Source organism: Streptomyces sp. 4F14 (assembly GCF_048159485.1).
Taxonomy (GTDB): domain Bacteria; phylum Actinomycetota; class Actinomycetes; order Streptomycetales; family Streptomycetaceae; genus Streptomyces.
The window spans coordinates 1-56,493 of the sequence record NZ_JBLRVY010000050.1; the positions used below are offsets into that span (position 1 = coordinate 1).

Sequence of the window (56,493 nt, forward strand, 5' to 3'; positions counted from 1 at the left end):
CTGCCCGGCCTCAGCCACCGACAACGAAATGGGCCCCCGACTCCGTCGGCGGCCCATCACGAAAGATCGAGGCTAAGCCGGGGATGGTGCTGCGTACGCCTTCTGGGGGCAGTGTCTCTGTCGAGGGCATCCGCTACTTCGACGAGCGGCAGCGGACGCATGATCTGACGATTACTGATATTCATACGTACTATGTGCTGGCAGGTGTCACGCCGGTCCTCGTTCACAACTGCGATGCAGACCCCCAGAGTGCTCCTGGAGGGAAGAACGGCGCTGCCGTTAGCATCAAGCAGGTGAAGATGGCACTCGGCAGGGCTGACATGAGCGTTGCCCAGTACGACATTGTGCACGTGCCGGAGATCAGCACCGCCGGAGATGGCCTGCCTGCTTACGCGAACAGCCCGCACAATGGTAGTGGAATGCCGAACCTGGGCCCGCGAGGGCGTCCGGTGATTCAGATCTCCAACATGGGACTGGCTGATATGGATACCGCCGTGGCCACGATCTTCCACGAGATCTATCATCACCGGATGTACGCCACTTGGCCAGGCTCGATGGGTGGAACAGAGTCCGCTGCGGAGACATTCGGGCAGGCTATGCTCGGCGTTTTCAGGCGAAGGACGGGTTCATGATGCAGATAACGCGCTTCACACCCTCGGAAATAGAAGCTCTTGGGCGAGAGCGAAATTTCCTCCGGGATCAGTCAGAGTGGCCTTGCCCTTCGTGCGGAGAAGTTTCGGTTCGCACCTACCTCAGAAACACGAAACACGCGGATCGCCCTGCTGTGATCAGCTACACATGGTGTGCTGCTTGTCGCAAGATGGCTGGCTCAACCGGTCCTCTGCCGCCCGGTCTGGTCATCTCGGATCCATGGCGGGAATTGGACCCGGCGGCGTGGGAACAGTTCGACACGAGCCTGCCCAGGTTCTTCGCTAGGCTCGACCGGCTATGGGAGGGCGGTGTGCTGCCACAAAACATCGTCTGGAACCGGCGGTAGAGCGACGATCATGCCGTAACGTGAGCACGCAGAAGCCCCGCCAGGTCACCTGGCGGGGCTTCTGCGTGGTGTGGCGGCGATTGATGTGAGGCCCTTCGGTGTGGGCTTCAGGGCATGTCGTCCAGGTCCATCGGTGTCGCGCACTCGAACCACACCGTCTTGCCGAGGGCGCCGACCGGGTCCACTCCCCACTTGTCCGTGAGGGCGTTCACGAGGATCAGGCCGCGGCCCGACTCGGCGTCGAGTGGCAAGTCGGGGGTGGGGGCGGGGAGCTGGGGGCTCGGGTCCGTGACCTCTACGCGGATCGCGTTCGGTTGGCGGAGGATCAGGATCTGGCAGCGGCGGTCGGGGACGTGGCGGTGGACGTTCGTGACCAGCTCCGTCAACGCCAACTCGACCGCGTCCGTGACCTGTTCCGTGCGCCATTCCTTCAGCAGGGTGCGGGCGATGCGGCGGATGTGGCGGGGGGAGTGGTCGCCGACCGTCAGCATCAGGCAGTACGTGGGGAAGAGAGGACCCACCAGGAAGGGGGGAAAGTGTTCGTTCACGGTACGAGCGTGGACCCTCTTCCCTACTCTGGGCTACCACGCGAATACAACCTGTCGGTTTATTCGCGGGAATTCGAAACTTCTTGCCAGAGAGGGGACTTGGGTGACCCACATCAACGTGCTCGACCCGGGTGCGTCGCCGCTCGACTACTACGGCTTCGAGCTGCGCCGCTTCCGCGAGTCGTCCGGCATGACGCAGGGTCAGCTCGGTGACATCGTCAACTACACGGGTTCCCTCATCGGCCAGATCGAGAACGCGCGGAAGGTCCCGACCCTGGAGTTCAGCCAGCGGATCGACGCGGCGCTGAACACGGACGGTTTCTTTTCGAGGCTGGTCATCCTGGTCCTGCGTTCCCAACTGCCGTCGTGGTTTCAGCAGGTGGCGGAGTTGGAGGCGCGGGCGGTCGAGATCCTGACGTTCCAGATCGGCATGGTGCACGGGCTTCTTCAGACGCCGGCGTACGCGCGCGCCACGCTCGGCACGATGGACCAGGTCGACCTCGACAATCGCACCACCGCCCGGCTCGCCCGCCAGTGCGTTCTGGAGAAGCCGGAGCCGCCCGTCTTCTGGGCCATCGCGAGTGAGGCTGTCCTGTACCAGGAGATCGGCGGTCGGGAGGTCATGCGAGAGCAACTGGCCCATTTGTTGTCCTTCGAGGACAACCCCAGGGTCAACATCCAGATCCTGCCGTTCACGACGGGCGCGCACGCGGGATCACAAGGTTCGTTCACCGTCTTCCGCTTCGAGGACGACCCCACCATCGTCTACACGGAGGGGTACGGCAACGGGCACCCCACCGCCAACCCGGACACCGTCAAGGACTGCTCGCTCCGTTACGATCATCTGCAAGCCGCCGCACTCTCCATCAAGGACTCGGCGGAGTTGATCCGGCGGGTGATGGAGGAACGCTATGGCGCGGAGCACGGAGATTCTGTGGCGTAAGTCCAGCTACAGCGGCGACCAGGGCGGCGAGTGTGTTGAGGTCGCCTGGCGCACCTCTTCGTACAGCAGTGACCAGGGCGGCGAGTGCGTACAAGTCGCCTCAACCCCCCTCACCCACATCGCCGTCCGCGACTCCAAGAACCCCGCAGGCCCCCACCTCACCCTCCACCCCACGGCGTTCTCGGAGTTCCTCACCTGGACTCAGAGCCGCTGAAGGATCGTCCCCGTGGCCAGCGCGCCACCCGCGCACATCACGACCATCGCGAACTCCTTGTCGGCCCGCTCCAGTTCATGAAGCGCAGTCGTGATGAGGCGAGCCCCGGTCGCCCCCACCGGATGCCCGAGGGCGATCGCACCCCCGTTGACGTTGACCTTCGCCAGGTCTTGGTCGAACACCCGCGCCCAGCTCAACACCACTGACGCGAACGCCTCGTTGATCTCGACGAGGTCGATGTCCTTCAACGTCATCCCGGCCTTGCCCAGCACGGCGTGCGTCGCGTCGATCGGCCCGTCGAGGTGATAGTGCGGGTCGGCGCCCACCAGGGCCTGCGCGACGATCCGCGCACGCGGCTTCAACTTCAGCGCGCGGGCCATCCGTTTGGACGCCCACATGATCGCGGCGGCCCCGTCGCTGATCTGCGAGGAGTTGCCGGCGGTGTGAACGGCCGTAGGCATGATGGGCTTCAGCCGGGCGAGCCCTTCCGGCGACGTGTCCCGCAGCCCCTCGTCCCGGTCGACGAGCCGCCACATCCCCTGCCCGGCGGCCTGTTCCTCCTCGGTCGTGGGGACCTGCACGGCGAACGTCTCCCGCTTGAACCGCTCCTCCAACCACGCCTCTGCGGCCCGCTGTTGGGACAGCACCCCGAACGCGTCGACGTCCTCCCGCGTCAACTCCCGCCGCCGCGCGATGCGTTCGGCGGCCTCGAACTGGTTGGGCAGGTCGACGTTCCACTCGTCGGGGAACGGCTTCCCCGGCCCGTGCTTGGAGGCGGACCCGAGCGGCACCCGGGACATCGCCTCGACACCACAGCTCACGCCGACGTCGATGACCCCGGCGGAGATCATGTTCGCGGTCATGTGCGCGGCCTGCTGCGAGGACCCGCACTGGCAGTTGACGGTCGTCCCGGCGGTCTCGTACGGCAGGCCCATGGTCAGCCAGGCGGTCCGTACGGGGTTGGCGGACTGCTCGCCGGCCTGGGTCACCGCGCCGCCGACGATCTGCTCGACCGCGTCGGCGGGAATGCCGGTACGGCCGAGGAGTTCACGGTACGTCTCGCCGAGGAGGTAGGCGGGGTGGAGGTTGGCGAGCGCGCCGCCGCGCTTGCCGATGGGGGTGCGGACTGCTTCCACGATCACGGGTTCGGCGGCCATGGGTGCGGATTCCTTCCGGGGCCGAGTAACTAGTACGTGTTCTAGTTCCAGCTGCCAGTCTGCGGATGTGGCGTACGTCACCGCAAGGGTCTTGCAGCCTCAAGCCCGCTGAACTACGGTCACCGCACCTATTTCTGATGAACCGTCAGATGGCGGGAGCTGTCCCATGGCCTGTCCAGCGCTTCCCGAAGGGTTCGACTTCACCGACCCCGACCTGCTGCAACACCGAGTCCCCCTCCCGGAGTTCGCCGATCTGCGCAGCGTCGAACCGGTGCGCTGGATCCCGCAGTCGGACAACGTCGCGGGCTTCCAGGACGAGGGGTACTGGGCTGTCACCCGGCACGCCGACGTCCGGTACGTCTCGACCCACCCCGAACTCTTCTCGTCCTCCGTCAACACCGCGATCATCCGCTTCAACGACCACATCGACCGCGCGTCCATCGAGGCGCAGCGCCTGATCATGCTGAACATGGACCCGCCGGAGCACACCCGGGTCCGCCAGATCGTCCAACGCGGCTTCACCCCGAGGTCGATCCGCGCGCTGGAGGAACGGCTCCGCACCCGCGCGCACGACATCGTCGAGATCGTACGGAGCAGTCCCGAGCCCTTCGACTTCGTCACCCAGGTCGCCTGCGAACTCCCGCTCCAGGCGATCGCCGAACTGATCGGCATCCCGCAGGGCGACCGGGCCCGGATCTTCGACTGGTCCAACAAGATGATCGCCTACGACGACCCCGAGTTCGCCGTGACGGAGGAGGTCGGCCAGCAGTCGGCCGCCGAGATCATCTCGTACGCGATGGACATGGCCGGCGAGCGCAAGAAGTGCCCGGCGCAGGACATCGTCTCGACGCTGGTCGCCGCCGAGGACGAAGGGAACCTGAACTCCGACGAGTTCGGCTTCTTCGTGCTGATGCTGGCCGTCGCCGGGAACGAGACGACACGCAACGCGATCACGCACGGCATGCACGCGTTCCTGACCCACCCCGAGCAGTGGGAGCTGTATCGGAGCGAACGGCCCTCGACGATGGCCGAGGAGGTCGTCCGCTGGGCCACACCTGTCGTGTCGTTCCAGCGAACGGCCACGCAGGACACGGAGTTGGGCGGCAAGCAGATCAAGAAGGGGGAACGGGTGGGGCTGTTCTACGCCTCCGCCAACCACGATCCCGAAGTCTTCGAGAATCCGGGGCGGTTCGACATCATGAGAGACCCGAACCCCCACCTCGGGTTCGGAGGCGGGGGTCCGCATTACTGCCTGGGCAAGTCACTGGCCGTACTGGAGATCGACCTGATCTTCAACGCGATCGCCGACGCGATGCCGGGGATCCGGCTCGTGGAGGATCCCCGGCGGCTGCGTTCCGCGTGGATCAACGGCGTGAAGGAGTTGAAGGTCAGCGCCAGTTGACCCCAAAGCCGGTTGACCGAATAGCCGATCAGTACCAGCCGTTGGACTGCCAGAAGTTCCAGGCCGCGGCCGGGCTGCCGTACCGCGAGTTCATGTAGTCCAGGCCCCACTTGATCTGCGTGGCGGCGTTCGTCTTCCAGTCGGAGCCGGCGGACGCCATCTTCGAGCCGGGGAGGGCCTGGACGAGGCCGTAGGCGCCGGAGGAGGCGTTCGTCGCGTCGACGTCCCAGCCGGACTCGTGCTCGACGATGTGGGCGAACGCGTTGTACTGCGCCGTGTCCGGGATCAGCTGCTTCGCGATCGTCTGCGCCTCGCCGGCGGAGTCCACGGACGCGGTCGCCGCGTGGGCGGGAGCCGCGGTGAGGGCCATGCCGACGGCGGCGGTGGCCACGGCGGCGGTCGTGAGGGCCTTCTTCGGGGACTGGGCGATGCGGCGGACGGCGGCGAAAGACACGGGGACCTTGTTTCTTCGGGGACAGGGCGGTCGCTCGCGCCGGGGGAGTCTCACCCGCCGGCAAAGCGGCGGCGCCGAGGCCCGTGGGGGCTTGTCGGCGCCGTGCGACGTCAACCAGAGAAGCAGGCGAGGGGCGGCGCCCGCAAACACCCCCTTTACTAGTTCTGGTCGCATTTGAGGTGGTCCGGCAGGGTGTGACCTGCGGCCGGGGCTACGAACCGGCTTCGTAGGTGACCCGGGTCACGTGGGGTGGTTCACCGCTCAACGGCTCATTTCGGCACTTTCTAGCTGAAAGTCACCGAACGGAACTCCGTGTCCTCGCCGCCTCCCGTCTTCGGGTCCAGCACTGTCATCTCGCCCGTGCAGCCCGGGTTCTCGAACACCACGGCCGTGGAGCCCGTGTCGTTGTACGCGTAGCGCGCGGGGGAGCTGGAGGACGGGTTCGCGACCTCGGGAAGCGTGATGCACTCCCGGCTCGGCGGGTTCAGCAGGGTGGCGATCTGCGGGGAGCCGTCCAGGCCGGAGTAGGCGTAGAAGAAGGCGCCGTCGGCCGCCGACGCCGACGTCGGGACGGCGAGGACCAGGGTCAGAGCGCCGGCCGCGGCGGCCAGGGTGGTGCGGATGCGCATGCGCGCGGTTCCTTTCGCGGGGCTCTCCGTGACTCATGGGAGGCATGAAACTTCGGAGAGTTACGAGCGTTACGGCCGCAGACCTGCCCACCCGGACCGGGGTCATGCCGGTACTCACTCGTACGAAGGACCGCGCCCCGTGTGTTTACGCCGCCACCGCCACGTAGGTCACCGGGTCGCTCCCCGGCACCGCCTCCACGCGCCCCACCTTCACCAGGCGCCTGACGTGCGCCTCCGCCTCCGACACCGCGATGTTCCGGGAGCCGTACGGGATCTGGGCCCAGGGGCGGTTCCACTCCATGCGCTCGGCGAGCTGCCATGGCGTGAGGGGCGTTGTCAGTAGGGCGTGCAATGCTGAAAGCCGCTGGTCGTGGTGGTCCAGCAGGGCCTGGACGCGGGCCGGGGCGTCGGTGAACGCGTACTGGTGGGCGGGGAGGATCTCGGAGGGGGTGAGGCGGGCGACGCGTTCCAGGGAGTCGAGGTAGTCGCCGAGCGGGTCCGTGATTGTCGCGTCGTCCGGGTCCTCGTACAGGCCGATGTGGGGTGTGATCTCGGGGAGGAGGTGGTCGCCGGAGAAGAGCCGACCCTTGCCGGGGAGGTTGTGCGGGTGGGTCTCCTCCAGGTGCAGGCAGACATGGCCCGGGGTGTGGCCCGGCGTCCAGATCGCGCGCAGACGGCGGCCGGGGAGCGGCAGGAGTTCGCCGGGGACGATCTCCCGGTCCGGGATCGCCGGGGAGAAACCCGGGAGCGGGCGGCGCGGGGCCGTACGCAGCGGCGCCACGTGCTCCTCCGGTGCGCCCGCCGCCGCGAGCTTCGCGGACATGTACGTGTACCAGCGCTCCGGCCGCGTCTCGCGGGTACGGCGGACGATCGCCGCGTCCGCCTCGTGCATCGCGATCCATGCGCCCGACGCGTCCCGCACCTTGCCGGAGAGGCCGTGGTGGTCCGGGTGGTGGTGGGTCACGATGACGCCGGTCAACTCCCCTACGGACGTACCGCAGTCAGCGAGGCCCTCGACGAGGGTGTCCCACGACGCCGGGTCGTCCCAGCCGGTGTCTATCAGCACCGGTCCCGCGTCCGTGTCCACCACGTACACCAGCGTGTGGCCCAACGGGTTGTCCGGGATGGGGACTTGGAGCGAGCGGACGCCGCCGCCGTGGTCGTACGCCGTGCTGCCGGTCCCCGCCGTGCCGGTCCCCGTCATGTGCCCTCCGCGTGCCGCCCGATGCCGCTGCCCCGTGGCCATTGCCCACTATAACTAGAACTGGTATCAGTTCCTGAAACACCGTCAGAAACCGGTGCCGATACCGAGGGTGTGGTGGCGATGGGCGTTGTGGAGTACGGGCAGTTGGTCATCGGCGGGGAGCTCGTCGAGCCCCTCGGGGACGGGGTCATCGAGGTCGTCTCGCCGCACACCGAGGAGGTCGTCGGGCGGGTGCCGCACGCGTCCTTCGGTGACGTCGACCGGGCCGTCGGGGTGGCCCGGCGGGCCTTCGACGAAGGGCCCTGGCCCCGGCTGTCGTTGGAGGAGCGGATCGCCGTCGTCTCCCGGATCAAGGACGGGATCGCCGCGCGGCACGAGGAGTTGGCGCGGGTCATCTCCACCGAGAACGGGTCGCCGTACTCGTGGAGCGTGCTCGGGCAGGCGCTCGCCTCGATGATGGTGTGGGACGCCGCGATCACGGTCGCGCGGGGGTTCGTGTTCGAGGAGCGGCGCGACGGGGTGCTCGGGAAGATCCTCGTGCGGCGGGAGCCGGTGGGGGTCGTCGCCGCGGTGATCCCCTGGAACACGCCGCAGTTCGTGGCCGCGTCCAAGCTCGCGCCGGCGCTGCTGAGCGGGTGCTCGGTCGTGCTCAAGCCGTCGCCCGAGGCGCCGCTCGACTCGTACGTCCTCGCCGAGATCTGCCGTGACGCCGGGCTGCCCGACGGGGTGTTGTCGGTGCTGCCCGCCGACCGGGAGGCGGGGGAGTATCTCGTCGGGCATTCCGGGGTGGACAAAGTGGCGTTCACCGGGTCCGTGGCCGCGGGGAAGCGGGTCATGGAGGTCGCCGCACGTCATCTGACGCGGGTGACCCTGGAGTTGGGGGGGAAGTCCGCGGCGATCGTGCTGCCCGACGCGGACGTCGGCACCGCCGTCGCCGGGATCGGCCCCGCCGCCTGGATGAACAACGGGCAAGCCTGCGTCGCCCAGACGCGGATTCTGCTGCCCCGGGATCGGTACGACGAATTCGCCGAGGCATTCGTCGCCGCGGTCGCCGCGCTGAAAGTCGGCGACCCTCTCGACCCCGCCACCCAGATCGGCCCCCTGGTCGCCCGACGGCAACAGGAACGCAGCTTCGAATACATCCGGATCGGCCAGGAAGAAGGCGCCAAAGTCCTTATCGGGGGCGGGCGCCCGGAAGGAATCGAGCGGGGCTGGTACGTCGCTCCCACGCTTCTCGGCGACGTCGACAACAGTATGCGGGTCGCCCGTGAGGAGATATTCGGTCCGGTCATCTGCCTCCTTCCCTACGGCGACGAGGACGAGGCCGTACGGATCGCCAACGACTCCGAGTACGGGCTGAGCGGCAGCGTGTGGACAGGAGACGTGGATCGCGGAATCGATATCGCGAGGCGGGTCCGAACGGGCACGTACAACGTGAACACCTTCAGCCTCGACATGCTCGGCCCCTTCGGCGGCTACAAGAACAGCGGCCTCGGCCGGGAATTCGGACCCGAGGGCTTCGGTGAATACCTCGAACACAAAATGATCCACCTCCCGGCCGGAGCCTGACCATGGGCGACCGCTGGCGCCTCGACGTCGACCGCACCCTCTGCATCGGCTCCGCCCAGTGCGTCCACCGCACCCAGGGCTTCTTCCAACTCGACCCCGCCCGCCAGTCCCAGCCGGCCGAGCCGGAGACCGACGCGAACGAAGCGGTCCTGGAAGCGGCGGAGAACTGCCCGGTGGAGGCGATCTCGATCGCCCTGGCGGGCAGCGGGGAGGCGGTTTTCCCGCCGGAGGAGTAGGGGGCGGCTCTACGCTGTCGCCCTCAGACGCTGACGGGGGGCTCTTCATGCGGTCGGTGACACGGCGGCTCGGCGGCGCGCTCGCGGCCGGTTCGGCTCTGCTCGCCCTCTCCGGCTGCGGTGTTCCCATCGACGCCATCGCCGGGATCTCCGCCACCGCTGACGGGAAGTTGCTCGGGGTCATCCTGGTCTGCGGACATCGCATCGACGGGGCGTCTCTGTACGTGGACGACGAAAATGCCCCCAAGCTTGGGAAGGTGGGGGAGTGGAGCGCCGACCGGCCCCTCGGCCCAGGGCTTTCCACCTGGCCTCTCGAAACGGCCGCTGCCGGGTGGGGTGGGAGCGGATTGTCCACCCCCCTTGTCGCCGGGGCCAGTTACACGCTCTATGGATGGACCGAGGACAATTCCTGGTCGGCGGCGAGTGTTTCGTTCAGCTTGCGCGATCGGATTCTGCCCGGGCAGGTTCGGTATGAGAGGGAGGATTCCGCAGTCACCGTCTCCTTGGCGGAATTCGAGGCTACTGCCTGTCGGTAGGCGGGATGTCGATCAGTTTGCAGACTGTTTCGATGTCGATTTTCACCTGGGCGATCGATGCTCTGCCGGAAAGCCAGGTGATCAGGGCCGAGTGCCAGGTGTGTTCGATGACGCGGACCGCCGAGAGTTGGGCGGGAGTCGGGTCGGGTTCACCCATGGCGTCCAGGATCATGGACGTGGTCTGGCGGGATACCTGGTCGACTTCGGGGCTTACGCTGCGGTCGGCGAAAGTGAGGGCTCGGACCATGGCGTCGGCGAGGTGCGGTTCGCGTTGGAGGGCACGGAACGCGCGCATCAGGGTTTCCGCGACGCGGGCGCTGGGGGAGTCGGCCGTGGGGGGCTTCTTCTTCAGTGTGCCGTGCATCTGGGCCAGTTGGTCCTGCATCGTGGCCACCAGGAGGTGGACCTTCGACGGGAAGTAGCGGTACAGCGTGCCCAGCGCCACTTGGGAGGACTCCGCCACCTCGCGCATCTGGACCGCGTCGAAGCCGCCCCGGCTCGCGAGGTGGGCCGTGGTGTGGAGGATCCGGCTGCGCCGGGCCTGCTGGCGTTCGGTGAGGGTGGGGGAGGGTGGTTCCGGGGGCATGGGTACCGTCCGTGGGGCCGGGTGATCGTGCGGTGCGCGGCCGTGGCGTGAATCACCTGACTCATTGCTCACAGGACCCCTACCTGCCGGTAGATTCGAAGCCTCCCGGACGACCAGGTCTGAAACTTGTTCTAGATTAGCGCCCGGCGTAGTGTCGCCGTCGCGCGCAGGCAGAAGGGGGCCCGGAGTGACCGTCGAGGCCAGTCGGGCCGACTCGGCGACGGACGGAGAGCGCCCGCTCTCGATCGCGTTGCTGACGTACAAGGGCAACCCGTTCTGCGGCGGCCAGGGCGTCTACGTACGGCACCTCTCCCGCGAACTCGCCCGCCTGGGCCACCGTGTCGAGGTGATCGGCTCCCAGCCGTACCCGGTGGTCGATGACGGCGTCACCCTCACCGAGCTGCCGAGCCTCGACCTGTACCGCCACCCGGACCCCTTCCGCACCCCGAAGCGCGACGAGTACCGCGACTGGATCGACGCGCTGGAGGTCGGCACGATGTGGACGGGCGGCTTCCCGGAGCCGCTGACGTTCTCGCTGCGGGCCCGCCGCCATCTGCGTGAGCGGCGCGGCGAGTTCGACGTCGTGCACGACAACCAGACCCTGGGATACGGCCTGTTGGGCGACGTCGGGGCGCCGCTCGTGACGACGATCCACCACCCCATCACCGTGGACCGCCGGTTGGAGCTGGACGCGGCGCAGGGCTGGCAGAAGCGGTACTCGGTACGCCGCTGGTACGGCTTCACCCGCATGCAGAAGCGGGTCGCCCGCCGCCTGCCGTCCGTCCTCACCGTCTCCGGCACGTCCCGCCAGGAGATCGTCGACCACCTCGGCGTCCGCGACGACCGCATCCACGTCGTGCACATCGGCGCCGACACGGACCTGTTCGCCCCGGACCCCGCCGTCCCGGTCGTCCCGGGCCGCATCGTCACGACGTCCAGCGCGGACGTGCCCCTCAAGGGACTCGTCTACCTCGTCGAGGCCCTCGCGAAGGTCCGTACGGAACACGCCGGGGCGCACCTGGTCGTGGTGGGGAAGCAGCCGGCCGAGGGGCCGGTCGCCCAGGCGATCGAGCGGTACGGCCTGCGGGGCGCCGTCGAGTTCGTCAAGGGGATCTCGGACGAGGAACTGGTCGCCCTGGTCCGCTCGGCGGAGGTCGCCTGCGTGCCGTCCCTGTACGAGGGCTTCTCGCTCCCGGCGGCGGAGGCCATGGCGACGGGCACACCGCTGGTCGCGACGACGGGCGGCGCGATCCCCGAGGTCGCGGGCACCGACGGCGAGACATGCGTGGCGGTACCCCCCGGCGACGCGGGGGCGCTGGCCGCTGGGCTCGGGCGACTGCTGGGCGACCCGGAACTGCGAGCACGGCTGGGGGCCGCGGGCAGGGAACGCGTCCTGTCCCGCTTCACCTGGGCGAGAGCGGCCGAGGGGACGGTCGAGCGGTACCGCGAGGCGATGGCGAGGAACGGGAGTCAGGGGCGTACGGCGGGCGCTGCCGCGGGTGCCGCTTCAAGTCGCGCCGGGGGCGCCGGAGTTGGGGACGCCGCTTCAAGTTGCGCCGGGGGTGCCGGGGTTGGGGGCGCTGCTTCAAGTCGCGCCGGGGGCGCCGGGGTTGGGGGCGCTGCTTCAAGTCGCGCCGAGGGCGCCGGAGTTGGGGACGCCGGGGGCGAGAGTGCCGTCGTCCGCCCCGTCGACGGTGACCCCCCGAGCGGAGGCGCGCAGCAGGCCCCGTACCCGTCCGATCGTTCCTCCTCCGAAGTTTCCGGTGTCTCCACCGGTGTTTCGCCCGCCTCCACCCCCGAAAGCAGGACCACGTGCTGACCGTCGACTTCTCCAGGTTCCCGCTCGCCCCGGGGGACCGTGTGCTGGACCTCGGATGTGGGGCCGGGCGGCACGCGTTCGAGTGTTACCGGCGAGGAGCGCAGGTCGTCGCGCTGGACCAGAACGGGGACGAGATCCGCGAGGTCGCGAAGTGGTTCGCGGCGATGAAGGAGGCCGGGGAGGCGCCGGAGGGCGCGAGCGCGACCGCGATGGAGGGGGACGCGCTCGCGCTGCCGTTCCCCGACGAGTCGTTCGACGTCGTCATCATCTCCGAGGTGATGGAGCACATCCCGGACGACAAGGGCGTACTCGCCGAAATGGTACGGGTGTTGAGGCCCGGCGGCCGGATCGCGATCACCGTCCCCCGGTACGGCCCGGAGAAGGTGTGCTGGGCGCTGTCCGACGCCTACCACGAGGTCGAGGGCGGCCACATCCGCATCTACAAGGCCGACGAACTCCTGGAGCGGATCCGCGAGGCCGGCCTCACCCCGTACGGCACGCACCACGCGCACGCCCTGCACTCCCCGTACTGGTGGCTGAAGTGCGCGTTCGGTGTGGACAACGACCAGGCGCTGCCGGTGAAGGCGTACCACAAGCTGCTGGTGTGGGACATCATGAAGAAACCGCTGGCGACAAGGGTTGCCGAGCAGGCCCTGAACCCGCTGATCGGCAAGAGTTTCGTGGCGTACGCGACCAAGCCCCACCTGCCCGCGGTGGACGCCAAGTGACCACTCCCCGGACAGAACACCTCGTCCTGCCCGGGGTCCTCACCGCCGAACAGGCCGTGGCGACCGTGCGCGGCATCCTCGCCGTGCAGCGCGAGGACGGGGCGATCCCCTGGTTCCGGGGCCACCACCTCGACCCGTGGGACCACACCGAGGCCGCGATGGCCCTGGACGCGGCCGGTGAGCACGAGGCGGCCGAGCGCGCCTACCTGTGGCTGGCCCGCCACCAGAACGAGGACGGCTCCTGGTACGCCGCGTACGCCGACGGCGCGCACGACGACGTCACCGACCGGGCCCGCGAGTCCAACTTCGTCGCCTACATCGCCGTAGGCGTCTGGCACCACTATCTCGCCACCGGCGACGACACGTTCCTCGACCGGATGTGGCCCGCCGTGTACGCGGCCGTCGAGTGGGTGCTGTGCCTCCAGCAGCCGGGCGGCGAGATCGGCTGGCGGCGTGAGGACGACGGCAGGCCGACCGACGACGCGCTGCTGACCGGGAGTTCGTCGATCCACCACGCGCTGCGGTGCGCGCTGGCCATCGCCGAGCAGCGTGAAGAGCCGCAGCCCGACTGGGAGTTGGCGGCCGGCGCGCTGCGGCACGCGATCCGGCGCCACCCCGAGCGGTTCCTCGACAAGGGCCGCTACTCCATGGACTGGTACTACCCGGTGCTGGGCGGCGCGTTGACCGGCGAGGAGGCCAAGTCCCGGGTGGAGGAGGGCTGGGAGCGGTTCGTCGTCCCCGGCCACGGGGTGCGCTGCGTCGTCCCCAACCCCTGGGTCACCGGCGGCGAGTCCGCCGAACTCGCCCTGACACTCTGGGCGATGGGGGAGTCGGACCGGGCACTGGAGATCCTCCAGTCGATCCAGCACCTGCGGGATGCGGAGAGCGGGCTGTACTGGACGGGGTACGTCTTCGGCGACGACGCCGTGTGGCCGCAGGAGTTGACGACCTGGACGGCCGGCTCGCTGCTGCTGGCGGTCGCCGCGCTCGGCGGACACGAGGCGACGTGCGCGGTCTTCGGCGGGGAGCAGCTGCCGGTGGGTCTCGACCCCGACTGCTGCTAGCCGCTCAGTGCCTTCGGCCGAGGTTCGCGATGGCGTGTCCGATGACCAGGTACACGACCGCCGCGAGCCCGTACCCGGCGACGACCCGCGCCCACCGGTCGTCGAAGCTGAAGAGGTCACGGGACCAGCCCGCCAGCCAGTTCGCCACATCGTGCACGAACCGGACGAAATCGTTCGCGCGGTTCGCGTCGAGGAGGTCGAGCGCGATCCACAGCGCCAGCACCAGGGCGAGGACGTCGGCCACCCCCGCGACCAGCGAACCGACGCCTCTGCCGTTGCGATCGGGAGACATGCGGTACGGGTATCCCGCCGCCCGGCGCTGAAACCTGGCCCCTGACCTGGGCGCATGGCTGTGCGTGACGCCTCTCGGGTGGCGGACCGGCGCCCCTCGGGCGAGGCTGGCCGGGACAGTCCAGCTCGGGGAGACCACACATCCGGAGGACCCCGTGGCCGTACCGATACGGCGCCTTCTCGTGGCGCTCAGCGTGTGTTGTGCCCTGCTGGTGGGCGGGACCGCGTGCTCGTCCTCGTCCTCGCCGGGCAAGGGGAGCGGCGCCGCGCAGGACGCCGTGGCCGCCGCTGTCGCCGCCGAACCGAGCCCCACGCCGACCGCCGAGCGGCAGCGGCTCGCGAAGACGCGGTTCGTGGCGAACGCGGGGCTCGCGGCCGGGGCGACCTACCAGTGGATCGTGAAGCCCTGGAAGGCCGGCAAGTTCAAGAAGGGCACCAAGGGGCGTACGTTCGCCCTGGTCAAGGCCGGTCTCGCCGGGACCTTCGCGTACAACCGGCTCAAGGCGGCGAGCCGCAACGCGCAGGGCGACCCGCTGCTCTCCAAGGCGATGGCGCCGCTCACCTCGGGCATCGACGCGCTCAAGGACCTGCCGTCCAAGCTCCGCAAGGGCGACGACTCGGCGGCCGGCTCCTTCGACGACATCATCGGCAAGGTGAAGGACGCCGGGAAGAGCGCCGGCGCGACGGTGACGGACAAGGTGCCGTCGGCCGGGCAACTCGCAGGAGGTTAAGCGGAGTTGAGTTCCGCGAGGATGCGCAGGCTCTCCGGGTCCGGTGACATGGCCAGCAGGTCCGTCACCGGGCCCTTGCGCCACAACTCCAGCCGCTCCGCGATGCGTCGACGCGGGCCGACGAGGGAGATCTCGTCCGCGAAGGCGTCGGGCACGGTCGCGACAGCCTCCTCCCGACGGCCCGACAGGAACAACTCCTGGATCCTGCGGGCCTGTTCCTCGTACCCCATCCTCGCCATCAGGTCGGCGTGGAAGTTGCGGGTCGCCGCGCCCATGCCGCCGATGTAGAAGCCGAGCATCGCCTTCACGGGGGCCAGCCCCTCGGCGACGTCCGCGCAGACCCGGACCTGGGCCATCGGGGCGACCGTGAACCCCTCGGGCACGGTCAGCTCCCCGTACGCGTCCGGCCGGTACGGCGACCAGTACAACGGGAGCCAGCCGTCGGCGATTTCGAGGGTCTGGGCGACGTTCTTCGGCCCTTCCGCCCCCAGCAGTACGGGGAGCCCCGGCCGCAGCGGGTGCGTGATCGGCTTCAGCGGCTTGCCGAGCCCCGTCGCGCCCGGCCCTCGGTACGGGAGCGGGTGGTATGCGCCGGCGAGTTCCACCGGCCCCTCGCGGCGCAGGACTTGGCGCACGACGTCGACGTACTCGCGGGTCGCGGTGAGCGGCGACCTCGGGAACGGGCGGCCGTACCAGCCCTCGACGACCTGCGGGCCGGACAGGCCCAGGCCCAGTAGCGCGCGGCCGCCCGAGAGGTGGTCCAGGGTGAGGGCGTGCATCGCCGTCGTCGTGGGGGAGCGGGCCGCCATCTGGGCAACGGCCGTACCCAGCTTGATCGTTGAGGTGTGGGCGGCGAGCCAGGCGAGCGGGGTGAAGGCGTCCGAGCCCCACGACTCCGCCGTCCACACCGAGGCGTAGCCGAGCCGCTCCGCCTCCTGGACCAGGGAGAGGTGGTCGGGGTTGGGGCCGCGGCCCCAGTAGCCGAGCGCGAGACCTAGCCGCATGGCGTCTCCTGACGGGTCGTCACAGAGCGGGAGCCGTGCGACTGTACGGCAACGGCCCCCCACCCGGAAGGGTGAAGGGCCGTATGCCTGACGGGTGTTCAGCCGCGCTGGATGCCCGAGCTGTCGCGCAGGACGCCACGGCGGCCGTCCTGGGTCTGTGCGATCAGGCCCTGGCCGCCCTGCTCGACCGCCAGGTACCAGGTACCCGGGGCGAGTTCGGCGATCGGGTTGGGCGCACCGTCCTCCGCGAACAGCGGACGGGGCACCGGCACCGCGAACCAGAACGGCGAGAACTCCGGCGCGGGCTGCGCGGCCGGCGCCGGAGCGGGCTGGCCACCACCGAACGGCGGCTGACCGCCGAACGCCGGGGGCTGCTGCTGGGCGCCCGGGTAGCCGTAACCGGCGGGCGGCTGGGGCTGGGCGCCGTACGGCTGCGGGGCCGGGGGCTTGGGGGCCGGGATCAGGCCCCCCTGGAGCGCCGGCACCAGCGGGGTCGCGATCGCGGCACCCGCCATCACCAGCGTCGCCACGAGCAGCAGGATCAGGCCCGTGCCCGCGTCGAAGGTGTCCCGAGAGCCTTCGAAGTTGTTCATGGCGCTCACCGGGTCGAACACGTTGCCCAGCGCGCTCCACGCCGCGAACACCGTGAACGCCACACCGAACTGGCGCAGGTCGAGACCCGCGACTTTCGGCACCTGCGGCAGCGCGCGCGAGACGACGATCAGCGCGGCCCCGATCAGACCGGCCAGCACCACGCCCATCAGGATCGGACCACTCGCCCAGGAGCTCGGGAATTCGAAGCCGTCCGGGGCCTCATCGGCCGAGTAGACGTCGAGGAACGACGCGATGAACAGCAATACCGCTGCTCCGATCACCACGCCGTCGCCTCTAGTGAGGGAGCGGATATTCACTTCAGGTCCTTCGTCGGTCGTCAACGTAGGGACGACATTATCGTCCGGGCGATCGGCCTGTCCGCCCGGAGAGGTCCGGTGAAGCTACCCGCGCAGGAAACTCACGATTCCCTCAGAGATCCCCTGCGCGGCCTTCTGCCGCCACGCGCCGCTCGTGAGCAGCGCCGCGTCCTTCGTGTCCCGCATGTTGCCGCACTCGATGAACACCTTCGGGACCGTCGACAGGTTGAGGCCGCCCAGGTCGGTGCGGGTGACCGAGCCGGTGCCGGAGCCCACGTAGTTGGACGGCCCGGTGTCCGTCGTACGGCGGAAACTGTTCGCCACGAGTTCGCCGAGGCGTTTCGACGGGGCGACGATCCGGCGGGTGTCCGCCGCGCCCTCGTGGACCGCGCCCGGCAGGATCACGTGGAAGCCGCGGTTGCCCTGGGCCGAGCCGTCCGCGTGGATCGACACGACCGCGTCCGCCTTCGCCGCGTTGCCGATCCGCGCGCGCTCGTCGACGCAGGGGCCGAAGGGGCGGTCGGCGTCCTGGGTGAGCTTGACGGTGGCGCCTTCGCTTTCCAGCAGGGTGCGCATGCGGTGGGCGACGTCCAGGGTGAACTGGGCTTCCGTATAAGCCGCGTCGGCAGAGGTGGCGTTCGTGGAGGTGCCGGTGGTGTCGCACTCCTTCTTGTTCGTGCCGATGTCCACCAGGCGGTTGATCTCGGAGGGGTGCTGGTAGTTGGTGGGGTTGTGGCCGGGGTCGAGGACGATCACCTTGCCGGTGAGGGGCTTGACCGCGGCGGGGGGCTGCTTGGCGTCCGGTGTGGCGGATGCGGTCATCGGGGCCGCCGTCGCCGTCGTCGTACCGCCCCCGCCCGTGCCGCTGTACACGAACCACCCCGCCGCCACCACCGGCAGCAGCACCGCCGGTACCAGGACCAGCGGGCGGCGGAACGGGGAGCGCGGGGGCTCTGCGTACGGGCGTTCTTCGTACGGAGGTTCTGTGTACGACACGCCAGACACCCTAGGCCCTGTCCCCGCCCCCGCGCGGCAGCCAGGCCCACATCAGGGCCGCGCCCGCGAGCAGGACGGCCGTGCTCGTGCGGAAGACCAGGGCGTAGCCGTCGGTGAGGGCGGCCGGTGTGTCGTGGCCGTCGGTGCGGGTCGCGGCGATCGTCGCCATGACGGCGAGGCCGAGGGAGCCGCCGATCGTGCGGGAGGTGTTGACGAGGCCGGAGACGATGCCGGAGTCGGCCGCCGTGGTGCCCGAAGTGGCCAGCGAGGCCAGGGGAGTTGTGGCCATGCCCGCGCCGAACATCATCAGGATGCCGGGGAACACGATGTCGGTCAGGAGCGAGCCGTCCGGGCTCATCGTCGACTGCCAGGCGAAGCCGGCCGCCGCGATCAGCGCGCCGAGGACGGCGGTCGCGCGCGGGGACGCCGCCCGCATCAGGCGCGGGGCCAGCTTCGAGCCGGCGATCACCGCGAGCGAGCTGGGCATCGTCGCGAGGCCCGCCTCCAGCGGGGTGTAGCCGAGGACGTTCTGCGCGTACAGCGTCATGAAGAACCACATGCAGAACGTCGCCGAGCCGCTGATGAACATCGCCACGTTCGCCGACGCGACCTGCCGGAGCCTGAGCAGCCCGAGCGGCATCAGCGGCGACCTCGCCCGCGCCTCGACCGCCAGGAACGCCGCGATCAGTACGGCGCCGGCGGCCAGCGGCAGCAGCGCCGCACCCGACGTCCAGCCCTCCGACTCGATGCGCGAGATCCCGAACGCCAGCGTCGCGAGCCCCGCCGTGACCAGCACCGCACCGGGCACATCGAGCCGCTTCTTCGTTTCTGAGCGCGTCTCCGGCAGCCAGCGCAGCGCGCCCGCGAGGACCAGCGCCCCGATCGGTACGTTGATCAGCAGCACCCAGCGCCACGACAGGGTGTCCACCAGGACCCCGCCGACCAGGCCGCCCGCCGAACCGCCGCCCGCGCCGACCGCCGTCCAGGTCGCTATCGCCCGCGCCCGCGCCGGGCCCTCCGGGACGGCCGCCGTCAGCAGCGTCAGCGTCGAGGGCGCGAGGATCGCCGCGCCGAGGCCCTGCACCGCGCGGGCCGCCAGCAGCTCCCAGTCCGACTGGGCGAGGCCGCCGGACAGCGAGGCCAGCGTGAACAGGGCGAGGCCCGCCAGGAACGTGCGCTTCCTGCCGAACAGGTCGCCCGCCCGGCCGCCCAGCAGGAGGAAGCCGGCGAACGTGATCGCGTACGCGTTCACCACCCACTGCAGGCCCGGCGCGCTCAGGCCGAGGTCCGCGCGCATCGAGGGGAGGGCGACGTTCACCACCGAGATGTCCAGCACGACCAGGAACTGCCCGGCGCAGGCGAGCGCGACGATCAGCCAGGCGGGGGGCCCGGACTTGCGCGGGGCCGGTACGGGGGTGGCGGTGGGGGCCTTGGTGGGCTCGGGAGCGGAGGGCATGGTGGTCATGGTCGCAAGTGGTTTCCGGTCCGTACATCGGGTTTCCGGAGCAATCCGGCTCGGGCGCGGGGCCTACGACTTTGTGCGGGGGCCGGTGCCGTGGTTCCGTGAGGTCCACGTGGTGCAGCGGAGGCGGTCCTCCGGTTTCCCAAGAAATGGTCAAGGATCCGGCGGGTGTACAGGGCGACGGAATAGTTGCCTGTGCATACGTCGTTCTGGCTGCACGTACCCCTTCCCTTACCTGGCCCCTACACGGCCCTGGAGGCTCCAGCCCATGTCGCACACGCCGACCGACCGGACCACCCGCGAAGCGAGCGGTGCCGTCGTGCCGGTCCTCGCCTTCGCGGGCATCGTCGTCGCGGTCATGCAGACCCTGCTCGTCCCCGTGATCAAGGACCTGCCGCAACTGCTCAGCACCGCGCCCTCCAACGCGACCTGGGTGCTGACCTCCACCCTCCTCTCCGGCGCCGTCGCCACCCCGATCATGGGACGGCTCGGTGACCTCACCGGCAAGCGGCGGATGCTCATCGCGAGCCTCTCCGTCATGGTCGTCGGCTCGCTCGTCAGCGCCGTCACCAGCGACCTGCTCATGATGATCGTCGGCCGCACCCTCCAGGGCTTCGCCATGGGCGCGATCCCGCTCGGCATCGGGCTCATGCGCGACATGCTGCCCCGCGAGAAGCTCGGCTCCGCCATGGCGCTGATGAGCTCCTCCATCGGCGTCGGCGGCGGGCTCGCGCTGCCGGCCGCCGCGCTCGTCGCCCAGCACGCGAACTGGCACGCCCTCTTCTACGGCTCCGCCGCACTCGGGCTCGTCTCCATCGCCCTGACCCTGCTCGTCGTCCCCGAGTCCCCGATGCGGGCCGAGGGCTCCTTCGACCTGCCCGGCGCGCTCGGGCTGTCCACCGGGCTCGTCCTGCTGCTCCTGCCGATCACCAAGGGCAGCGACTGGGGCTGGGCCTCCGGCACGACCCTCGGACTGTTCGCCGCGGCCGTCGTCGTCCTCGTGCTGTGGGGGCTGTACGAGCTGCGCGTCCCCGCGCCGCTCGTCGACCTGCGCACCACCGCCCGCCGCGAGGTCCTGCTCACCAACCTTGCCTCCATCATGGTCGGCGTCAGCTTCTACGTCGTCTCCCTCGTCCTGCCCCAGCTCCTCCAGCTCCCCACCGCCACCGGCTACGGGCTCGGCCAGTCCATGGTCGTCGCCGGTCTGCTCGTCGCCCCGCTGGGGCTGACCATGATGTTCACCGCGCCCGTGTACGCGCGGATCTCCGCCAAGTACGGGCCCAAGGTCACCCTCATCCTCGGCATGCTGATCATCGCGATCGGGTACGGGGCCGGGCTCGGGCTCATGAACGCCGCCTGGCAGAGCGCCGTCATCGCCGTCGTGCTCGGCGCGGGGATCGGGCTCGCCTACTCCTCGCTGCCGGCCCTGATCGTCGGCGCCGTCCCCGCTTCCGAGACCGGCGCCGCCAACGGGCTCAACACGCTCATGCGGTCCATCGGTACGTCCGTCTCCAGCGCTGTCATCGGGATGGTCCTCGCGAACACCGCGAACCATGTGGGAGGTGTCGCGATCCCCACGATGCACGGGTTCCGGGTGTCCTTCCTGATCGCCACCGCCGCTGTCGCCGTGGGGCTGGTCTTCGCGCTGTTCCTGCCGGGGAGGCCGAAGGCCGGGGGTGTGCAGGGGGTTCAGCTGCGGGCCAGCAGTGAGGAGGACGCGAACCTCGCTGTCGCCGAAGAGGTGCTGCGCGGGTTCCGGGGGCGTGTGCTCTCCGCCTCCGGTGAGCCTGTCGCCCGGGCCAAGGTGACGCTCATCGACCGGCGGGGGCGGCAGGCCGGGTCCGCTGTGTCGGGTGATGACGGGCGGTACGCGATGGCCGTGCCGGGTGCGGGGGCTTACGTCCTGGCCGCGAAGGCTGTCGGGCATGGGCCGCTGGCTTCGCCGGCCAGTCATGTGGGGGAGGACGCGGTGGAACTGGACCTGGCGTTGCCGGTGGGCGAAGGGGTTGCGTCCTCCGTTCAGTAGGGGGTGGGCGGGGAGCTGTGTGACGGGCTGCGGGTCGTATGTGGCTGGTCGCGCAGTTCCCCGCGCCCCTTCAGGGCGTTGGTCGCTGTGGCGATCTGGCGTGGGCCCCCCTTTCCGCGTGGTGGTCGGCGTGCGACAGCATGAGGGCCTGCATCGTCGTACCTCCGGAAGGAAGCCCTCATGGACGCCCTCGCCACTCGGCCCGAGCCGGAGATCCTGGCCGCTTTCCTCGGGGCCAAGGGGTTCATGCCCGAGGACGAGGGGCTGGCTCTGTACGCCGTTGCCGTCGAGGCGGGGGCGCTGGGGCTGCCGCTGCTCGAAGTCGGGACGTACTGCGGGCGGTCCGCCGTGCTGCTCGCCGATGCCGCTCGGCGGGCCGGCGTCGTCGCGCTCACCGTCGACCATCACCGGGGGAGCGAGGAGCAGCAGCCGGGGTGGGGGTACCACGACCCCGAGACCGTCGATCCCGAACTCGGCCTGATGGACACGCTGCCCACCTTCCGGCGCACCCTCCACCGGGCCGGACTCGAAGAGCACGTCGTCGCTCTGGTCGGGCGCTCCCCGCAGATCGCCGGCCTGTGGAACTCCCCTCTCGGCCTCGTCTTCATCGACGGCGGCCACACGGACGAGCACGCCACCGCCGACTACGAGGGCTGGTCCCCGCACCTCGCCCCAGGCGGACTCCTCGTCATCCACGACGTCTTCCCGGACCCCGAGGACGAGTTCACCGGCCAGGCCCCCTACCGGATCTACCTGCGCGCCCTGCGGTCCGGGGTCTTCGAGGAACTCGGCGCGCAGGGGTCCCTGCGGGTGCTGCGGAAGCGGTGAACTGCCCTTGCGGGGAGGGGGAGTTGCCCCCGTTTGTGCCGAGTCGGGCCGGTAGAATGATCTAGTGGGGAAGGAGCCCGGATGGACCGGAACATACGCACCGTCGACGATGTCCTCGACCTGCTGGACACCCTCTTCGCCCCCGAGGCCGACCGGTGGAGCGACCGGGCCGGCGGCGACTGGTGGGACTCCTTCTACGCGGACCGCTCCCGCCCCGTCCCCTTCTTCGTCGACAAGCCCGACGAGAACCTGGCCGCCCTCCTCGACCAGGGCGTCCTGACCGGCGGCCGCGCCCTCGAACTCGGCTGCGGCCCCGGCCGCAACGCCCGCCACCTCGCCGCCCACGGCTACCGGGTCGACGCCGTCGACATCTCCCCGGCCGCGATCACCTGGGCCGAGGAACGGGCCCGCGAGGCCGGCGCGGACGTCCGCTTCCATCTCGGCGACGCCTTCAAGCTCGTCGGGAACGAACTGACGGGCCCCTACGACCTCGTCTACGACTCCGGTTGCTTCCATCACCTGCCTCCTCACCGCCGTATCAGTTACCTGCGTCTGCTGGACCGGGCGCTCGCACCCGGCGGGTACTTCGGGCTCACCTGCTTCGCCGCCGGCGCGATGGGGTCGGAACTCTCCGACGCCGACTTCTACCGGGAAGGCGCCCTCGGAGGGGGCCTCGCCTATACGGAGGACTCCTTGCGGGAGATCTTCGGAGAGCTGACCGGGGTCGCGCTCCGGAGGATGCGGGAAGAGGGGGAGGGGGCCCCGTACTTCGGCAAGGACTTTCTGTGGACGGCGTTGTTCCGCCGGGCCTAGGGATTCTGTCGGGTCCGGGGCCTCCTGTCGGGTCCGGGGCCTCCTGCCGGGCCGGCCTCGTGGTCAGGCGCTCCCCGCCTTCGGCGCCCCCGCTACAGCCACCCCTGCTGTCGTGCCTCCCGCAGCGCCTCCGTGCGGTTGCGGGTGCCCGTCTTTCCGATCGCCGCCGAGAGGTAGTTGCGGACCGTCGACTCCGACAGCCGCAGCCTCTCGGCGATGTCCGCCACGGTCGCGCCGTCCGCCGACGCCTCCAGGACCCCGCGCTCCCGGGTGGTCAGCGGGTTCGGGCCGGACGCGAGGGCTGCCGCCGCCAGCGCCGGGTCCACCACCGTCTCGCCCATCAGGACCCTCCTGATGGCCTGCGCCAGCTCCTCCACCGGACCGTCCTTGACCAGGAACCCCGCCGCCCCCGCGTCCATCGCCCGCCGCAGGTACCCCGGCCGGCCGAACGTCGTCAGGATCAGCACCCGGCAGTCCGGCACCTCGTCCCGCAACTCCGCCGCCGCGTCCAGGCCGCTCTTGCCCGGCAGCTCGATGTCCAGAAGGGCGACGTCGGGACGGCACATCAGCGCCGTGTCCACGATCACGTCCCCGGCGCCGATCTGCGCCACCACCTCGATGTCCGGTTCCATCCCCAGCAGCAGCGCCAGCGCGCCCCGCATCATGCCCTGGTCCTCCGCGAGCAGGACCCGGATCGACTTGGCCGGACGGTGACTGCTCGGCATCTCGCTCGCGGCCGGGTCCATCGGCGAGTACGGCGAGTTCAGGGGGCTGCTGGTCACGGGGCCAGCCTAGGGCCGGGGCCCGAGGAGGGCTCGCTGTGACGGACCTCGGGGGCGGGGCGCACGGTGTACACGCCCGGCGCACAGGGTTCGGGGTGCCAGCCGTCCACGCTTCCGGCACCGTGCACGGGGTCCCTCCGGGGGGTGGCTCCGTAGTCCTCGGCTTCTGCCGGGAGCTCCGCCGTCACCGTGAACCCGCCTCGCGCACCCGGCCCCGCTTCCAGAGTGCCGCCGACTGCGGCGAGACGTTCACGGAGCCCGATGAGGCCGGTGCCGCGGGCGGTGTCGGGGGATGTGGGGGTTGGGGTGGGGGTGGTTGACGGGTGGGGTGTCGCGGGATCTGTGTCGGGGGTGGGTGGGGTGCGGAGTGTGGAGGGGGCTGCGCTGGGGGTGGATGGGGTGCGGGTTGTCGAGGGGCCTGTGCTGGGGGTGGGCGGGGTGATCGGCGTCGCGGGATCTGTGCCGGGGTCGGCCGAGGTGCCGGCTGTCGAAGGAGCTGTACCGGCGGGGGCCGAGGCGCCGGGAGCCGAGAGACCCGCGTCGGCGGTGACCGAGGTGCCGGGCGTCGAGGGAGCCGTGCCGGAGACGCCTGGCCTGTCGGTGGTGGCCGGTGTGCCGGGTGCCGAGACGGTCGTGCCCGAGGTGTCAGGTGCTCCGGCGGCGGGCGAGGCGCTGGTGTCGGCGTCGGGGCCAGGGCCCTCGGGCTTGACGGCCGGCGCCCACATGGCCGGAGCCTTGTCGCCCTGACCGCCCGTGCCCGGAGCGCTGCCGCCCTGACCGCCGGTGTCCTGCTCGCCCGTGCCCAGCGCCTCGGCCCCCCGACCCCCCGTGCCCAGGGCACCGGCGACCCGCTCTGCCCGGTCCCCCTTCGGCAACGGTCCGTCGTCCGTCACCGTCAGCCGGACCCGGTCCGCGGTCCCCGTGAGGGCGATGGCGCAGTGGGTCGCCCCGCTGTGGCGGACGATGTTGGTGACCGACTCGCGGACCACCCAGCCGAGGAGCGCCGCGGTCTGGGGGGAGAGGGGCGGGCCGGATTCGGTGATCGTGGGGGTGATGCCGGCGGTCGTGAGGGTCGAGCGGGAGCGGTCCAGCTCGGTGGTGAAGCTGCTTTCGCGGTAGCCGGTGACGGCCTCGCGGATCTCCGTCAGCGCCTGGCGGCCCACCGACTCGATGTCCGTGATCTGGACGAGGGCCGCGTCCATGTTCCTCGGCGCGAGACGGCGCGCGGCCTCCGACTTCACGACGATCACCGAGAGGGTGTGGCCCAGCAGGTCGTGCAGGTCACGGGAGAAGCGCAGGCGCTCCTTCTCCACCGCGCGCCGGGCCAGCTCCTCGCGGGCCGAGCGCAGTTCCCGGACCGTGTCCGCGAGGGAGAGGACGGCCGCGGTCACCAGCGTCGAGATCCATGTCGCGTACGCCGTGTCCAGGCCGCCCCAGCCGTTGCGCACGACGCCGACCGTGCCGGCGAGGGCCGTCACGGCGAGGCTCGCCCAGCGCAGGTGCGGCAGCCGGATCACCGCGCCCGTCGCGAGGCCGAGCAGCGGGAAGAACAGCAGCCACGCGCCGCCGTACCCCAGGGCCAGCGCGCAGGTGATGAGGGTCAGCAGCGCGAGTGCCAACCTGTTCGACGTCGACTCCCTGGTCTCGCGGAGGAAGGAGCGGAAGACGACGTAGATGTAGAGCGAGTTGAAGGCGAGCAGACCCAGGCCGCCGATCACCGGGTTCGGGGTCTCGGGCTGGAAGAGATTCGAGAAGGCGCCCAGCCCGATCAGCAGCCAGGGCAGCATGCTGTAGCCGCTGAGCGAGAAGTCCTTGGGATCGCTGCCTCTCCCCGTCCCACGTTTCCTGTTCATTCCGTGCGTCCCCCGTCCGGTCCTGCCGCCGATCGCTGTGAGTCACGACGCTACGCGCCTCCCACCAACTCCCGGCAGAACCGTCCGTACCGACTCCAGCAGTACAAATGTCACACCCGGTGAGCACTCCGCCGCCGAGCCCCGGGCGCCCGGATCTGATGACTCGTCAGGAGCCTTCACAATCAAACTGCCCTCGGCTATACCTAGGGCGCCGGACTGGAACAAGTTTCAGTCCGGATCGTGACGACCTCGGTGCGGCCGACGGTGCGGACAGCCGTACCGAGGTCTTGGGCCCGCCGCACCGGCACCCGGCACCGGCCCGCACCGCCCCGACGACGCCGCACCGCAGCCCCACCCCGCCCCACCAGGGAGCCCCCTTGCCCATCGACGCAGCCGAAGCCCTCGCCGCCGCCCCCCGCACCGGCGAGATCACCTGGACCCGCAAGGACGTGCAGCTCTACCACCTAGGTCTCGGCGCCGGCACCCCCGCCACCGACCCGGACGAACTGCGCTACACCCTGGAATCCCGCCTGCACGTCCTCCCGAGCTTCGCGACCGTCGCCGGAAACGGCTCTCCCGGAGTGATCAGCGGCCTGTCGATGCCGGGCGTCGACGTCGACCTGTCCCAAGTCCTGCACGGCGGCCAGTCGTTGACGGTCCACCGCCCGCTCCCGGCGGAGGGCTCCGCCACCGCGACCGGCCGCATCGCCGCCGTGTACGACAAGGGCAAGGCCGCCGTCCTCGTCATGCGCACCGAAGTCGCCGACGCCGACGGCCCGTTGTGGACCGGCGACGCGCACATCTTCGTACGCGGCGAAGGCGGCTGGGGTGGCGGGCGCGGCCCCTCCGGTCGCCGCGAACCCCCCACCGGGGAACCGGACTTGACCGTCGAACGCCCGATCCGAGAGGACCAGGCCCTCCTGTACCGCCTCTCCGGCGACCACAACCCCCTGCACGCCGACCCCGACTTCGCGAAGCGCGCCGGTTTCGAACGGCCCATCCTGCACGGCCTGTGCACGTACGGCATGACGCTGAAGGCCGTCGTGGACACGGTGTTGGACGGGGATGTGACCCGAGTCCGGTCGTACGACACGAGGTTCGCCGGGGTCGTGTACCCGGGGGAGACCCTGCGTATCCGCATGTGGCGCGGCGCGGGGGCCGTACGCGTCGCGGTGAGCGCCGCCGAGCGCGACGACGCGCCCGTGCTCGCCGACACGATCGTCCAACACGCCATGACCTGAGGGGAGTTACGCCCGTGCGCGCAGCCGTACTGCACGAGATCGGTCAGGACAAGCTGGAGGTCCTCGACGACGTCGAGGCCGTGGGGTTCGGGCCCGGCAGGGTCAGGGTCCGGGTGCGGGCCACGGGCCTGTGCCACTCGGATCTCTCCGCGATGAGCGGGGTGCTGCCGCAGCCGGGGCCGTTCGTGCCGGGGCACGAGGGCGCGGGCGAGATCCTCGAAGTCGGGGAAGGCGTCAGCAACTTGAAGGCCGGGGACCGGGTCGTCGTGTGCTGGCTGCCCGCCTGCGGAGCCTGTCCCGCCTGCAAGCGCGGCCAGACCGAGCTGTGCCTCGCCGGGTTCATGAACGCGGGCACCCCCAACTTCCGCCGCCCCGCCGGGGACGTGTTCGGGTTCGCGGGCACCGGCACCTTCGCCGAGGAGGTCGTCGTCGACGCCGGATGCGCGGTGCCGATCCCCGACGACGTGCCCTTCGACATCGCCGCGCTCATCGGCTGTGGGGTGACGACAGGGCTCGGCGCCGCCCTCAACACGGCTGATGTGGAAGCCGGTTCGTCCGTCGCCGTGATCGGCTGCGGGGGCGTCGGGATCTCCGCGATCCAGGGCGCGCGGCTCAAGGGGGCCGCCGAGATCGTCGCCGTCGACCCGGTCGCCTCACGGCGCGAGGCCGCGCTCAAGTTCGGTGCCACGAAGGCGGTTTCGCCGGACGAGCTGCCCGGCGCCAAACAAGAGGTCACCGGCGGCGAGGGGTTCGACTACGTCTTCGAGGTCGTCGGCCGTTCCGCCACCGCGCGCACCGCCTACGAGAACACCCGGCGCGGCGGCACCCTCGTCGTCGTCGGCGCGGGCGCCATGGACGACTTCCTCCAACTCAACATGTTCGAGCTGTTCTTCGACGAGAAGCGGATCCTGCCGTCCATGTACGGCGGCGGCGACGTCCTGCGCTCCTACGAACGCACGATCGCCCTCTGGCGGGCCGGACGCATCGACCTCGCCGGACTCATCACGCACCGCGTCCCGCTCGCCGACATCAACGAGGCCCTCGACCAGATGCGCACCGGCACCGCCCTGCGCACCTGCATAGAGATCTGAGGAACCGTCATGTCCCGTCCTCTGGAAGGACTTTCGGCGATCGTCACCGGCGCCGGGCGGGGCCTCGGACGCGCCGAGGCGCTCGAACTCGCCCGGCTCGGCGCGTCCGTCGTCGTCAACGACTACGGGCAGGCGAGCCGCGACGGTTCCGGCGATGCGTCCGCCACGCCCGCCGAGGAGGTGGCCGCCGAGATCCGCGCCGCCGGGGGCGAGGCGACCGCCCACACCGGTGACGTCTCCGACTTCCAACAGGCCCGAGAACTCGTCGAGTTGGCGATCGACACGTACGGCGAGCTGGCCGTCCTCGTCAACAACGCGGGCATCCTGCGCGACCGGATGGTCTTCTCCATGACCGAGGGGGAGTGGGACGCCGTCGTCCGCGTCCACCTCAAAGGGCACTTCAACACGACCCGGTTCGCGGCGGCGCACTGGCGTGAACGGGCCAAGCGCGAGGGGGGAGAGGTGTACGGACGGATCGTCAACACCTCCTCCGAGGCGTTCCTCGCGGGCTCCCCGGGACAGCCCAACTACGCCGCCGCCAAAGGCGGGATCGTCGGCCTCACCGTCTCCACCGCCCTCGCCCTCGCCAAGTACGGCGTCACCGCCAACGTCATCTGCCCCCGCGCCCGCACCCGTATGACCGAGGACGTCTTCGCCGCCGTCGAGGAACCCGACGAGGGCATCGACCCCCTCTCCCCGGCCCATGTCGCCCCCCTCGTCGGCTACTTGGCCTCCCCGGCCGCCGCCCGCATCAACGGCCAGCTCCTCGTCGTCCACGGCGGCATGGTCGCCGTCGTCGAACGCCCCCGCGTCCGCGCCAAGTTCGACAGCAAACAGGACGCGTTCACGTACGACGAACTGGACGCGGTCCTGACCCCGCACTACGCGGCGCGGCCCAACGGGGAGACGTTCGGCGCGACCGAGGTACTGGGACTACGGCGAGAACAAGGGAGTTGAAGGCGCCTCAGGCCGACACCCGTCACCCCCGAGGGTGTTGGCCGACCTGCTCCTTGATGAGTTCCGCCACCCGTTCCCGCTCCTCCTCCGACGGCACCGGCCGCACCGCCCGATCCGGCCACAGCGGGCCGAACGTGTCACCGTGCCAGCGCGGGACCAGGTGGACATGGAGGTGGAACACGGTCTGAGTGGCCGCCGCCCCCGCCGAGTTGACGACGTTCAGGCCGTCGGGGGAGAAGGCGCGGCGCAGTGCGGGAGCGAGATTCATCAGGGCCGTCGTCAGGTGGTGCGCGTCCGCCGCGCCGAGGTCCCAGAGGTCGCGGACATGCGCGCGGGGGACGAGCAGGGTGTGTCCGACAGCCGCGGGGTACAGGGGGAGGAACGCGACGGTCCACTCGTCCTCGTACACGATCCGGGCGGAGCCGGTACCCGCGACGATGTCGCAGAAGACGCACGCCGACACGCCAACTCCCTTCGGCACGGCCGACAGAGCAAGCTCCTCAAGGCAGACGCCCACGACCGCCTCCAAGACGAAGGCCCCGCCCGCCACCTCCCGGTGACCAGCGGGGCCCGCCCTGCCTGAACCGCCTAAGCCGCGGCCGACTCCGTCTGCTCCGTCGGCCTGCGGTGCCGCCCGTGCGGTGCCGTGTCGCCGTCGTGGGTCGACTGCGGGCCGCGGTGGCGGCCGGTGGTCTCGGAGCCGTGCGTCTCGGCGGACGGCCACTGCGTGGTGCTTGCGTCGCTCATCGGAAGTGTCCCACCCCGTCAACATGATCCTTCTTACAGCCCGGCGAGTCTATCGAGGACCCTGGGGCCGAAGGGGCGAGCGAGGCGGCAGGGGCTACTTCGTTACACGTTTGTCGAGTGGCGCCTGCTGCAACGGCACCGGACGCGCCGCCGAGGCCGTCCGCGCCACCTCCGCCCCCTCCCACGCCCGCACCCGCGCCACCCCGCACGGCTCACCCCCCGTCGTGTACGGCAACCCCAGCACCCCCTCCGCCGACCACCACCCGCTCCCCGTCAACCACCCGTCGGGCGCGGCGACTTGCCGCACCCGACGGTCCGCCGCCCGCCACATCCCCACCCAGCACCCGAACGCCCCGTCGATCCTGAGCGCCACCGCACAGCTCTCCGGCAGCAGCACCTGCCCCGGCTGCACGGCGAACGGCGTCACCGAACACCCCGCCAGCCGCAGCGACTCGGGGAAACGGACCGGCAACGTACTCCCCAACACCCCCCACCCCAGCCGGAATTCACCCGGCGCGTCCGACCGGATCAACAGCAGCCCGCTGTCCGGATCGGCGAGCAGCAGCCGGTCGTCGCTCTCCTCGGTGATCTGCAGGAGCGGCGTCACGACCCCGTCCCGCCCGAGGTCCACGACAACAGCCTTGGTACGCCCGCCCAGTTCACGGTCGACGGCCAGCATCCGCCCGTCCGGGTCCAGCCAGACCCCGCCACCGCACCGCCCCGGCACCTCGGCCAGCCGCTCGGGCCCGAACGCGCCCCCGGCGACCTGCCACACGACCGTCGACGCCTCCCCCGCCGCCAGCGCGAACACCTGCTTCCCGCACGGCGAAGGCGGCAGCAGTGACAGCTCCGCGGACTCCACCGCCCCGAGCTGCACCTCGCCCGTCCCGGGCCCCGTCGGGTACAACAGCGAGAAGAGATGCCGCTCCTCCACCCGCCGATGGATCAACACCCGCCCGTCCGCGAGGGGTTGGACCTCGGTCCCGGCCTCCTCGGGCTGCGCCCCGGGCAACGGGACGACGTACGCCTCCGGCCCGCCCAGCGACCATCTCTCCGGGAACCACACGTCCCCGTCCCGGGCGAGCCGCGCCCCGTACCCCCCGTCCGCAGTGATCACGCAACCCGCTCCCGTCGCCCCCTCCGCGTCCCCCGCGGTCGGTTCGATCACACAAGCCGTCATCGTCCGATCACCTCCGCCGCCGAAGCTAGTTTTCGCACGCGCGGCCGTGGGACGAGCGGGCCCGCACTTCGCTCGTACGAGTGGCGCAGAAGCGATTCCTCTGAGGCGGGGAGGGGGTATGTGCTTCAAGGGGACAGCGGGGTACGACGCCGGCGGGCGGACCGGCCCGCCCCGACAGCCCCGCGCGGGGCCCCCTCACCGCCGTACCCCACAGGTATCCCCACGACCGGTATGTTCCACAGGAACCGGCAGGTAGCCTTGGGTGCGTGCCCCGTCTGTCTGAAGTCATCGCCGCGCTGGAGAGTCTGTGGCCCGCCGAGCGGGCCGAGTCCTGGGACGCGGTCGGCACCGTCGTGGGCGATCCGGAGCAGGAGGTCGGGCGGGTGCTGTTCGCCGTCGACCCCGTCCAGGAGATCGTCGAGGAGGCGGTGAAACTGGGCGCTGACCTGCTGGTCACGCACCATCCGCTCTATCTGCGGGGCACCACCACCGTCGCCGCGTCGACGTTCAAGGGCCGTGTCGTGCACACGCTCATCAAGAACGACATCGCCCTGCACGTCGCCCACACCAACGCCGACACCGCGGACCCCGGCGTCTCCGACGCCCTCGCGGGCGCGCTCGGCCTGCGCGTCGTACGCCCCCTCGTGCCCGACACCACCGACCCCGCCGGACGGCGCGGCCTCGGCCGGGTCTGCGAGCTCGACCACCCGCTCACCGTACGGGAGTTCGCCGCCCGCGCCGCCGAGCGGCTGCCCGCCACCGCGCAGGGCATCCGGGTCGCCGGCGACCCCGAGGCCGTCGTCCGCACGGTCGCCGTCAGCGGCGGCTCCGGCGACAGCCTCTTCGCGTACGTCCGCGCCGCGGGCGTCGACGCGTTCGTGACCGCGGACCTGCGCCACCACCCGGCGTCCGAGGCCCGCGCCGAGCACCCCCTCGCGCTGGTCGACGCCGCGCACTGGGCCACCGAACGGCCCTGGTGCGAGCAGGCCGCCGCCCAGCTCGACGCGGTCTCCGAGCGGGAGGGCTGGGGCCTGCGCACCCACGTCTCCGCCACGGTCACCGACCCCTGGACCAGCCATTCCGCATCCCCCTTTGGAGCCCCCAACTGAACGCCGCGCCCGCCGACCAGAACCGCCTTCTCGACGTCCAGGCCCTCGACGTCCGACTCCAGCAGCTCGCCCACAAGCGCCGCTCGCTGCCCGAGCACGCCGAGATCGAGTCCCTCGGCAAGGACCTCACGCAACTGCGTGACCTCCTCGTCGCCGCGACGACCGAGGAGAGCGACTGCTCGCGCGAGCAGACGAAGGCCGAGCAGGACGTCGACCAGGTCCGCCAGCGCGCCGCGCGCGACCAGCAGCGGCTGGACTCCGGCGCCGTGACCTCGCCGAAGGACCTGGAGAGCCTCCAGAGCGAGATCGTCTCCCTCGCGAAGCGGCAGAGCGACCTTGAGGACGTCGTCCTCGAAGTCATGGAGCGCCGCGAGTCCGCGCAGGAGCGCGTCGCCGAGCTGACCGAGCGCGTCGGCGCCGTCCAGGGCAAGATCGACGACGCGACCGCCCGCCGCGAGGCCGCGTACGGCGAGCTCGACGGCGAGGCCGGGACCGTCACCAAGGAGCGCGGCGTCGTCGCGGGCGCCGTCCCCGCCGACCTCCTCAAGCTGTACGACAAGCTGCGCGAGCAGCAGGGGGGCATCGGCGCGGCCAAGCTGTACGCCCGCACCTGCCAGGGCTGCCGCCAGGAGCTGGCCGCCGCGGAACTCGCCGAGATCCGCAAGGCACCGGCCGACTCCGTGGTCCGCTGCGAGAACTGCCGGCGGATCCTGGTCCGTACGGTCGAGTCGGGGCTGTAGGAGGCGTGGCCGGCGGGGGAGAGGGGCCGGGGGTGCTGTCCCTGGACGACGCCGGGGCGGAGCCGGAGGCCGAGCCGCCGTCGAGCACAGCGGGGCCGACGGCCGAGCCGCCGTCGAGCAGCACAGGCCAGGCACCGGCTCCGGCCGCCGCCGCGCCTTCCGCCGAGACCTCGCCACCGGTCTCCGGCCCGCCTCGCCTCGTCATCGAGGCCGACGGCGGCTCCCGGGGCAACCCCGGCCCCGCCGGCTACGGCGCTGTCGTCATCGACGAGGTCACCGGCGAGCTGCTCGCCGAACGCTCCGGCTTCCTCGGCGTCGCCACCAACAACGTCGCCGAGTACAACGGCCTCCTCGCGGGGCTGCGCGCCGCCCACGCGCTGAACCCCTCGGCCGCCGTGCACGTCCGCATGGACTCCAAGCTCGTCGTCGAGCAGATGTCCGGCCGCTGGCAGATCAAACACCCCGCCCTGCGCCCCCTCGCCGCGGAGGCCGCGAGGATCCTGCCGGGCGCGCAGGTCGGCTACGAGTGGATCCCCCGCTCCCAGAACAAGCGCGCGGACAAGCTGGCCAACAAGGCGATGGACGCGGGCCAGCGGGGCGAGGTACCGCCCGGGGGCGTGGTCGAGGGGGACGCGTACGAGGCCCCTGCCGGTGCCGATGGAGACGCGTACGAGGCCGATGGCGCCGTCGGGACCGGCGTAGGTGTCGCCCGGGACGGCCACCGCGAAGCCGTCGCCGTACCCGAATCCCGCCCCCGCCACACCACGTCCCACCCGGAACGCACCCCCGAACCCCGCCCCGCCGCCGCCCCCGACATGGGTACCCCGGCAACCCTCGTTCTCCTCCGTCACGGCGAAACCCCCCTCACTCCCGAGAAACGCTTCTCGGGAAGCGGAGGTTCCGATCCGAGCCTGTCGGCGGTGGGCCGGGAGCAGGCCGCGCGGGTCGCCGAGGCGCTCGCCCGCCGGGGGACGATCGAGGCGATCGTCGCCTCGCCCCTCGCCCGCACCCGCGAGACCGCCGAGGCCGTCGCAGCCCGCCTGGGCCTCGATGTCGCCGTGGACGACGGCCTGCGGGAGACGGACTTCGGCGCGTGGGAGGGGCTGACCTTCCGGGAGGTCAGGGAGCGGCACCCCGAGGACATGGCCGCGTGGCTGGGCGACCCGCAGGCCCGTCCCACGGGCGGCGGCGAGAGCTTCGCCGAGGTCGCGAAGCGCACCGAGGCCACCAGGGACCGGCTGACCCGCGCGTACGCCGGCCGTACGGTCCTCGTCGTCAGCCATGTCACGCCGATCAAGACCCTGGTCCGGCTGGCCCTCGGCGCCCCGCCGGAGGCCCTGTTCCGCATGGACCTGTCCGCCGCGTCCCTCTCGGCGGTCGCGTACTACGCGGACGGCAACGCGAGCGTCCGGCTCCTCAACGACACGTCGCACCTGCGCTGAGGGCCCGGGGCCCGGCGCCGTCAGTGGATCTCGTCCACCAGCACGTCCAGCCTGCCCGGCCCCGCGACCTCCACGACGTACCCCAACTCCCGCAGCACCTCGGTGAGTTCGGCCGGCCCCGCCGGCTCGGCCCCGGACGTCAGCAGGCTCCGGACGATGCGCCCCTTGGTCGCCTTGTTGAAGTGGCTGACGACTTTCCGCGTCGGCGCGTGCAGCACCCGTACGGTCGCCGTGCGCGCCGCGACCTCGCCCTTCGGCTTCCACGCGGCGGCGTACGCGGAGGACCGCAGGTCGAGCACGAGACCCTTCCCGGCCGCCTCCGGCAGCACCCCGCCCATCGCACCCCGCCAGTGCGCCCCGAGCGCCCCCAGGCCCGGCAGTTTCACGCCCATCGAGCAGCGGTACGAGGGGATCCGGTCGGTGACCCGGACGGCGCCCCACAGCCCGGAGAAGATCAGCAGCGACCGTCCGGCACGCCGGGCGGCGTCGGCGTCGAGCGTCGCGAGCCCCAGGGCGTCGTACAGCACCCCCGTGTAGATCTCCCCGGCGGGCCGCGCCCCCGCGGTCGGCAGCTCGGCGTTCTTCGCGACCTCCCCCCGCAGGCCCTCGCTCAGCCCCAGCACCTCGCGGGCCTTCTCCTCGTCCCCCGCGCACAGCTCGACCAGTTCCCCGACCACCGCCTCCCGGGCCTCCCGCAGCCCCGGCAGCGACAGCGCCTCCAGCTTCAACGGCGCACCCCGCCCGGAAGAAGCCTTGCCCTCGGACGGCGGCAGCAGCACAAGCACGAACGATCTCCTTCACGACAACTCCGCCCAGAGTACGGCGCGCAACGCCCCACTCCGGCATGCCCCACCCCCGGAACCGCCCTACGCTCGTCCCATGCCCCGCCGCCCCCTGCGCGTCACCGGCGCCCCCGAAGCCCCGCTCCGCGCCGCCCTCGCGGAGCTCCGCACCGAGCTGGGAGTCCCCGCCGCCTTCCCGCCGGAGGCCCTCGCGGAGGCGGACCGGGCCGCCAAGCATCCCACCCTCCCGGCGTACGACGCGACGGACATCCCCTTCCTGACGATCGACCCGCCCGAGTCGACGGACCTGGACCAGGCGCTGCACCTGTCGCGCCAGGGCACCGGCTACCGCGTCCGGTACGCGATCGCGGACGTGGCGGCCTTCGTCACCCCGGGCGGCGCGCTCGACCAGGAGGCCAACCGCAGGGTGACGACCCTGTACTTCCCCGACGGCAGGACCCCCCTGCACCCGCCGGTCCTCAGCGAGGGCGCCGCCAGCCTGCTCCCGGACCAGGCCCGCCCGGCGGCCCTGTGGACGATCGACCTGGACGCGGACGGCCGGACGACCACGGTGGACGTCCGCCGCGCGCTCGTGCGCAGCAGGGCGAAACTGGACTACGCGGGCGTGCAGAAGCAGATCGACGAGGGCACCGCCGAGGAGCCCCTCGCCCTCCTGAAGACCATCGGTGAGCTGCGCGAACGCCTGGAGGCCGAGCGGGGAGGCATCTCCCTGAACGTCCCGGAGCAGGAGATCGTCGAGCGGGACGGCACGTACGAGCTGACCTACCGCGCGCCCCTGCCGGCGGACGGCTGGAACGCGCAGCTCTCCCTGCTGACCGGCATGGCCGCCGCCGACCTGATGCTGGCGTACGGCACGGGCGTCCTGCGCACCCTCCCCACCGCCCCGGACGGCGCGGTCGGCCGCCTGCGCAGGGTCGCGCAGGCGCTGCGCGTCGACTGGCCCCACCACGTCCCGTACTCCCTCCTGATCCGCTCCCTCGACCCGCGCGACCCGCGCCACGCGGCGTTCCTCCAGGAGTGCACGAGCCTCCTGCGCGGCGCCGGCTACACGGCCTTCCGCGACGGCTCCCTGCCCGCCCTCACCACGCACGCGGCGGTCGCCGCCCCGTACGCCCACTGCACGGCCCCCCTGCGCCGCCTCGTCGACCGCTACGCCACCGAGCTGTGCCTCGCGGCGACGGCCGGCGACCCGCCCCCGGAGTGGGTCCTCGCCGCGCTGGACACGCTCCCGGAGCGGATGGCCGAGGGCGGGCACCGGGCCAACGCCGTCGAGCGGGCCTGCGTGGACATCGTCGAGGCCGCCGTCCTCGCCGGGCACGTCGGCGAGACCTTCGACGCCTGCGTCATCGACCTGGAGAACCACCACGGCACCGTCCACCTGGAGTCCCCGGCCGTCGTCGGCCGTATCGACGGTGATCACCTCCCTCTCGGCGAACATCTCCGCGTCCGCCTCACCCGAGCGGATCCGGCGACACGCACCGTCCGCTTCGCGCCCGCCTGATCTCCTGGACGACGCTGTCGGCGTCGTCCGCGTGCAGCCGCACGACCGTCACCTCCCGGGCCCGCCCCAGCAGCCCCGTGTGGACGGCCGGCCGCGCCAGCTCCAGCACCACCGAGGTCTGTCCGCCGACCGGGAGGTTCAGCTCGCCCTCCGCCGCGGGGTGCGAGAAACGCGTCTCGCGGCGGACGCCGGACAGGTGCCCGAAGGGGACGCGCAGGTCGACCTGACCGGCGTACCGGACCCGCAGCGCGTCCGGCTCCAGGACGTGCGGCCTCACCACGCAGGACGCGTGCAGTCCGAGGACCAGCGCGAGCGTGTAGACGTCGAGCGCGAACACCGCCCAGTGCAGGGCGGGGTAGTCCCACAGCAGGATCCCCACCCCGACCGTCTCGACCACGCACACGAACCCGATCGCCGCCGTCGTCGCCCCCTGCCCCCGCATGTACGCCAGCCGCCGCCCCTCCCCGACCCGCCGCCGCCCCGCCCACCGCGCGAGGTCGCCCCACATCCGCCCCTGATGCCGGGCCAGCGCCCGCACGGCCCTCATGTCCTCACCCCCAGGATCTCCAGCGCCCGCCGGATCGCCGCCGCCTGGCCCGGCGGGAAGTCGGCGTAGAAGGCGCGCAGGAACGTGCTGTCCGGCTCGGGCGACGCCTCGGGCAGGAGGCCCGGAGGCACGCACGCGGCGAGCCGGTGTGCGGCGGCCTCCACGCGCGGGTCGTCCGCTTCGGCGTCGACGAGGCCGTCCAGCAGCGCGTACGCCTCGCCCGCCCGGGCGATCGTCTCCGGGGAACCGGCGACCGCGCCCACCGCCGCGAGCAGCCGCTCCCGCGTCTGCGGGGGCGCCGCCGTCTCGATCAGCGCCAGCACCTCGCGGTCCTTCGCGGCCATCGGCGAGTCGGCCAGCCCGGACGTCCGCGCGAACAGCGCCGCCAGCTCGGGGGAGACGGGGCCCTCGGCGGACAGCTCGCCCGCCTCCAGGAGCACCCGCAGCCGCGCCCGCCGCTCCCGGAGCGCCTCCTCCTGCCGCGCCAGGTCCTCGTCCAGCTCCGTGAGGACCTCGACCAGGTCCTTCCCCGCGTCGTCCGCCAGCACGTCCCGCACTTCCGCCAGGCCCACGCCCAGCTCGGTCAGCCGGCGGATCCTCGCGAGGGCGACCGCGTGCCGGAGCGTGTAGTCGCGGTAGCCGTTGGAGAGGCGGTCCGGCTCCGGGAGCAGGCCCAGGTGGTGGTAGTGGCGTACGGCCCGCGTGGTGACGCCGACGGTCTCGGCGAGTTCTCCGATCCTCATGCCGACCAGTACAGACGTTGACGCCGGGGCAAGGTCAAGGGCGGTCATGGGGCCTCCGCGTGGGAGTGTCCGGCGTCTCCGGGAGGGCGTGCGGTGTTCCGAACCACCTCTCCAGCGCCGCTTCCGCCGGCTCCCCGCCCTCCCCGGCGTCCCCGTCGGCGTCCGTCGCCCACGCCGTGAACCCGTCCGGCCGTACCAGCAGCGCCGCGAGGCCCGGGCGGGCGGGGCAGGCGGCCGTCAGGACGGTGAGCCGGTCGTCGTACCCCTGCGCGCGGGCGCGGAGTTTCGGGTCGTCGGCGAGGTCGAGGAGGAGTCCGCGCGCGGTGTGCAGGTGGTCGGCGAGACGGGTGCCGTCGGCCAGCTCCAGGTCGGGCGCGCTGCCGCCGACCAGGGGGTGGTCGCCGGGGAGGTCGTACCGCTGCCAGACGCCGGAGATCTTCTTGACCAGGTACGTCGTACCGTCCACGGTCCGGGTGAGGTCGGTGAGGACCTCGCGCAGTGCCCGCGCGTGGGACTCCGGGCGCATCAGGGCGATCTGCGCGCGCGTCCAGTCCAGGACCCACGCCCCGATGGGGTGCCGCTCCGCCGTGTACGAGTCGAGCAGGCCCGGCGGAGCCCAGCCGCGCACGACCGCCGCGAGCTTCCAGCCGAGGTTCACCGCGTCCCCGATGCCGAGGTTCAGGCCCTGGCCGCCGAAGGGGGAGTGGACGTGCGCCGCGTCGCCCGCGAGGAGGACACGGCCCTTGCGGTAGTCGCTCGCCTGGCGGCAGTTGTCGGTGAACCGGGTCACCGTACGCACGCTCTCGACGGTCACCTGGACTCCCGTCACCCGGCGGATGCTGTCCTGGAGTTCGGCGACGGTGATCGGTGTCGTGCGGTCGGCGGGAGGGCCGTCGAACTCGACCGTGAGGATCCTGCCGGGCATCGGGCCGTGCGCGTACGTGCCTGTCGCCGTCGTGTCCCAGCCGCTGCCCAGTGCCTCGGTGCCGGTCATGTCGGCCACCGCCTGATAGCCCGTGATCTCCGGGGGTGTGCCGGGGAAGCCGAAGCCGGCGAGCTTGCGGACGGTGCTGCGCCCGCCGTCGCACCCGACGAGCCAGCCGGCGCGGACGACACCGCCCTCACCGGCCTCGACGGCACCGGCCTCGGCCTCAGCGCCCCCGGCACCGGACACGTCGTACCCCCCTCCCGCGCGCGCCCCGGCCAACCGGACCGTCACCCCGTCCCCGTCCTCCTCGAACCCCGTCACCTCCACCCCCCTCCGTATCGCGACCCCCAGCTCCCGCGCCCGCGCGGCAAGCACCCGCTCCAGCTCGGCCTGCGGGATCAGGCCCACCTGGTCCGCGCGGCCCGTGTCCGCCCACGCGGGGTCGTCGGGGTCCAGGTAGGCGGCGTCGAGGGGGATGCCCGCGAAGTGACCGGCGAACTTGGGGGGTTGGGAGAGATCCTCGCCCCGCTCCGCACGGAAGCGGCGGAACCGCTCCATCGCCCGCTCCTGGATCGCGGCGAGGGTGGGGAAGAAGCCCCGGCGGTCCAGGGCGGTGGCGGAGGGGGTGTTGACCGACATCGCCTTGACCGTCTCGTCCACCTCCGTCAGCCGCTCCGCGACCAGCACCTCCACACCTCCGAGCCGCAGCTCGCAGGCCAGCAGCAGGCCGGTCGGACCGGCCCCGGCGATCACTACGTCGAAATCCGTCATGCGAATAATGTAGCGACTCAAAGTTTGTTTGCGCTATAGTTTTTTGCATGGACTTTGCGAACTCCGAGACCGGCCCCGAGCCCGGCACCCCGACCGGCCTCGAACGGCACATCGAGCTGTCGCTGCGCGAACGCAAGAAGCGGGCGACGCGGCAGCGGATCTCGGACGTCGCGACGGGCCTGTTCGTGGCGCGCGGCTTCGACGAGGTCACGGTCGCGGAGGTGGCCCGCGCCGCCGACGTCTCCGCGATGACCGTCTTCAACTACTTCCCGCGCAAGGAGGACCTCTTCCTCGACCGCATCCCCGAAGCCGTCGAGACCTTCACCGCGGCCGTCCGCGACCGCGCCCCGGACACCACCCCCCTGGCCGCCCTGCGCGACCTGGCCCTCACCCTCCTGGAGAACCACCACCCCCTCTCCGCCGTGGACGACGACTTCCCGCCCTTCTGGCAGGTCGTCGCCGACTCCCCGGCCCTGCGCGCCCGCGCCCGCGAGGGCATCGAGGAAGTGGAGTCGGCCCTCGCCACGGCCCTCGCCGAGACCGCCCCCGACTACCCCGACTCGCACTTCGCCGCCGCCCTCACGGTCGCCGCGTACCGCACGGTGTGCGTCGCCTCCATGCGCCGCCTGATGGCCGGCGACCCCGCCTCCGCCGTCACCGACGACCACCGCGCGCGCCTGCACCGGGCCTTCACCGCACTGGAAGCCGCACTGGAGGCCGCCGTCGAGAGCTGACCCGCACAGCACCCGGAATACGAGAACGCGCCACAGGAGTTGCCGCACCGGAGAAAGCGAGAACGGGGGACACCACATGGGCGAGCGAGCGACCTGGACCAGGGCACGGCTCGGCGACGGCGGGCCGCGGCTCGACCTGCTGACCGCGCGGTTCGAGAAACACGTCTACGCCCCGCACGCGCACGACGAGTTCACGATCGGCGTGTGCGCCCCCGACTCGGCGAGCGTCATCGCCTACCGCGGCGGCCACATCCGCACCGGCCCCGGCGCGATCGTCGTCCTGGCCCCCGGCGAGACCCACACCGGAGGCCCCGGCAACACCACCGCCAGCTACGCCTACCGCGCCGTCTACGCCGAACCGGGCCTCCTCACCGAGGGCACCCTCGGCGGCGTACCGCACTTCCGCGAGCCTCTGATCGACGACCCGGAGCTGTCCGCCGCCCTGAGCCGTGAGTACGCCGAACTCAGCGCCCACCCCGACCCCCTGCGGACCGAGTCCACCGTCCCCTGGCTGCTCACCGCCCTGGCCCGCCGCCACTCCACCGCGCGCCCCACGGACGACCGCGTCCCCGGAGCCGCCGCCCTCGCGGGCACGGTGCGCGACCGGCTCGCCGACGAACTCCTCGCGCCCCCGCCCCTGTCCACGCTCGCCGCGGACCTCGGACTGTCCCGGTACCAGCTCCTGCGCGCGTTCCGGACGACGATGGGCCTGCCGCCGTACGCCTGGCTCGCCCAGCACCGGGTGCACCGCGCGCGGGGCCTGCTGGACGCCGGAGTGCGCCCCGCCGAGGCCGCGGCGCTCGTCGGGTTCGCGGATCAGGCGCACCTCACGCGCTGGTTCCGGCGCGTCCTCGGGGTCACCCCGGCGGCGTACCGCAACAGCGTTCAAGACGACCGGTGGGGAAGGAGCTGAGACTCGGCACATGACTGCACGCGGCTGGTTCCTGTTCTCCCTGATGGGAGTGGTCTGGGGCATCCCCTACCTGATGATCAAGGTGGCGGTGGAGGACCTCTCGCCGACCATGGTGGTGTTCACGCGCTGCGCCCTCGGCGCCGTCCTGCTGCTGCCGTTCGCGCTCCGTCAGGGCGGCCTCCCGCGCGTGGTGCGCGCGCACTGGCTGCCCATGCTGGCGTTCGCGTGCATCGAGATCGTCGGCCCCTGGTTCACGCTCACGGACGCCGAACGACACCTGTCCAGCTCGACGGCCGGCCTGCTCATCGCGGGCGTCCCGATCGTCGGCGTCGTCCTCGCGAGGTTCTTCGGCGACACGGAACGCCTGGGCGTACGGCGGATCACGGGCCTCGCGCTGGGCCTCGCGGGCGTGGGCGTCCTGACCGTCCCGCACCTCACCGGCGGGGACGCGCGCTCCCTCGCGGAGGTGCTGGTCACGGTCGTCGGCTACGCGACCGCGCCCCTGATCGCCGCCCGCCACCTCAAGGACGTACCCTCCCTCCACCTCACGGCGGCCTGCCTCGCCTTCGCGGCCCTCGTGTACGCGCCCTTCGCGGCGGCGACCTGGCCCTCCGAACTCCCCTCGGCGACCGTCCTCGCCTCCCTCGCGGGTCTCGGCGTGATCTGCACGGCGATCGCCTTCGTCGCCTTCCTGGAGCTGATCAAGGAGATCGGCCCGACGCGCTCGACGGTCATCACGTACGTCAACCCGGCGGTCGCCGTCGCCGCCGGCGCGCTCTTCCTCGACGAGCGGCTCACCCTGGGCGTCGGCGCGGCCTTCGCCCTCATCCTCGCGGGCTCCGTGCTGGCCACGGCCGCCGGACCGAAGCGTGACGCACGGCCGGTACCATGGTCGACACGGCAGACGAGCCGGGCGGACGGCCGCGTGGTCCCCTCTGGGGGCCCCGAGGAACGTCCGGGCTCCACAGGGCAGGGTGATGGCTAACGGCCACCCGGGGTGACCCGCGGGACAGTGCCACAGAAAACAGACCGCCCGGCGCTTCGGCACCGGGTAAGGGTGAAACGGTGGTGTAAGAGACCACCAGTGCCCAGGGTGACCTGGGCAGCTAGGTAAACCCCACCCGGAGCAAGGTCAAAAGGGAGCACCCTTTTCTGGGACAGAAAAAGGGCGCGACTGCGCGGACGTCCGAGGGCTGCCCGCCCGAGTCCGCGGGTAGACCGCACGAGGCCGACGGCAACGTCGGCCCTAGATGGATGGCCGTCGCCCCGGGGCCCGCGAGGACCCCGGGGAAACAGAACCCGGCGTACGGCCCGGCTCGTCTGCTTTTACGGCTCTGACCTGGCCTTATGGTCTGATCGTAGCCCTTTCCCGTACCAGGGAGCATCCTGCTTCCACCTGCGGGTTCCCGTTGTGGCCGCTGTTCGTGGACGGCCTCGTTCGGGACGTTCCGTGAACACCGGCGGCGCACTGTCGGTGGCGGTCCGTACTCTCGTCGGTATGGAGGGGAACGACTTGTCCCGGGCGGGGGAGCGGCTCAGTGTGTACGCCTACCTCACCGCGCCCGAACGCCTGGAGTACATCGCGGTGATGCGGGTGTTCTGCGGAACGCTGCTCGCGGACCTCGCGGTGCCGGACGTGCTGGCGAAGCTGGACCGCGAGCTGGACGCCGAGACGCTGGCGGCCCGGCTGGAGAAGCTGGCGGGCTGGGGGAACCTCCTCCGCAGCACCCACACCGTCAAGGCGACCAGCATCGCCGACTACCAGCGCTCCCGCTCCCGCTACCAGCTCTCCAAGCTGGGCGAGCGCGTCCAGCGGGACGCCGATGAGGTCCTGGCGGGGGCGGACGCCGCGCGAGAGGTCAGCAGTGAACTGCTCGCGCTCGTCGACCGGGGACTGAGCGAGATCGTCGCCCTGGCCTCCGCTCCCGGCGGCGCCGATCCGCAGCAGGCGTGGGAGCGGATCAGCACCCTGTTCGTCCAGTTCGCCGAATTCGCCGAATCCGTGCGGGACTTCTACGCCTACCTGGGTCAAGTTCTGGCGCGGTACGACCTGGACGGCGCCGAGTACCAGGGGTTCAAGGAACTGCTGCTCGACTACGTCGAGGCGATCACCGAGGACGTCTCCCTGCGCGCCCCGCGCATCTCCGCGCACCTCACCGCGGTCCGGCCGTACCTGCCCGCGCTCCTCGCCCGCATCGACACGCATGCCACCGGCATCGCCACCCTCGCCGACGCGCTGCCCGAGACCCGGGTGCAGCGCAGCCGCGGGCGGGACCTGGCCGACTGGGAGGGACTGCGCGACTGGTTCACCGACAGCGGCGGCCACGGCAGTCAGGTCGACCAGCTGCGTGACGCCACGCTGCGGGCGCTCCAGTCCCTGCTGGCCAACGCCAAGCGGATGCTGCGCTCGGCCTCCGGCGAGATGTCCCGCCGCAAGGACCTGCTCCGGCTCGCCGCCTGGTTCGACGCCGCCGAGCCGCAGGAGGCGCACGACATCGCCGTCGCCGCCTTCGGGCTGTACGGCGCACGGCACCTGGGCGTGGCGCCGGACCCGGACCGGACGGTCCCCGCGTACGTCAGCTGGTGGACCGGCCCGGCGGTGGAGGTACCGGTCGCGCTGCGCGAGCGCGGCAGCAGGGCTCCGCGCGGACGTTCGGCGGCGGCCGAGGACCACACCGAGCAGAAGCGTCTCCTGATGGAACAGGCCCGTGAGGAGGCCGAGGCGCGGCGGGCGGCGGCCGACGAACTGCGCAGCGCCTCCGGCCGTTTCGATCAGGTACGGCTCAGCGCCCCCGCCCTGCGCCTGCTGCTGGAACTCCTCACCGCCGCGCTGGGACAGGCCCGGCTGCACCGGTCGGCGACCGGCTTCGACCTCGACGGCGCGCGGGCGAGCGACGTGGACCTGGGTATCCGGCTGACCATGTGGCGCACTCCGGGCCGGCACACCGTCCTGCGGTCCGTCGACGGCGACCTGACGGCCGACGACCTCGCGCTGACCGTCGAGAGCATCGACCCGCCCGCATCCGTTTCCCTCCCGAGCGAGGCGACCGCCTGATGGCCCTGCCCTCCACCCACGACGTCGCACTCGCCGCCGAACGCCGTGCCGCCGCCCGGCTGCTGCTGGCCCACCCTCTGATCACCGCCACTGGCCCGCACCGCGACACCTTCCCGCTGGTCCGCAAGCACGCCGACTGGCTCGCCCAGCGATTCCAGCAGGTCTTCGGCTACCGCCTGCTGGTCGAGGCCGGTTACGCCCGCCTGTTCAAGGCGGGTCTGGGCCCCGGCTCCGGCCACCGCCTCGAACGCCCGTCGACCGGGACGCCGTTCACGCCGCGGACGTACGCCTATCTGACCCTCGCGCTCTCCGTCCTGGTCACCGCCCCGGAACAGTTGCTCCTCTCGCAACTCGTCGACGGTCTGAAGAGCGCGGCCGTCGACGCCGGCCTGGAGATCACCGACAGCGGACGGCAGACCGAACGCCGCACGCTCGCTGCCGCGCTACGGCAACTCGTCGACTGGGGCGTCCTGTCCGAGACCGAGGGCCATGTCTCGGCGGTCGCCGAGGAAGGCGGGGGCGAGGCGCTTCTGACCGTCGACCGGGACATCGCGCGGGCCGTAGTCGCGGGCCCGCTCACCCGCAGCCGCGACGGCGCGGACCTCGTACGCCGTGCGGCCGACCCGGGCTTCGGAGGACCGCGCACCTACGTCCGCCGACGCCTGGTCGAGACGCCGGTCGTCCATCTCGACGACCTCACGGACGCCGAGCGTGAATGGCTGCGCACCCGCCAGCGCCGTGAGTCCCAGGCGTTCTCCGAACTCCTCGGTCTGGAGGCCGAGATCCGCGCCGAGGGCATCGCGCTGATCGACCCGGACGCCGAACTCACCGACCTCCACCTGCCCGGCACCGGCACGGTCGCCCAGGCCGCGCTGCTGCTGGTGGAACGGCTCGTCGACCGGCTGCGCCCCGAGAACCCCGGCCGCCTCGCCATCGGCGTCCCCATACCGGACGTCCTGCTGCCCGTACTCCTCGACGGCCTGATCGAGGAGTACGGCAGGCGCGGCACCTGGCAACGCGGCCTCCTGGAGGACCGCCCCGGCTTCCTCGCCGCCGTCCTCGACCACCTCACCCGCATGCGCCTCGTCGCCCGCGCGGGCCCTGTCCGCGCCGACGGCCACGGGATACCCGAGGGGTACGAGGAGGCTTCCGCCGACGGCCGGTCCGTCACCGACGTCACCGGAGCGCGCGGCGGGAACGGAACGGCCGGCTGGGTCCTGCTGGCCGCCTCCGCCCGGTACGCGACGACGGTGGCGGTGAAACCCCGCCGGCCCTCCGCCCCGCTCGACACTCTCCAGGAGCCACCCCGATGACCCCCGGCCCGGTATCCCCCCACCGCTACCGCCTCCACCGCGCCGGCATCCGCAACGTCTGGCAGTACGACGAGCAGGAGTTCGCCTTCGGCGAGGGACGCCTGCTGCTGCGGGGCAAGAACGGCGCGGGCAAGTCGAAGGCGCTGGAGATGCTGCTGCCGTACCTGCTGGACGGCGACGCTCGTGCCCTGGACGCCACGGGAACCGGCCGCACCACCCTCCTGTGGCTGATGCTCGACGGCTTCGAGCAGACCAACCGCCTCGGCTACCTGTGGCTGGAATTCGCGCGGACCGACGAGAACGGGAACGAACAGCACCTCACGCTCGGTGCGGCGGTCCGTGCCTCGCGTTCGACCAGCACGGCGAAACCCTTCTTCTTCGTGACCGACCGCAGAGTCGGCCACGACCTGCACCTGGCCCCGGCCGGCCAACCGCTCCCTCTCGACCAGCTCAGAGCGACCGTCGGCGCGGACAACATCACCGACCGGGCGGTGGAGCACCGGGCTCGCGTCGCCCGTGAGCTGTTCGGCCTGACCGACACGGCCCGCTACCGCAACGTGCTTCATCTCCTGCACCGTCTGCGCCGCCCCACGATCGGCGACCGCATCGACTCCGGCGGCCTGGTCTCCGTCCTCGCCGAGACCCTGCCCGCGCTCGACGAGGAAGTCGTGGAGAAGGTCGCCCGCAACCTCGACGACCTCGACACCGTACGGGCCGACCTCGGCCGCCTCGAACGCACCGACCTGGCGTTGCGCACGTTCCTCACCGGCTACCGGGGCTATCTGCACGGCGTCCTGCGCAGGCGGGCCGAGGAGACGGGCACCGAACTGGGCGGGCTCGCGGACTGCCGCAAGGCGGCCGGGGACGCGGGCCGGAAGGTGGAGGCGCTCCGCGGTCAGGAGGACGAACTGACGGCGCGCGTCGAGGCCCTCGACGAGGAGAAGGCCGAGATCGAGACGGACCTTGAGGCGCTGCGCGCGAGCACCGGATACCGCAGCCTCAAGGAACTCGGCGAGCGCCGGACCACGGTCAAGGCGCTGCACGGCACGGCTGCCACCGCCTTCAAGTCGCTGCGCCAGACCCACCGCAACCAGGACGCCGCAGGCCGTCGACTGGGCACGGAGGCGCGGCAGTTCGGCGAAGAACTGGTCGAACTCGGCACGGCACACGGTGAGTCGGTGAAGGAGGCGGAGCGTTCGGGTCTCGACCCCGCACACCTGGGGGACCCCTTCGCCCTCCCGGTCGTACCGCTCGCCCCCGCCGATACGGCCCAACTGACCTCTCCGGACGGCGACTTGCACCTCGTCCGGCACGACGCGGTGACGGCCGTCGACACCGACGCGTGCACGGCGGCGCTGGCGGTCTGGGACACCCGGCTCGACGCCGTACGGCCGGTGATCAGGAACCGGTCACGGACGGTCACCGAACTGACCGGCCTCGTCCGGCGAGCCGACCGGGCCCGGCAGGAGGCGCAGGACGCGGACGCCGCCCGCGAACAACTGGAGGCGCAGGCGGAGAGTGCCCGGGGCCGGGTCGGGCTGCGTCGCGCGGAGACGGCCCGGGAGTCGGAGGCGTACGCCGCCGAAGCGGAGGTCTGGTCCGAGCGGCTGCGTGCCCTCACCGGCGTCCCCCTGGACGTCGTACCCGCCCATGACCCGGCCGACGGGCCGCTGTCGGCGCAGGTCCCCGAGGAGGTGGCCGAGGCGGTACGGGCCGGCGTCGCGCCCTGGCTGGAGGAGACGGGCGGGCGACAGCTCGCGCTGGCCGTCGCCGTCCGGGAACTGACCGGCACCCACGACCGGCTCCGTCGCGAACACGCGGAGTGGGAGCGTCGTACCGACCCGGAGCCGGCGCCCCCGCCGCATCGAGCCGCCGCACGCCCGCCCGGCACCGGAGCGCCCCTCTACCGGCTGGTGGACTTCGCCGACGGCCTGACGCCGGGGGAGCGGGCCGGGCTGGAAGCGGCACTGGAGGCGAGCGGTCTGCTCGACGCGTGGGTCCGGGCGGACGGCACCGTCCTGGACCCGGCCACCCGGGACACGTTCCTGGCCCCCGGTCCGCCGGTCGCCGGACCGGCGCTGAGCCGGGTACTGCGCCCGGTCGCGGCGGCGGAGAGCGGGGTGACGGTCGAGCGGGTGAGCCGGGTGCTGGCGGCTGTGGCGCTGGCGGGCGTTCCAGCGGGCGACGCGGAGGGCGCCGCGCACACCGTCATCGGAACCGACGGTTCCTGGCGGCTCGGGATCGCCCACGGCCGGCATGCCAAGCCGTCCGCGGAGTACGTCGGCGCTGAGGTCCGCGCGGAGACCCGGCGGCGGGCGTTGGCCGAGCTCACTGCCCACATCGCCTCTGTACGAGGCGAGTCGGCGGCACGGGAGCAGGCGCTGAGTGAGCTGCGCGAGCAGCGCGACCAGGTCGACGGCATCGTCCGCCGCCCGCCGTCGCCGCGCGGGCTGACCGACGCCTGGGCCCGTGCCGAGGAGGCCGGGCGTACGGCCGAGTCCCTTGCCGGGCAGGTGTCGGCCGCCGCCCGGAAGGCGGACGAGGCACGGGCCCGCGCGGTCACCGTACGCCGGGAGGCCGAGGCGACGGCGAGCGCGCACGGCCTCCCCGCGGAGCCCGCCGCCCTCGACACGGTCCGCCTCGCCCTCGACCGCCTGGGCCGGGGCACCGACCTGCTGCGCAAGCGGATACGTACGCTCACGGCAACGGCCGAGACCCAGCGCGGCAGCCGGGCCGAATACGAGAGCGCGAAGTCGGCCCGAGAGGACGCCGAGTCCGACTACGGCGAGTCCCTGAACCGTCTGGAGGCCGCCCGGCACACCGTCCGAACCCTGGAGGAGGCACTCGGCGCCACAGAACAGGAGATCCTCGACCGGGAGGCCGGCGGGCAGCGCCGCCTGGACGACGTACAGCGCCAACTCCCGCGTGCGCGGGGGGACAAGGAGGGCGTGCACGACGAGCGGGTGCGCGCGGAGGAGACGGCGGCGGAGCAGCACAGGGTGCTGGCCACCCAGGAGAGCAAGGTACTGACCAGCGGACGGCGGCTGCGTACGACGCTGTCGCTGCCGGGTGTGCTGGAAGGCGCGGGGTTGGCACAGAGCGCGGACCGGACGAGGATTCCGGACCCGGTGCACGCCGAGCCCAGGGAACGGGTCAAGGCTCTCCGCCGCCTCGTCGACGCCGTCCGCGACCAGCTGGACGCCAAGGCCCACGACGTCCCGGACAACACGTTCCACAAGCAGTACACCGTGCTGCGGGACCAGCTCTCCGGAGGGTATGACGCGACGATCGAGGAGTACGACGGCATCAAGCTCTGCCGCCTCGTCGACGACAACGGCCCGCACGACGTCGCCGGTGTCGGCCTGCGCATCGCCGCCGAGGCCGACGCCGCGCGGGGCCGCCTCACCGACCGTGAACGCGACGTCTTCCAGCGCTTCCTGACCGGCGAGCTCGGCGACCACCTCTCCACCCAGGTCCTCGCCGCCGGCACGCTCGTCGCCGCCCTCAACTCCACGCTCGACACGGTCCGTACGTCGCACGGCCTGGGCGTCACGCTCGACTGGAAGCTCGCCGAGGGCGTCGAGGCGGACGTCAAGGCGGCCGTCGACCTCCTGCGCAGCCCCGCCGCCCTGCGCACCGCCGAGCAGTCGGAGCGGCTGAGGGACGTCCTCCAGCGCCGCATCGAGGACGCCCGCCGCGCCGACCCCGCCGCGGGCTACGGGGCTCACCTGCGCAGCGCGCTCGACTACCGGGACTGGTTCACGTTCGTCCCTTGGGTCGTGGACGACGCGGCCCCGACCAGTCGCCGCCGCCTCTCCGGCCGTACCGGCCTGAGCCAGGGAGAACAGCGCGTCCTGTCCTACCTGGTCCTCTTCGCCGCCGCGGCGGCCCACTTCACCAGCCTCGCGGAGTCCGCGCCGCACGCGCCCCGGCTGATCCTGCTGGACGACGCCTTCGCCAAGGTCGACGAGCCCACCCACGCACGTCTCGGCCGCATCCTCGTCGACCTGGACCTCGACTTCGTCCTCACCAGCGAACGCCTCATGGGGAACTGGCCCGACGTGCCGTCCCTGCACATCTACGAGTGCCTGCGCGATCCGCATGTCCGGGGTGTGGCGACGCTGCACTACACATGGAACGGGCGACAGCGGAGGCTGGTCTCGGTATGACGGACGACGCACCCCTGAACGCCGGCACCCGGGAGTTCCTCACCCGTCCCGGCCTGGCCCGCCTCTGGACGACCGCCCGCACTCGCCTCGAACGCAACGCCCTCCAGCCGACCGGCACGATCCGCCTCCAGAACCTCGACGCGGGGGAACGCGAGACCCTCTCCCTCCTCCTGGCGAGGCCCATCACCGGCGCCACAGCGGTGATCCGCCTGCCGGACCTCGACACGCGCCTGCGCACCAGCGCCGTCGGCAGGGGCCTGGCGGCGACGCTGACCGTCCTCGGCCCGCCTCTGGTGGACCGCAGGGCGGCCCGTGACGATGCGTCGGCGGAACGCGCCCGGCAGCGGACGGAGGCGGAGTCGGCTCTCGCCGCGACCTCCCTCGCCGACCTGCCCTGGGCCCACGACTGGCTGGCGGAGACCCACCGCACCGGCACACCCTCCACCGTCCTCCAGGCGATCCGGACCCTCGCGCACCTGTTCCCGGCCCCGGCCTCGTGGGGCCGTGGCGACCTGGCCACCCTCACGACCGGCTCGGCCCACGGCCTGGACGACGACACCCCGCTCGCCCGCCTCGTCCTGCGCGGGATAGCTCTCGCGTACGACACCGGCTTCCCGGCCGACGCCCCCGGCCGCCGCGCCCTGTGGCGCACCGCCGGGGTCACCCCCGACGAGGTCTCCAGCACGGTCCTGACGTACGGCCTGCGCCCGACCGGGGCCACCTGGCAGGAAGCGGCCCTGCGCGAGCGATCGGCGCACCACCTGGAAACTCATCTGACACTGCGTGAACTGCGCATACTCCAGCTGTCGTTGCTCCAGGACGCCCGCGTCCACGTCTGCGAGAACCCCCGCGTCGTGGAAGCCGCCGCCGACTCCGCCCGTACGACTCCCCTGGTCTGCACCTCGGGCAGCGCGGCGACCGTGGTCCTCACCCTCCTCGACACCCTCGCGGAGGCCGGCTGCACCTTCGTCTACCACGGCGACTTCGACTGGCCCGGCATCACTCTCGCCAACCGGATCATGGGCCGGTACGACGCACGGCCGTGGCGGATGCGGGCCGAGGACTACGAGTACCTCGCGATGCGTACGAAGCTACGGGACATTCCGGCGCTCGCCCTGGCGGGCCCTCGTGTGGAGGCCGACTGGGATCCCGAACTGGCGCCGGCGATGGAAGCGCTGGGGGTCGCCCTGCACGAGGAGGCAGCGCTGGAGCTGCTGCTGGAGGACCTCGCGCAGGACTGACGCGCCGGCTCAGACCTGCGGATCCATCGACCGCAGCAGGTCGAGCAGGCCCTGTGCGGGGACCAGTTGGTCCTCGGTGATCGGGTCCGGGCTGAAGTGCATCACGGCGTTGCGGAAGTTCCGGCACTCCTCCAGAGCCGCCAGGAAGTACTGCTGGTCGACAATCCAGCCGAGAGCGGTCCAGTTCTCGGGTTCGAGGAACAGGTACCTGTAGTCCCCGAGGGTGAGGTCGGCCGCCGAGTGCACCCGGGCGGCCCGCCGGCCCGGGACGATCGCCCTGATCCGGTCGAGCGGGATGCACCGGTCGACCATGCGCCGCAGCCGCTGCTCGATCTCCTCCAGCAGGACCAGGGGCCGTATCCGGGTGCCGAACTGCACGGTCAGGTCGGCCGCGGTGATCAGCCCGCAGACCTTGTGGTCGTGGTCGCGTACGACGACGTAGCCGGACTGCTGGATGGTCTCGACCCAGTTGAGCAGGTCGTCGGAGCGGTCGGCCTCCTGACCGCGGACCGTCGCCGCGCGCAGATCGGGCGTCCGATTGGCCATCCGCGCCTTCCCGATCGACTCCCAGCTGACGACGCCGCTCAGCCGGCCGTCCGCGTCGAGGACGGGGAGCTGGCTGAAGTTGCGCAGGACCATGAGGGTGGTCGCGCTGTCGAGGCTGTCGCTTGCCCGCACGCACTCGGGCATGCGGTTCGCCGAGTCGAGGTTGCTGACCAGGTAGGCGACGGCGGGCGGCTCCGTGTCCTCGTCCGTCGGGTGGCCCACGACCTGTCCGGCGAGCGTGTTCGTGCCGACGTGGACCCTGCCGAAGAAGCTGGTTCCCGACTCGTCGGGCTCCCACCCCCCTGCCAGGACCGTGATCTGGCTGTCCAAGGTGCCTTCGGTGAACGGCGGGACCGTGACCAGGCCCCCGGACTCCAGGTCGCTCTCGATCTGGTCGATGACCGCCGGATACCGGCGCTGCGCTCCCCAGATCGCGAGGAAGTCCCGGATGGACAGGGTCACCGGCTGGTCGGTACCACGTCGGCGCACCTCCTCGTACAGCTTCGCGGGTTCGGTGAGGGTGGCGGCGAACTCGTCGGCATCGGGACGCCCCGGGTCCGGCCGGCCGTCGGCGAGCAGCGCGACCCGGTCCGCCGCTGCGAACCTGGTCAGCTCGAAGACGGTGAGCAGGGAGCCCATGCTGTCCACAAGGTCGGACTGGATCGCCTTCCGGTCGATGTCCCTGACGATCCACTCCACCCGCCGGACATGACGCGTCTCGGCGGCGGCGCCGGAGCGGTACTCGTAGGGGCCCGTCCCCCTGCCGACCGCCACGAGCCCGGACCGCAGGGGGAGGACGACCAGGTCGCCGGGCTGGATCTCGTGGACGAAGCGGTAGAGCTGGCCCGCCCAGTTGCCGACAGCGCCGTCCGCTCCCGCTCCCTGTTCTCCCCCGCGCGTACCACCCAGGCCCGCATCCCGTGTCCCTCCCCGTGAGCCTCTGTACGCACCGCGGGCGGTGTCTTTTACGATTCCGGGCTCCCTGCCATACTTCCGGCAACATCACGAAGAGGAAGTCCTGGGGGGGGGGGGGGAACTCGGCGTGGAGGAAGTTCGGCATGCGTGGCTGACGGAAGCCGTGTCGGTGTTCGGCGCGTCGAGCGGAGCGCTGCTCCACGGCCCCGGCTGGCGCGAGTTCGCGATCCGCGCACCACTGGAGCGGTTGTTGCAGACCGCCGGTGAGCACTACCGATTACAGGATGTCCTGTGGCACGCGGAGACACCGTTACCCGACCTCGGGGTGCGCCCCGACTACGCGGTCGAGGTCCATGGCGCGATCATCGGGTACATCGAGATCAAGGCGCCCGGCCACACCGTCGATCCGAGCCGTTTCACCGGCCGCGAGAAGCAGCAGTGGGAGCGGCTGCGCGACCTGCCGAACCTGCTCTACACGAACGGTACCGAGTGGCGGCTGTTCCGCCACGGGACGGCGGTCGGTGACCCCGTCGCTTTCGAAGGCGATCTGGAGCGGGCCGGCGCCGGCTTGAAGCCCGTTTCCCCTGACGCGTTCCAGGCTCTGCTGAGGGTCTTCCTGCACTGGTACCCCGAGGACATCAGCCAGGTCCCCGTACTGGTGCGGCGTATCGCGCCGCTGTGCCGGCTGCTGCGTGCCGCTGTGCTGGAGCAACTGGAGACCGAGCGGCGCGCGGCGGCCGACGGGGCCCGCCCGCAGGATCTCCGGTTCACCGGCCTCATGGGCGACTGGCGCAAACTCCTCTTCCCGACGGCCGACGACTCCACCTTCGCCGACGGCTACGCCCAGACGGTCACGTTCGCACTGCTGCTCGCCCGCACCGAGAACCTTCGTCTCACCGGTACCGGACTGCACGAGATCGGCCGCCGCCTCGACTCCGGACACGCCTTGATGGGCAAGGCGCTCCAATTGCTCACCGACAACGTCACCAAGAGCTTCGACGTGACGCTCGAACTCCTCGTCCGGGTGATCGACGCGGTGCAGTGGGACTCCATCCGCAGAGGGCGAAGCGATGCGTACCTGCATCTCTACGAGTCGTTCCTGGAGGTGTACGACGAGAAGCTGCGGCAGAAGAGCGGCTCGTACTACACCCCGCGTGAGGTGGTGGAGGAGATGGTGCGGCTGACCGAGGACGTGCTGCGTTCCCGTCTGGACCAGCCACGCGGCTACGCCGGCGACGACGTGTGCATCGTCGATCCGGCCATGGGGACCGGAACCTACCTCCACGCGGTCATCGAGCAGGTGGCCGAGTGGACCGGGCGGCACGACGGCCCTGGTGCGATACCGGACGCCATCAGTGGACTCGCCCGCCGACTGGTCGGCTTCGAGCTTCAGATGGGCCCCTTCGCGGTGGCCGAACTGCGCGCGTCCGACCTGCTGAAACGGCACCGAGCGGCGTTACCCGCGGACGGCCTCCAGCTCTACGTCACCGACACCCTGGACAACCCCTATGTGGCGGAAGAGACCCTGGCCTCCACCTATGACGTGATCTCGGAGTCGAGGAAGCGGGCGAACAAGGTGAAGGCCGTCACCCCGGTGACGGTGGTGATCGGGAACCCACCGTACGACGACAAGGCCAAAGGACGCGGCGGCTGGATCGAGAACGGCGCCGAAGGACGCGGAGCGCCGCCGATCAACGACTTCAAGTGGCCGGGCAACGGCCGCTACGAGCACATCCTCAAGAACCTGTACCTCTACTTCTGGCGCTGGGCGACGTGGAAGGTCTTCGACGCGCACGAACGGGACCGGCACGGTGTGGTCTGCTTCATCACTCCCTCGGCATTTGCCGGCGGTCCCGGTGGGCGCGGTATGCGGGACTACCTGCGACGCACGTGCGACGAGGGCTGGATCATCGATGTCTCGCCGGAGGGCCACCGTCCGGACGTTCCCACGAGGATCTTCCCGGGCGTTGCCCAGCCGCTGGCGATCTGCATCTTCGTACGGCGTGCCGACCACGACTCGGACAGACCTGCCCGCATCCACTACCGCTCGATCGAGGGCAGACGAGCAGCCAAGTACCGTCAGCTCAAGGACATCCGCCTTGACGACGACGGGTGGCAGGACGCGCACACCGAGGACGTCCAGCCGTTCCGTCCGGCCACGGGAGCAGGCTGGTCGGAGTTTCCGGAGCTGAGCGATCTCTTCCCGTGGGCGAACCTGGGCGTCAAGGCGAACCGGTCCTGGGTGAACGCCCCGGACCGGGACATCCTGCGGCGACGCTGGGCGCGGCTGATCTCGGAGAGGGACCCGTCCAAGAAGGCCGAACTGCTCAAGGAGACGCGTGACCGGACGCTGGACAAGAGGACGCAGCACTTGCCCGGCCGGCCTGGACACAGGGAGACGATCAGCCAAGAGACCTCTCTGGAGCCTGAGTTGACGAGAATCGGGATGCGCAGCTTCGACCGTCAGTGGCTGATCGCCGACAACCGGGTCATCGACTTTCCGCGCCCGGACCTGTGGGAGTCGCTCCAGCCGGGCCAACTGTTCCTCAACCAGCAGTCCTCCCACGAGATCGACTCGGGTCCGGCGGTCGTCGCCACGGCGCTGATGCCGGACACGCATCACTTCAACGGCCGGGGCGGCAAGGTCATGCCCGTCCTTCACCCCGACGGCACACCCAACGTGCCACCGGGTCTTCTCGCCTGCCTGGCCGAACAGTTGGGGATCGCGAGGGTCACCGTGGACGAACTGGCCGCGTACACGGCGGCGGTGACGGGGCATCCAGGGTTCACCGAGCGATTCACCGACGAACTGCTCACACCGGGCGTACGCCTGCCGCTCACCCGGAATCCGCAGTTGTGGGACGAGGCCGTCCGGCTGGGCTCCGAAGTGCTCTGGACCATGACGTACGGCCAGCGCTACGAGTCGCCCGAGGACGGCAGGCCCGAGGGAGACGTGCGCTACCCCCAGGGCGATCCGCGCCGCGTCCTGTACCAGGAGCCGGTCGGCAGGACGCTGCCGGCCGAGATTGAGTACTCGGAGTTGACAGAGACGCTACACCTGGGCCACGGACGGTTCGCTCCGGTGCCGCCCGAGGTCTGGGCGTACGACGTGGGCGGGATGCGCATCGTCAAGAAGTGGTTCGGCTACCGCAAGGCCGCTCCCAACAGCAGGCGGACCAGCCCCCTGGACGACGTCCACGCCGAGGCCTGGCCCGCCGAATGGTCGACGGAGCTGATCGAACTGCTCTCGGTGCTCCGCCGGTTGACAGAGCTGGAGCCGGTGCAGAGGGATCTTCTGGAGCGCGTCCTGACCGAACCCGTGGTCACCGAATCGGACCTGACACGGGCCGGGGTCCTGCCCGTCGGTCCTAAGTCCCGCAAGCCGCGCCACCGCATGACGGACCTGGGCTCCGGCGAGGAGGGGGAGCAGGGCAGGCTCATGTGACCGAACGGCCGGTGCGGGCGCCGTATCAGGCGGGATCTTCCGAGGCGGAGCGCATGGCTTGCTCCAACGACCAGGCCCCTTGGGCGAGTTGACGTATGGCGTGCGCCTCGCGGGCGCGAGCGGGGGACAGGCGTTCCAGCTCGTCGGCCAGGGTGTGCACGTCGACCAGACGTGCCGACAGCTCCGCGACCTCGGACGCGTAGTACGCCGCCGCGCCGAGCGGGGTGATCGAGAGGCGGCCGTCGTCGACCGTCACCATCCCGCGCCAGGTGAGCGTGGGTACGTCGTCCCGCAGGGCCTCCTCGTCCAGATTCCGTACGGACGCCGAGGTCATGTCCTCGTCGCTGTAGGGCATATCGGCCAAGGCGAGGTGGCGCAGGAGACGGCACTCGGACGGCGAGAGGGACAGATCCACGGAGCCAGTTGTAGCAGAGTCAGCGACCCGCCCCCCTCGTATCGTCGCGGCGTTCATGGAACACCTTGTCGCGACGGGCCTCGACTGACCTAGCCTCGCGCTTTCATGAAGCGGGCTGTCCGGCAGGCGGTCAGGAAAGCAGAAAGTGCCTCTGACCAGCGAGA

49 protein-coding genes, 1 other RNA gene and 2 pseudogenes are annotated in these 56,493 nt (G+C 71.5%); 30 read left to right on the forward strand and 22 right to left on the reverse strand.

All coding sequences use genetic code 11. From position 1 onward, the window contains the following. Positions 1–632: hypothetical protein (locus ACLZOT_RS47615; protein WP_416975552.1), on the forward strand; the 632-nt coding region annotated here is incomplete at its 5' end. A 472-nt stretch (positions 633–1,104) separates the two neighbouring features. On the opposite strand, the gene ACLZOT_RS47620 is transcribed toward ACLZOT_RS47615, so the two are convergent. Further along, positions 1,105–1,545: an ATP-binding protein gene (locus ACLZOT_RS47620; protein WP_416975553.1), complete on the reverse strand. Its 441-nt coding sequence runs from the start codon at positions 1,543–1,545 to the stop codon at positions 1,105–1,107. A 103-nt stretch (positions 1,546–1,648) separates the two neighbouring features. Between ACLZOT_RS47620 and ACLZOT_RS47625 the strand changes: the two genes are divergently transcribed. Both ACLZOT_RS47625 and ACLZOT_RS47630 read left to right on the forward strand, forming a co-directional pair. Further along, the gene (locus ACLZOT_RS47625) at positions 1,649–2,488 is read left to right on the forward strand and encodes a helix-turn-helix domain-containing protein (RefSeq protein ID WP_416975554.1); all 840 of its coding nucleotides are present in this window, start codon (positions 1,649–1,651) and stop codon (positions 2,486–2,488) included. Further along, complete coding sequence (locus ACLZOT_RS47630; RefSeq protein ID WP_416975555.1) at positions 2,457–2,702, forward strand: DUF397 domain-containing protein; 246 nt, start codon at positions 2,457–2,459, stop codon at positions 2,700–2,702. Before ACLZOT_RS47625 ends, ACLZOT_RS47630 begins: the two co-directional genes overlap by 32 nt. Here the strand turns inward: ACLZOT_RS47630 and ACLZOT_RS47635 are convergent. Beyond that, a complete protein-coding gene (locus tag ACLZOT_RS47635; RefSeq protein ID WP_416975556.1) occupies positions 2,690–3,859 on the reverse strand; it encodes a steroid 3-ketoacyl-CoA thiolase in 1,170 nt (389 codons plus the stop codon). The two genes, ACLZOT_RS47630 and ACLZOT_RS47635, sit on opposite strands and share 13 nt — an antisense overlap. A gap of 166 nt (positions 3,860–4,025) precedes the next feature. Here ACLZOT_RS47635 and ACLZOT_RS47640 point away from each other — a divergent pair, with 166 nt between their 5' ends. Next, complete coding sequence (locus tag ACLZOT_RS47640) at positions 4,026–5,261, forward strand: cytochrome P450 (RefSeq protein WP_416975557.1); 1,236 nt, start codon at positions 4,026–4,028, stop codon at positions 5,259–5,261. A 28-nt stretch (positions 5,262–5,289) separates the two neighbouring features. Here the strand turns inward: ACLZOT_RS47640 and ACLZOT_RS47645 are convergent, their stop codons facing one another. From ACLZOT_RS47645 to ACLZOT_RS47655, 3 genes are all read right to left on the reverse strand, one after another. Further along, a complete protein-coding gene (locus tag ACLZOT_RS47645) occupies positions 5,290–5,715 on the reverse strand; it encodes a transglycosylase SLT domain-containing protein (protein ID WP_416975558.1) in 426 nt (141 codons plus the stop codon). Between the two features lie 284 nt (positions 5,716–5,999). Then, positions 6,000–6,344: a hypothetical protein gene (locus tag ACLZOT_RS47650; protein ID WP_416975559.1), complete on the reverse strand. Its 345-nt coding sequence runs from the start codon at positions 6,342–6,344 to the stop codon at positions 6,000–6,002. Positions 6,345–6,489: 145 nt separating this feature from the next. Continuing rightward, positions 6,490–7,548 carry an MBL fold metallo-hydrolase gene (locus ACLZOT_RS47655; RefSeq protein ID WP_416975560.1) on the reverse strand — a complete coding sequence of 353 codons (1,059 nt, stop codon included), beginning with the start codon at positions 7,546–7,548 and terminating at the stop codon, positions 6,490–6,492. Positions 7,549–7,668: 120 nt separating this feature from the next. Here ACLZOT_RS47655 and ACLZOT_RS47660 point away from each other — a divergent pair, with 120 nt between their 5' ends. The 3 genes from ACLZOT_RS47660 to ACLZOT_RS47670 are packed head-to-tail and all read left to right on the forward strand — an operon-like array spanning position 7,669 to position 9,889. Beyond that, on the forward strand, positions 7,669–9,117 hold the full coding sequence (locus ACLZOT_RS47660; protein ID WP_416975561.1) for an aldehyde dehydrogenase: 1,449 nt from the start codon (positions 7,669–7,671) through the stop codon (positions 9,115–9,117). A gap of 2 nt (positions 9,118–9,119) precedes the next feature. Continuing rightward, on the forward strand, positions 9,120–9,353 hold the full coding sequence (locus ACLZOT_RS47665; protein WP_416975562.1) for a ferredoxin: 234 nt from the start codon (positions 9,120–9,122) through the stop codon (positions 9,351–9,353). A gap of 47 nt (positions 9,354–9,400) precedes the next feature. Then, complete coding sequence (locus ACLZOT_RS47670) at positions 9,401–9,889, forward strand: hypothetical protein (protein WP_416975563.1); 489 nt, start codon at positions 9,401–9,403, stop codon at positions 9,887–9,889. On the opposite strand, the gene ACLZOT_RS47675 is transcribed toward ACLZOT_RS47670, so the two are convergent. Further along, complete coding sequence (locus ACLZOT_RS47675; protein ID WP_416975564.1) at positions 9,873–10,475, reverse strand: TetR family transcriptional regulator; 603 nt, start codon at positions 10,473–10,475, stop codon at positions 9,873–9,875. The genes ACLZOT_RS47670 and ACLZOT_RS47675 overlap by 17 nt on opposite strands. A 187-nt stretch (positions 10,476–10,662) precedes the next feature. Here ACLZOT_RS47675 and ACLZOT_RS47680 point away from each other — a divergent pair, with 187 nt between their 5' ends. Genes ACLZOT_RS47680 through ACLZOT_RS47690 form a run of 3 tightly spaced genes read left to right on the forward strand, consistent with a single transcriptional unit; the run spans position 10,663 to position 14,086 of the window. Further along, positions 10,663–12,294, forward strand: a complete 1,632-nt coding sequence (locus tag ACLZOT_RS47680) for a glycosyltransferase family 4 protein (RefSeq protein ID WP_416975565.1) — start codon at positions 10,663–10,665, stop codon at positions 12,292–12,294. Beyond that, a complete protein-coding gene (locus tag ACLZOT_RS47685; RefSeq protein ID WP_416975566.1) occupies positions 12,288–13,022 on the forward strand; it encodes a class I SAM-dependent methyltransferase in 735 nt (244 codons plus the stop codon). The genes ACLZOT_RS47680 and ACLZOT_RS47685 overlap by 7 nt, the downstream gene beginning before the upstream one ends. Beyond that, complete coding sequence (locus tag ACLZOT_RS47690; RefSeq protein ID WP_416975567.1) at positions 13,019–14,086, forward strand: prenyltransferase; 1,068 nt, start codon at positions 13,019–13,021, stop codon at positions 14,084–14,086. Before ACLZOT_RS47685 ends, ACLZOT_RS47690 begins: the two co-directional genes overlap by 4 nt. Before the next feature lie 4 nt (positions 14,087–14,090). On the opposite strand, the gene ACLZOT_RS47695 is transcribed toward ACLZOT_RS47690, so the two are convergent. Continuing rightward, positions 14,091–14,378, reverse strand: coding sequence for a hypothetical protein (locus tag ACLZOT_RS47695; RefSeq protein ID WP_416975568.1), 288 nt, complete (start codon positions 14,376–14,378; stop codon positions 14,091–14,093). 154 nt (positions 14,379–14,532) lie between these two features. Here ACLZOT_RS47695 and ACLZOT_RS47700 point away from each other — a divergent pair, with 154 nt between their 5' ends. Then, positions 14,533–15,108, forward strand: a complete 576-nt coding sequence (locus tag ACLZOT_RS47700; protein WP_416975569.1) for a hypothetical protein — start codon at positions 14,533–14,535, stop codon at positions 15,106–15,108. Here the strand turns inward: ACLZOT_RS47700 and ACLZOT_RS47705 are convergent. The 4 genes from ACLZOT_RS47705 to ACLZOT_RS47720 all read right to left on the reverse strand — a co-directional run bounded on the left by ACLZOT_RS47705 (position 15,105) and on the right by ACLZOT_RS47720 (position 19,484). After that, complete coding sequence (locus tag ACLZOT_RS47705) at positions 15,105–16,112, reverse strand: LLM class F420-dependent oxidoreductase (protein ID WP_416975570.1); 1,008 nt, start codon at positions 16,110–16,112, stop codon at positions 15,105–15,107. The two genes, ACLZOT_RS47700 and ACLZOT_RS47705, sit on opposite strands and share 4 nt — an antisense overlap. Before the next feature lie 98 nt (positions 16,113–16,210). Further along, positions 16,211–16,990 carry a DUF5336 domain-containing protein gene (locus tag ACLZOT_RS47710; protein ID WP_416975571.1) on the reverse strand — a complete coding sequence of 260 codons (780 nt, stop codon included), beginning with the start codon at positions 16,988–16,990 and terminating at the stop codon, positions 16,211–16,213. Positions 16,991–17,107: 117 nt separating this feature from the next. Next, on the reverse strand, positions 17,108–18,019 hold the full coding sequence (locus tag ACLZOT_RS47715; RefSeq protein ID WP_416975572.1) for an N-acetylmuramoyl-L-alanine amidase: 912 nt from the start codon (positions 18,017–18,019) through the stop codon (positions 17,108–17,110). Between the two features lie 10 nt (positions 18,020–18,029). Beyond that, positions 18,030–19,484 carry an MFS transporter gene (locus tag ACLZOT_RS47720; protein WP_416975573.1) on the reverse strand — a complete coding sequence of 485 codons (1,455 nt, stop codon included), beginning with the start codon at positions 19,482–19,484 and terminating at the stop codon, positions 18,030–18,032. 265 nt (positions 19,485–19,749) lie between these two features. Here ACLZOT_RS47720 and ACLZOT_RS47725 point away from each other — a divergent pair, with 265 nt between their 5' ends. The 3 genes from ACLZOT_RS47725 to ACLZOT_RS47735 all read left to right on the forward strand — a co-directional run bounded on the left by ACLZOT_RS47725 (position 19,750) and on the right by ACLZOT_RS47735 (position 23,148). After that, entirely contained in the window at positions 19,750–21,507 is a 1,758-nt protein-coding gene (locus ACLZOT_RS47725) for an MFS transporter (RefSeq protein WP_416975574.1), read from the forward strand. Positions 21,508–21,687: 180 nt separating this feature from the next. After that, the gene (locus ACLZOT_RS47730; protein ID WP_416975575.1) at positions 21,688–22,335 is read left to right on the forward strand and encodes a class I SAM-dependent methyltransferase; all 648 of its coding nucleotides are present in this window, start codon (positions 21,688–21,690) and stop codon (positions 22,333–22,335) included. Positions 22,336–22,416: 81 nt separating this feature from the next. Further along, positions 22,417–23,148: a class I SAM-dependent methyltransferase gene (locus ACLZOT_RS47735; protein WP_416975576.1), complete on the forward strand. Its 732-nt coding sequence runs from the start codon at positions 22,417–22,419 to the stop codon at positions 23,146–23,148. A gap of 92 nt (positions 23,149–23,240) precedes the next feature. Here ACLZOT_RS47735 and ACLZOT_RS47740 read toward each other — a convergent pair whose 3' ends face one another. Next, the gene (locus ACLZOT_RS47740) at positions 23,241–23,873 is read right to left on the reverse strand and encodes a response regulator (protein WP_416975598.1); all 633 of its coding nucleotides are present in this window, start codon (positions 23,871–23,873) and stop codon (positions 23,241–23,243) included. A gap of 704 nt (positions 23,874–24,577) precedes the next feature. Continuing rightward, positions 24,578–25,783: pseudogene (locus ACLZOT_RS47745) on the reverse strand (sensor histidine kinase); the annotation flags it as partial. A 377-nt stretch (positions 25,784–26,160) separates the two neighbouring features. Here ACLZOT_RS47745 and ACLZOT_RS47750 point away from each other — a divergent pair. The 3 genes from ACLZOT_RS47750 to ACLZOT_RS47760 are packed head-to-tail and all read left to right on the forward strand — an operon-like array spanning position 26,161 to position 29,072. Continuing rightward, positions 26,161–27,024, forward strand: coding sequence for a MaoC/PaaZ C-terminal domain-containing protein (locus ACLZOT_RS47750; protein WP_416975577.1), 864 nt, complete (start codon positions 26,161–26,163; stop codon positions 27,022–27,024). A gap of 14 nt (positions 27,025–27,038) precedes the next feature. Continuing rightward, positions 27,039–28,115: a Zn-dependent alcohol dehydrogenase gene (locus ACLZOT_RS47755; protein WP_416975578.1), complete on the forward strand. Its 1,077-nt coding sequence runs from the start codon at positions 27,039–27,041 to the stop codon at positions 28,113–28,115. A 9-nt stretch (positions 28,116–28,124) separates the two neighbouring features. After that, on the forward strand, positions 28,125–29,072 hold the full coding sequence (locus ACLZOT_RS47760; RefSeq protein ID WP_416975579.1) for a 3-oxoacyl-ACP reductase: 948 nt from the start codon (positions 28,125–28,127) through the stop codon (positions 29,070–29,072). A gap of 22 nt (positions 29,073–29,094) precedes the next feature. On the opposite strand, the gene ACLZOT_RS47765 is transcribed toward ACLZOT_RS47760, so the two are convergent. From ACLZOT_RS47765 to ACLZOT_RS47775, 3 genes are all read right to left on the reverse strand, one after another. After that, the gene (locus tag ACLZOT_RS47765; RefSeq protein ID WP_416975580.1) at positions 29,095–29,535 is read right to left on the reverse strand and encodes an HIT family protein; all 441 of its coding nucleotides are present in this window, start codon (positions 29,533–29,535) and stop codon (positions 29,095–29,097) included. 125 nt (positions 29,536–29,660) lie between these two features. Next, on the reverse strand, positions 29,661–29,819 hold the full coding sequence (locus ACLZOT_RS47770; protein WP_416975581.1) for a hypothetical protein: 159 nt from the start codon (positions 29,817–29,819) through the stop codon (positions 29,661–29,663). Between the two features lie 94 nt (positions 29,820–29,913). Beyond that, a complete protein-coding gene (locus ACLZOT_RS47775) occupies positions 29,914–30,999 on the reverse strand; it encodes a hypothetical protein (RefSeq protein WP_416975582.1) in 1,086 nt (361 codons plus the stop codon). A gap of 266 nt (positions 31,000–31,265) precedes the next feature. Here ACLZOT_RS47775 and ACLZOT_RS47780 point away from each other — a divergent pair, with 266 nt between their 5' ends. The 3 genes from ACLZOT_RS47780 (at position 31,266) to ACLZOT_RS47790 (ending at position 34,290) form a co-directional block, all read left to right on the forward strand. After that, positions 31,266–32,108: a Nif3-like dinuclear metal center hexameric protein gene (locus ACLZOT_RS47780; RefSeq protein WP_416975583.1), complete on the forward strand. Its 843-nt coding sequence runs from the start codon at positions 31,266–31,268 to the stop codon at positions 32,106–32,108. Further along, entirely contained in the window at positions 32,105–32,848 is a 744-nt protein-coding gene (locus ACLZOT_RS47785) for a zinc ribbon domain-containing protein (RefSeq protein ID WP_416975599.1), read from the forward strand. Before ACLZOT_RS47780 ends, ACLZOT_RS47785 begins: the two co-directional genes overlap by 4 nt. A 203-nt stretch (positions 32,849–33,051) precedes the next feature. Beyond that, positions 33,052–34,290, forward strand: coding sequence for a bifunctional RNase H/acid phosphatase (locus ACLZOT_RS47790; RefSeq protein ID WP_416975600.1), 1,239 nt, complete (start codon positions 33,052–33,054; stop codon positions 34,288–34,290). A gap of 20 nt (positions 34,291–34,310) precedes the next feature. Here ACLZOT_RS47790 and yaaA read toward each other — a convergent pair whose 3' ends face one another. Then, positions 34,311–35,075: a peroxide stress protein YaaA gene (gene yaaA, locus ACLZOT_RS47795; protein ID WP_416975584.1), complete on the reverse strand. Its 765-nt coding sequence runs from the start codon at positions 35,073–35,075 to the stop codon at positions 34,311–34,313. 94 nt (positions 35,076–35,169) lie between these two features. On the opposite strand from yaaA, the gene ACLZOT_RS47800 reads away from it, so the two are divergent. Beyond that, entirely contained in the window at positions 35,170–36,594 is a 1,425-nt protein-coding gene (locus ACLZOT_RS47800; protein WP_416975585.1) for an RNB domain-containing ribonuclease, read from the forward strand. Here ACLZOT_RS47800 and ACLZOT_RS47805 read toward each other — a convergent pair. From ACLZOT_RS47805 to ACLZOT_RS47815, 3 genes are read right to left on the reverse strand one after another with little or no spacing between them, the layout of a single operon-like run. After that, positions 36,545–37,141 carry a hypothetical protein gene (locus ACLZOT_RS47805; RefSeq protein WP_416975586.1) on the reverse strand — a complete coding sequence of 199 codons (597 nt, stop codon included), beginning with the start codon at positions 37,139–37,141 and terminating at the stop codon, positions 36,545–36,547. The genes ACLZOT_RS47800 and ACLZOT_RS47805 overlap by 50 nt on opposite strands. Continuing rightward, entirely contained in the window at positions 37,138–37,884 is a 747-nt protein-coding gene (locus tag ACLZOT_RS47810; RefSeq protein ID WP_416975587.1) for a MerR family transcriptional regulator, read from the reverse strand. Before ACLZOT_RS47810 ends, ACLZOT_RS47805 begins: the two co-directional genes overlap by 4 nt. Before the next feature lie 34 nt (positions 37,885–37,918). Further along, a complete protein-coding gene (locus tag ACLZOT_RS47815; RefSeq protein ID WP_416975588.1) occupies positions 37,919–39,583 on the reverse strand; it encodes an FAD-dependent monooxygenase in 1,665 nt (554 codons plus the stop codon). A gap of 47 nt (positions 39,584–39,630) precedes the next feature. Between ACLZOT_RS47815 and ACLZOT_RS47820 the strand changes: the two genes are divergently transcribed. The 8 genes and pseudogenes from ACLZOT_RS47820 to ACLZOT_RS47855 all read left to right on the forward strand — a co-directional run bounded on the left by ACLZOT_RS47820 (position 39,631) and on the right by ACLZOT_RS47855 (position 51,008). Continuing rightward, positions 39,631–40,317 carry a TetR/AcrR family transcriptional regulator gene (locus ACLZOT_RS47820; protein ID WP_416975589.1) on the forward strand — a complete coding sequence of 229 codons (687 nt, stop codon included), beginning with the start codon at positions 39,631–39,633 and terminating at the stop codon, positions 40,315–40,317. Positions 40,318–40,393: 76 nt separating this feature from the next. Continuing rightward, entirely contained in the window at positions 40,394–41,230 is an 837-nt protein-coding gene (locus ACLZOT_RS47825) for a helix-turn-helix domain-containing protein (protein WP_416975590.1), read from the forward strand. Positions 41,231–41,240: 10 nt separating this feature from the next. After that, positions 41,241–42,020 (forward strand): annotated as a pseudogene (locus tag ACLZOT_RS47830) (DMT family transporter); the annotation flags it as partial. A gap of 115 nt (positions 42,021–42,135) precedes the next feature. Next, positions 42,136–42,553: RNase P RNA component class A (gene rnpB / locus ACLZOT_RS47835), an RNA gene on the forward strand. Positions 42,554–42,728: 175 nt separating this feature from the next. After that, positions 42,729–44,285 (forward strand): TIGR02677 family protein, encoded by a 1,557-nt coding sequence (locus tag ACLZOT_RS47840; RefSeq protein ID WP_416975591.1) that lies wholly within the window; start codon positions 42,729–42,731, stop codon positions 44,283–44,285. Next, positions 44,285–45,598: a TIGR02678 family protein gene (locus tag ACLZOT_RS47845; protein ID WP_416975592.1), complete on the forward strand. Its 1,314-nt coding sequence runs from the start codon at positions 44,285–44,287 to the stop codon at positions 45,596–45,598. Before ACLZOT_RS47840 ends, ACLZOT_RS47845 begins: the two co-directional genes overlap by 1 nt. Continuing rightward, positions 45,595–49,767, forward strand: coding sequence for a TIGR02680 family protein (locus ACLZOT_RS47850; RefSeq protein ID WP_416975593.1), 4,173 nt, complete (start codon positions 45,595–45,597; stop codon positions 49,765–49,767). Before ACLZOT_RS47845 ends, ACLZOT_RS47850 begins: the two co-directional genes overlap by 4 nt. After that, positions 49,764–51,008, forward strand: coding sequence for a TIGR02679 family protein (locus ACLZOT_RS47855; protein WP_416975594.1), 1,245 nt, complete (start codon positions 49,764–49,766; stop codon positions 51,006–51,008). The genes ACLZOT_RS47850 and ACLZOT_RS47855 overlap by 4 nt, the downstream gene beginning before the upstream one ends. Positions 51,009–51,017: 9 nt before the next feature. Here the strand turns inward: ACLZOT_RS47855 and ACLZOT_RS47860 are convergent, their stop codons facing one another. Beyond that, complete coding sequence (locus ACLZOT_RS47860) at positions 51,018–52,328, reverse strand: CBS domain-containing protein (RefSeq protein WP_416975595.1); 1,311 nt, start codon at positions 52,326–52,328, stop codon at positions 51,018–51,020. Positions 52,329–52,596: 268 nt separating this feature from the next. Here ACLZOT_RS47860 and ACLZOT_RS47865 point away from each other — a divergent pair, with 268 nt between their 5' ends. Next, positions 52,597–55,914, forward strand: coding sequence for a type ISP restriction/modification enzyme (locus ACLZOT_RS47865; protein ID WP_416975596.1), 3,318 nt, complete (start codon positions 52,597–52,599; stop codon positions 55,912–55,914). 25 nt (positions 55,915–55,939) lie between these two features. Here the strand turns inward: ACLZOT_RS47865 and ACLZOT_RS47870 are convergent, their stop codons facing one another. Continuing rightward, entirely contained in the window at positions 55,940–56,329 is a 390-nt protein-coding gene (locus ACLZOT_RS47870) for a hypothetical protein (protein WP_416975597.1), read from the reverse strand. Positions 56,330–56,493 lie beyond the last annotated feature (164 nt).

Coding starts and splice junctions, on each gene's coding strand:
- ACLZOT_RS47650 (WP_416975559.1), bottom strand. CDS start 6,344: ATGCGCATCCGCACCACCCTGGCCGCCGCGGCCGGCGCTCTGACCCTG.
- ACLZOT_RS47770 (WP_416975581.1), bottom strand. CDS start 29,819: ATGAGCGACGCAAGCACCACGCAGTGGCCGTCCGCCGAGACGCACGGC.
- ACLZOT_RS47630 (WP_416975555.1), top strand. CDS start 2,457: ATGGCGCGGAGCACGGAGATTCTGTGGCGTAAGTCCAGCTACAGCGGC.
- ACLZOT_RS47705 (WP_416975570.1), bottom strand. CDS start 16,112: ATGCGGCTAGGTCTCGCGCTCGGCTACTGGGGCCGCGGCCCCAACCCC.
- ACLZOT_RS47855 (WP_416975594.1), top strand. CDS start 49,764: ATGACGGACGACGCACCCCTGAACGCCGGCACCCGGGAGTTCCTCACC.
- ACLZOT_RS47760 (WP_416975579.1), top strand. CDS start 28,125: ATGTCCCGTCCTCTGGAAGGACTTTCGGCGATCGTCACCGGCGCCGGG.
- ACLZOT_RS47695 (WP_416975568.1), bottom strand. CDS start 14,378: ATGTCTCCCGATCGCAACGGCAGAGGCGTCGGTTCGCTGGTCGCGGGG.
- ACLZOT_RS47825 (WP_416975590.1), top strand. CDS start 40,394: ATGGGCGAGCGAGCGACCTGGACCAGGGCACGGCTCGGCGACGGCGGG.
- ACLZOT_RS47720 (WP_416975573.1), bottom strand. CDS start 19,484: ATGACCACCATGCCCTCCGCTCCCGAGCCCACCAAGGCCCCCACCGCC.
- ACLZOT_RS47805 (WP_416975586.1), bottom strand. CDS start 37,141: ATGAGGGCCGTGCGGGCGCTGGCCCGGCATCAGGGGCGGATGTGGGGC.
- ACLZOT_RS47635 (WP_416975556.1), bottom strand. CDS start 3,859: ATGGCCGCCGAACCCGTGATCGTGGAAGCAGTCCGCACCCCCATCGGC.
- ACLZOT_RS47820 (WP_416975589.1), top strand. CDS start 39,631: ATGGACTTTGCGAACTCCGAGACCGGCCCCGAGCCCGGCACCCCGACC.
- ACLZOT_RS47640 (WP_416975557.1), top strand. CDS start 4,026: ATGGCCTGTCCAGCGCTTCCCGAAGGGTTCGACTTCACCGACCCCGAC.
- ACLZOT_RS47665 (WP_416975562.1), top strand. CDS start 9,120: ATGGGCGACCGCTGGCGCCTCGACGTCGACCGCACCCTCTGCATCGGC.
- ACLZOT_RS47740 (WP_416975598.1), bottom strand. CDS start 23,873: ATGCCGAGCAGTCACCGTCCGGCCAAGTCGATCCGGGTCCTGCTCGCG.
- ACLZOT_RS47675 (WP_416975564.1), bottom strand. CDS start 10,475: ATGCCCCCGGAACCACCCTCCCCCACCCTCACCGAACGCCAGCAGGCC.
- ACLZOT_RS47800 (WP_416975585.1), top strand. CDS start 35,170: ATGCCCCGCCGCCCCCTGCGCGTCACCGGCGCCCCCGAAGCCCCGCTC.
- ACLZOT_RS47850 (WP_416975593.1), top strand. CDS start 45,595: ATGACCCCCGGCCCGGTATCCCCCCACCGCTACCGCCTCCACCGCGCC.
- ACLZOT_RS47810 (WP_416975587.1), bottom strand. CDS start 37,884: ATGAGGATCGGAGAACTCGCCGAGACCGTCGGCGTCACCACGCGGGCC.
- ACLZOT_RS47845 (WP_416975592.1), top strand. CDS start 44,285: ATGGCCCTGCCCTCCACCCACGACGTCGCACTCGCCGCCGAACGCCGT.
- ACLZOT_RS47735 (WP_416975576.1), top strand. CDS start 22,417: ATGGACCGGAACATACGCACCGTCGACGATGTCCTCGACCTGCTGGAC.
- ACLZOT_RS47725 (WP_416975574.1), top strand. CDS start 19,750: ATGTCGCACACGCCGACCGACCGGACCACCCGCGAAGCGAGCGGTGCC.
- ACLZOT_RS47840 (WP_416975591.1), top strand. CDS start 42,729: ATGGAGGGGAACGACTTGTCCCGGGCGGGGGAGCGGCTCAGTGTGTAC.
- ACLZOT_RS47655 (WP_416975560.1), bottom strand. CDS start 7,548: ATGACGGGGACCGGCACGGCGGGGACCGGCAGCACGGCGTACGACCAC.
- ACLZOT_RS47815 (WP_416975588.1), bottom strand. CDS start 39,583: ATGACGGATTTCGACGTAGTGATCGCCGGGGCCGGTCCGACCGGCCTG.
- ACLZOT_RS47660 (WP_416975561.1), top strand. CDS start 7,669: ATGGGCGTTGTGGAGTACGGGCAGTTGGTCATCGGCGGGGAGCTCGTC.
- ACLZOT_RS47730 (WP_416975575.1), top strand. CDS start 21,688: ATGGACGCCCTCGCCACTCGGCCCGAGCCGGAGATCCTGGCCGCTTTC.
- ACLZOT_RS47775 (WP_416975582.1), bottom strand. CDS start 30,999: ATGACGGCTTGTGTGATCGAACCGACCGCGGGGGACGCGGAGGGGGCG.
- ACLZOT_RS47670 (WP_416975563.1), top strand. CDS start 9,401: ATGCGGTCGGTGACACGGCGGCTCGGCGGCGCGCTCGCGGCCGGTTCG.